45 protein-coding genes, 1 pseudogene and 1 riboswitch (2 of these 47 only partly in view) are annotated in these 57,671 nt (G+C 36.0%); of the genes and pseudogenes, 37 read left to right on the top strand and 9 right to left on the bottom strand.

Annotation, left to right across the window (positions count from 1 at the left end; translation table 11 throughout):
- Positions 1-1,594 carry the 5' portion of a molybdopterin-containing oxidoreductase family protein gene (locus MKX78_RS13760; RefSeq protein WP_095373025.1) on the bottom strand. The gene continues 452 nt to the left of window position 1, outside the view, so the window shows 1,594 of its 2,046 coding nt (coding positions 1-1,594); its start codon is at positions 1,592-1,594; its stop codon lies beyond the left edge, outside the window.
- 471 nt (positions 1,595-2,065) lie between these two features.
- Between MKX78_RS13760 and ileS the strand changes: the two genes are divergently transcribed.
- The 5 genes from ileS to fsa all read left to right on the top strand — a co-directional run bounded on the left by ileS (position 2,066) and on the right by fsa (position 10,496).
- Complete coding sequence (ileS, locus tag MKX78_RS13755) at positions 2,066-5,128, top strand: isoleucine--tRNA ligase (RefSeq protein ID WP_341051383.1); 3,063 nt, start codon at positions 2,066-2,068, stop codon at positions 5,126-5,128.
- Between the two features lie 546 nt (positions 5,129-5,674).
- A complete protein-coding gene (locus MKX78_RS13750) occupies positions 5,675-6,877 on the top strand; it encodes an MFS transporter (protein ID WP_095373026.1) in 1,203 nt (400 codons plus the stop codon).
- A 118-nt stretch (positions 6,878-6,995) separates the two neighbouring features.
- A complete protein-coding gene (locus tag MKX78_RS13745; RefSeq protein ID WP_341051381.1) occupies positions 6,996-8,195 on the top strand; it encodes an NAD(P)/FAD-dependent oxidoreductase in 1,200 nt (399 codons plus the stop codon).
- Between the two features lie 150 nt (positions 8,196-8,345).
- Positions 8,346-9,761 carry an NADP-dependent phosphogluconate dehydrogenase gene (gene gndA, locus MKX78_RS13740; protein ID WP_095373028.1) on the top strand — a complete coding sequence of 472 codons (1,416 nt, stop codon included), beginning with the start codon at positions 8,346-8,348 and terminating at the stop codon, positions 9,759-9,761.
- 75 nt (positions 9,762-9,836) lie between these two features.
- On the top strand, positions 9,837-10,496 hold the full coding sequence (fsa, locus tag MKX78_RS13735; protein ID WP_095373029.1) for a fructose-6-phosphate aldolase: 660 nt from the start codon (positions 9,837-9,839) through the stop codon (positions 10,494-10,496).
- Positions 10,497-10,803: 307 nt separating this feature from the next.
- Here the strand turns inward: fsa and MKX78_RS13730 are convergent, their stop codons facing one another.
- Positions 10,804-11,049 (bottom strand): methionine aminopeptidase, encoded by a 246-nt coding sequence (locus tag MKX78_RS13730; protein WP_095373030.1) that lies wholly within the window; start codon positions 11,047-11,049, stop codon positions 10,804-10,806.
- A gap of 299 nt (positions 11,050-11,348) precedes the next feature.
- Between MKX78_RS13730 and MKX78_RS13725 the strand changes: the two genes are divergently transcribed.
- Positions 11,349-12,107, top strand: a complete 759-nt coding sequence (locus tag MKX78_RS13725; RefSeq protein ID WP_095373031.1) for a TerC family protein — start codon at positions 11,349-11,351, stop codon at positions 12,105-12,107.
- A 47-nt stretch (positions 12,108-12,154) separates the two neighbouring features.
- Here MKX78_RS13725 and MKX78_RS13720 read toward each other — a convergent pair whose 3' ends face one another.
- Positions 12,155-13,126, bottom strand: a complete 972-nt coding sequence (locus tag MKX78_RS13720; protein WP_370873272.1) for an ABC transporter substrate-binding protein — start codon at positions 13,124-13,126, stop codon at positions 12,155-12,157.
- A gap of 109 nt (positions 13,127-13,235) precedes the next feature.
- Here MKX78_RS13720 and MKX78_RS13715 point away from each other — a divergent pair, with 109 nt between their 5' ends.
- The 4 genes from MKX78_RS13715 (at position 13,236) to MKX78_RS13700 (ending at position 16,837) form a co-directional block, all read left to right on the top strand.
- On the top strand, positions 13,236-14,258 hold the full coding sequence (locus tag MKX78_RS13715; protein WP_370873264.1) for a FecCD family ABC transporter permease: 1,023 nt from the start codon (positions 13,236-13,238) through the stop codon (positions 14,256-14,258).
- A 2-nt stretch (positions 14,259-14,260) separates the two neighbouring features.
- A complete protein-coding gene (locus MKX78_RS13710) occupies positions 14,261-15,277 on the top strand; it encodes a FecCD family ABC transporter permease (RefSeq protein ID WP_370873273.1) in 1,017 nt (338 codons plus the stop codon).
- A 43-nt stretch (positions 15,278-15,320) separates the two neighbouring features.
- Positions 15,321-15,581, top strand: coding sequence for a hypothetical protein (locus MKX78_RS13705; RefSeq protein WP_289433941.1), 261 nt, complete (start codon positions 15,321-15,323; stop codon positions 15,579-15,581).
- Between the two features lie 161 nt (positions 15,582-15,742).
- On the top strand, positions 15,743-16,837 hold the full coding sequence (locus tag MKX78_RS13700; protein ID WP_307313480.1) for a metallophosphoesterase: 1,095 nt from the start codon (positions 15,743-15,745) through the stop codon (positions 16,835-16,837).
- A 73-nt stretch (positions 16,838-16,910) separates the two neighbouring features.
- Here the strand turns inward: MKX78_RS13700 and MKX78_RS13695 are convergent, their stop codons facing one another.
- The 3 genes from MKX78_RS13695 to MKX78_RS13685 all read right to left on the bottom strand — a co-directional run bounded on the left by MKX78_RS13695 (position 16,911) and on the right by MKX78_RS13685 (position 20,609).
- Positions 16,911-17,129 carry a methionine aminopeptidase gene (locus MKX78_RS13695; RefSeq protein WP_095373037.1) on the bottom strand — a complete coding sequence of 73 codons (219 nt, stop codon included), beginning with the start codon at positions 17,127-17,129 and terminating at the stop codon, positions 16,911-16,913.
- A gap of 60 nt (positions 17,130-17,189) precedes the next feature.
- A complete protein-coding gene (locus MKX78_RS13690; RefSeq protein WP_341051377.1) occupies positions 17,190-19,325 on the bottom strand; it encodes an MMPL family transporter in 2,136 nt (711 codons plus the stop codon).
- Between the two features lie 567 nt (positions 19,326-19,892).
- Positions 19,893-20,609, bottom strand: coding sequence for an NAD-dependent deacylase (locus tag MKX78_RS13685; RefSeq protein ID WP_322909683.1), 717 nt, complete (start codon positions 20,607-20,609; stop codon positions 19,893-19,895).
- Positions 20,610-20,827: 218 nt separating this feature from the next.
- On the opposite strand from MKX78_RS13685, the gene MKX78_RS13680 reads away from it, so the two are divergent.
- The 8 genes and pseudogenes from MKX78_RS13680 (at position 20,828) to MKX78_RS13645 (ending at position 30,194) form a co-directional block, all read left to right on the top strand.
- Positions 20,828-21,292, top strand: coding sequence for a GNAT family N-acetyltransferase (locus tag MKX78_RS13680; protein ID WP_095373038.1), 465 nt, complete (start codon positions 20,828-20,830; stop codon positions 21,290-21,292).
- A gap of 335 nt (positions 21,293-21,627) precedes the next feature.
- Positions 21,628-22,200, top strand: coding sequence for a histidine phosphatase family protein (locus tag MKX78_RS13675; protein WP_095373039.1), 573 nt, complete (start codon positions 21,628-21,630; stop codon positions 22,198-22,200).
- Positions 22,201-22,320: 120 nt separating this feature from the next.
- Positions 22,321-23,420: pseudogene (locus tag MKX78_RS13670) on the top strand (bifunctional transcriptional activator/DNA repair enzyme AdaA).
- Between the two features lie 152 nt (positions 23,421-23,572).
- On the top strand, positions 23,573-24,769 hold the full coding sequence (locus MKX78_RS13665; protein ID WP_095373041.1) for a M20 metallopeptidase family protein: 1,197 nt from the start codon (positions 23,573-23,575) through the stop codon (positions 24,767-24,769).
- Positions 24,770-24,784: 15 nt separating this feature from the next.
- On the top strand, positions 24,785-26,074 hold the full coding sequence (locus tag MKX78_RS13660) for an amidohydrolase (RefSeq protein ID WP_095373042.1): 1,290 nt from the start codon (positions 24,785-24,787) through the stop codon (positions 26,072-26,074).
- Between the two features lie 78 nt (positions 26,075-26,152).
- Positions 26,153-27,475 (top strand): hypothetical protein, encoded by a 1,323-nt coding sequence (locus tag MKX78_RS13655; RefSeq protein WP_095373043.1) that lies wholly within the window; start codon positions 26,153-26,155, stop codon positions 27,473-27,475.
- Between the two features lie 345 nt (positions 27,476-27,820).
- Complete coding sequence (locus tag MKX78_RS13650) at positions 27,821-29,308, top strand: AbgT family transporter (RefSeq protein WP_251162016.1); 1,488 nt, start codon at positions 27,821-27,823, stop codon at positions 29,306-29,308.
- 139 nt (positions 29,309-29,447) lie between these two features.
- A complete protein-coding gene (locus tag MKX78_RS13645) occupies positions 29,448-30,194 on the top strand; it encodes a GNAT family N-acetyltransferase (RefSeq protein WP_341051375.1) in 747 nt (248 codons plus the stop codon).
- A 119-nt stretch (positions 30,195-30,313) separates the two neighbouring features.
- Here MKX78_RS13645 and trhA read toward each other — a convergent pair whose 3' ends face one another.
- Complete coding sequence (gene trhA, locus MKX78_RS13640) at positions 30,314-30,949, bottom strand: PAQR family membrane homeostasis protein TrhA (RefSeq protein ID WP_341051373.1); 636 nt, start codon at positions 30,947-30,949, stop codon at positions 30,314-30,316.
- Positions 30,950-31,302: 353 nt separating this feature from the next.
- Positions 31,303-31,412, top strand: a riboswitch (TPP riboswitch).
- A gap of 123 nt (positions 31,413-31,535) precedes the next feature.
- Between trhA and tenA the strand changes: the two genes are divergently transcribed.
- The 4 genes from tenA (at position 31,536) to MKX78_RS13620 (ending at position 37,649) form a co-directional block, all read left to right on the top strand.
- Positions 31,536-32,225 carry a thiaminase II gene (tenA, locus tag MKX78_RS13635; RefSeq protein ID WP_289433928.1) on the top strand — a complete coding sequence of 230 codons (690 nt, stop codon included), beginning with the start codon at positions 31,536-31,538 and terminating at the stop codon, positions 32,223-32,225.
- Positions 32,226-32,525: 300 nt separating this feature from the next.
- Positions 32,526-33,806: an MFS transporter gene (locus tag MKX78_RS13630; RefSeq protein ID WP_341051370.1), complete on the top strand. Its 1,281-nt coding sequence runs from the start codon at positions 32,526-32,528 to the stop codon at positions 33,804-33,806.
- A gap of 297 nt (positions 33,807-34,103) precedes the next feature.
- Positions 34,104-36,239, top strand: coding sequence for a peptidoglycan D,D-transpeptidase FtsI family protein (locus MKX78_RS13625; RefSeq protein WP_251161753.1), 2,136 nt, complete (start codon positions 34,104-34,106; stop codon positions 36,237-36,239).
- Between the two features lie 594 nt (positions 36,240-36,833).
- Positions 36,834-37,649, top strand: a complete 816-nt coding sequence (locus MKX78_RS13620) for an ATP-grasp domain-containing protein (protein WP_224938395.1) — start codon at positions 36,834-36,836, stop codon at positions 37,647-37,649.
- Between the two features lie 42 nt (positions 37,650-37,691).
- Here the strand turns inward: MKX78_RS13620 and MKX78_RS13615 are convergent, their stop codons facing one another.
- Together MKX78_RS13615 and MKX78_RS13610 are read right to left on the bottom strand one after the other, a co-directional pair.
- A complete protein-coding gene (locus MKX78_RS13615; RefSeq protein WP_224938394.1) occupies positions 37,692-37,862 on the bottom strand; it encodes an aspartyl-phosphate phosphatase Spo0E family protein in 171 nt (56 codons plus the stop codon).
- A gap of 346 nt (positions 37,863-38,208) precedes the next feature.
- The gene (locus MKX78_RS13610) at positions 38,209-39,585 is read right to left on the bottom strand and encodes an aspartate aminotransferase family protein (protein ID WP_341051368.1); all 1,377 of its coding nucleotides are present in this window, start codon (positions 39,583-39,585) and stop codon (positions 38,209-38,211) included.
- A gap of 223 nt (positions 39,586-39,808) precedes the next feature.
- Between MKX78_RS13610 and MKX78_RS13605 the strand changes: the two genes are divergently transcribed.
- The 15 genes from MKX78_RS13605 to MKX78_RS13535 all read left to right on the top strand — a co-directional run.
- Entirely contained in the window at positions 39,809-40,675 is an 867-nt protein-coding gene (locus MKX78_RS13605) for a MurR/RpiR family transcriptional regulator (RefSeq protein ID WP_341051366.1), read from the top strand.
- A 12-nt stretch (positions 40,676-40,687) separates the two neighbouring features.
- A complete protein-coding gene (locus MKX78_RS13600) occupies positions 40,688-41,473 on the top strand; it encodes an SDR family oxidoreductase (protein ID WP_224938391.1) in 786 nt (261 codons plus the stop codon).
- A gap of 112 nt (positions 41,474-41,585) precedes the next feature.
- Positions 41,586-43,472 carry a molecular chaperone HtpG gene (gene htpG, locus MKX78_RS13595; protein WP_224938390.1) on the top strand — a complete coding sequence of 629 codons (1,887 nt, stop codon included), beginning with the start codon at positions 41,586-41,588 and terminating at the stop codon, positions 43,470-43,472.
- Between the two features lie 292 nt (positions 43,473-43,764).
- Entirely contained in the window at positions 43,765-44,163 is a 399-nt protein-coding gene (locus tag MKX78_RS13590; RefSeq protein WP_095373052.1) for a VOC family protein, read from the top strand.
- A gap of 704 nt (positions 44,164-44,867) precedes the next feature.
- Entirely contained in the window at positions 44,868-46,235 is a 1,368-nt protein-coding gene (locus MKX78_RS13585) for an NAD(P)-dependent oxidoreductase (protein ID WP_341051363.1), read from the top strand.
- Between the two features lie 19 nt (positions 46,236-46,254).
- Positions 46,255-47,541 carry an NAD-dependent dihydropyrimidine dehydrogenase subunit PreA gene (preA, locus tag MKX78_RS13580; protein ID WP_224938386.1) on the top strand — a complete coding sequence of 429 codons (1,287 nt, stop codon included), beginning with the start codon at positions 46,255-46,257 and terminating at the stop codon, positions 47,539-47,541.
- A 24-nt stretch (positions 47,542-47,565) separates the two neighbouring features.
- Positions 47,566-48,975 (top strand): dihydropyrimidinase, encoded by a 1,410-nt coding sequence (hydA, locus tag MKX78_RS13575; RefSeq protein WP_224938385.1) that lies wholly within the window; start codon positions 47,566-47,568, stop codon positions 48,973-48,975.
- Positions 48,976-49,067: 92 nt separating this feature from the next.
- On the top strand, positions 49,068-50,540 hold the full coding sequence (locus tag MKX78_RS13570; protein ID WP_224938384.1) for an NCS1 family transporter: 1,473 nt from the start codon (positions 49,068-49,070) through the stop codon (positions 50,538-50,540).
- 13 nt (positions 50,541-50,553) lie between these two features.
- The gene (locus MKX78_RS13565; protein ID WP_095373056.1) at positions 50,554-50,766 is read left to right on the top strand and encodes a hypothetical protein; all 213 of its coding nucleotides are present in this window, start codon (positions 50,554-50,556) and stop codon (positions 50,764-50,766) included.
- A gap of 21 nt (positions 50,767-50,787) precedes the next feature.
- On the top strand, positions 50,788-52,017 hold the full coding sequence (locus MKX78_RS13560; RefSeq protein WP_341051360.1) for a Zn-dependent hydrolase: 1,230 nt from the start codon (positions 50,788-50,790) through the stop codon (positions 52,015-52,017).
- Positions 52,018-52,460: 443 nt separating this feature from the next.
- A complete protein-coding gene (locus tag MKX78_RS13555; protein ID WP_251161746.1) occupies positions 52,461-53,234 on the top strand; it encodes a 2,3-dihydro-2,3-dihydroxybenzoate dehydrogenase in 774 nt (257 codons plus the stop codon).
- A gap of 21 nt (positions 53,235-53,255) precedes the next feature.
- Complete coding sequence (locus MKX78_RS13550; protein WP_328197955.1) at positions 53,256-54,416, top strand: isochorismate synthase; 1,161 nt, start codon at positions 53,256-53,258, stop codon at positions 54,414-54,416.
- A gap of 20 nt (positions 54,417-54,436) precedes the next feature.
- Entirely contained in the window at positions 54,437-56,053 is a 1,617-nt protein-coding gene (locus tag MKX78_RS13545; RefSeq protein ID WP_341051356.1) for a (2,3-dihydroxybenzoyl)adenylate synthase, read from the top strand.
- Between the two features lie 15 nt (positions 56,054-56,068).
- Positions 56,069-56,953: an isochorismatase family protein gene (locus MKX78_RS13540; RefSeq protein ID WP_341051354.1), complete on the top strand. Its 885-nt coding sequence runs from the start codon at positions 56,069-56,071 to the stop codon at positions 56,951-56,953.
- Positions 56,954-56,968: 15 nt separating this feature from the next.
- A protein-coding gene (locus MKX78_RS13535) for an amino acid adenylation domain-containing protein (protein ID WP_341051352.1) crosses the window boundary here: on the top strand, positions 56,969-57,671 show its 5' end (the start). The gene runs 6,404 nt beyond the window's last position; the window shows 703 of its 7,107 coding nt (coding positions 1-703); its start codon is at positions 56,969-56,971; its stop codon lies beyond the right edge, outside the window.

The raw sequence follows: 57,671 nt of genomic DNA, 5'->3' as shown, positions 1-57,671 counted from the left end.
CACTTGGTGTCTTAAGTTTGCCAGGAAGTAATGGACGTACGTCTGCTTTCATAAAGCGATTTTCTTTTAGACGCTCAAAATTAATTTCCTTCATATATTCATTCTTTGTATTCTCTAAAGCGGATGTGATTAAATCTTCTTCGGAATCCTTAAATAAATCTTCAGTATATCCCATATAATGTGCTAGCTGTTGAAAAACATGATGATTGGACCGTGACTCACCATACGGTTCTATTACAGGTTCATGCAAATGAATATAATGGTGCCAATAAGAAGTGTAAAAATCTGTATTCTCATATGATGATGTAGACGGCAAGATGATATCAGCAAATTGAGCTGTTTCCGTTAAGAATAAATCATGAACAACTAAAAATAAATCTTCTCTTTCAAGCCCTTTTTTCACTAGATTACTATTTGGTGCAATAACAGCCGGATTACTACCATAAACGTACATGGAGCGGATAGGTTTATCTTTTTGTACTAAAGCTTCGCCTATGAGATTCATATTAATCGATCTGGTCTGTTTATTTGCTAATAAATCGGGACGCTGCATAGCCGCGGTATTGAAAGCTAAAAAACCAGAGTTTGATTTTAGTGCGCCACCACCTTTATGCAGCCATTGGCCTGTTAGAGCAGGAAGGCAAGATATGGCACGTACATTCATCCCACCATTATCATGATGTTGCAAGCCATTGCCAATCCGGATAAATGAAGGGGTACTCTGACCATATTCTCTTGCTAATTGATAAAGATCATCTACAGATACCCCTGTAATAGACGAGACTACTTCTGGCGTATATTTTTTTACATGTGTTCGTAATTGCTCATGTCCAATGGTATATGTTTCAAGAAATTTCTCATCTACCATATGCTCAGCGAACAAGATATGCATCATCCCAAGTGCAAGCGCACTATCCGTACCTGGTTTAATGGGAATAAACCAATCAGCCATTTTGCCTGTTTGATTTTTATGGACATCAATCACGATGATTTTTGCTCCATGTTTTTTTGCTTTTCGGGCAAGGATAACTTGATGCATATTTGTACTGACAGCATTAATTCCCCAAAGGATGATGAGCTTGGCTTCACTTGTTTCTTCCGGATCAGTGCCAAAGCCTCCACCCATTGTGTAACGGTAACCTTCTTTACCTGCTGCTTGACAAACTGTTTGTTCTAGTCTACTGGCACCTAAGCGGGAAAAGAAACGGCGGTCCATTCCTTCTGCAGCCACTCTACCCATATTACCGTAAAAGCTATAGGGAAGAATGCTCTCGGGACCTTGTGTTTTAATTAAATCTTTCCATTTATCTGTAATTATTTGTAGTGCGTCATCCCAACTGATCTCCTCAAATTGAAGACTACCTTTTGGACCAGTTCGTTTGAGAGGGTGAGTTAATCTCTTCGGGTCATATAGCCGTTCAGCCATATTTCTTACTTTATTGCAAATATTCCCTTGCGTTACAGGATGGTTAGGATCGCCTTCCACTTTAATGATTTTCCCCTCTTTTTTATGTATGAGTAAACCACATTGGTCCGGACAATCAAGTGAACAAACGGACGTGAAAATGCCCTCTTTCTCGGTGTGAATCGTCATTTTGTTATCTCCTTTATTCTAGGCAAGCTTTATTGTCTATTTAACATGTTTTTATTAATAATTATTATAATAGGTTACTTCTCTTCATCCTGCAATGATAAAATATTTATTTCTATTGACAATTCATAATTATTAACATATGATACTTTCATATTAATTAAATTCTATTCAATTCGTTGACGAGAAAGAGTAGTTGTGCACATCTTATCCAAAGAGAGTTAGCCATTTGCTGAGAGGCTGACGTTAAGACCACAATGAAAATCCTCTCTGAGAAGCAAAGCTGAAGTGAAACTAAGCTTTGACGGCATCCAACCGATAACCTGGACGCGTATGATGGTACGTAGTGAGAGCAAATACAAACCACTACAGTTGGTTTTTTTGTTTTTTAGAGGGGATATTTTAACTCGATTCTACGTATAGGAATCGAGTTTTTTTTCGTATATGAATGGATATCGAAAGGGGTCTTTACAAATGAAAGAACGAGATGTGGAAAAGGAGAGGAAGATTTCTGATTATTGGAAAGAAACACGGATATTTCAAAAGTCCATACAGCAAAGGCAAGAGGCGCCATCCTTTGTTTTTTATGAAGGCCCGCCAACAGCAAATGGTATGCCACATGCTGGTCATGCACTTGGTCGAACGATAAAAGATTTTGTTGCCCGTTATAAAACAATGACGGGACATCAAGTTTTAAGAAAAGCAGGGTGGGACACACATGGGCTCCCTGTAGAACTTGAAGTACAAAAGAAATTACAATTGCATAGCAAAGAGGATATTGAAGCATTTGGTGTAGAAGCATTTATCGCAGAGTGTAAGAAAAGTGTATTCACATATGAAAAAGAATGGCGACAGTTTACTGAGCTATTGGGCTATTGGGTGGATATGGATAACCCCTATATAACTCTCGATAATGAGTATATTGAATCAGTTTGGCATATATTGTCAGTAATTCATCAAGGTGGGCGTTTATATAAAGGGCATCGAGTTGTCCCGTATTGTCCTCATTGTGAAACGTCCCTAAGCTCGCATGAAGTCGCACAAGGATATAAAGATGTGCATGACCTTTCAGCAACAGTTAAATTTAAAGTGGCTGAAAATGAATACTTACTTTGTTGGACAACAACCCCTTGGACGTTACCGGGAAATGTAGCTGTAGCGGTAAACCCTAAGCTACGTTATGTGAAAGTCGAGCAAAATAATGAACGATTGATTGTTGCAGAAAGCTTGGTTTCAACTGTACTTAAAGAAGGTTACAAAGTTATCGAGTTTATACGAGGTGAAGAATTAATAGGTATAAAGTATGTAGCGCCATTTTCATTTGTTCCGCTCAACAAGGGGCATATTGTAATTGCTGCGGATTTCGTAAAGGATGATGCAGGAACTGGGTTAGTCCATATTGCCCCTGCACATGGTGAAGATGATTACCAAGCTGTAAAAGAAAATGGATTAGATTTTCTTCAAGTCGTGAATGAGAAAGGGAGGTATGTTCAACAAGTTGCCCCGCTAGCAAAAAAGAGAGTGAAAGAAAGTGATGTAACAATCATTCAAATGTTAGCACAGCAAAATCTACTTTATAGCAAGAGGAAGTATGAGCACAGTTATCCGTATTGCTGGAGGTGTGACAATCCACTGATTTATTATGCGATGGAAGGATGGTTCATTCGAACAACTGATGTTAAAGAAAAAATGATAGACAATAATCAAATGGTTGAGTGGTACCCAACGCATATGAAGAATGGTCGATTCGGTCACTTTCTTGACCAACTTGTTGATTGGAATATTGGAAGAAATCGTTTTTGGGGAACGCCGTTAAATGTATGGACTTGTCAAACATGCGGATTAGAAAGTGCCCCAGGTTCCATTGCACAATTAAAAGAAAGAGCGATTGAAAAAGTAGATGATCGCATCGATCTGCACAAACCTTATGTTGACCGTATTCATTTGAGATGTTCTTGTGGTGGTGAAATGAAGCGAGAGAAAGAGGTCATTGATGTATGGTTTGATAGTGGTTCAATGCCATATGCCCAATATCATTATCCTTTCGAACAGACCACGCCATTTAAAGAACAATTTCCCGCAGATATTGTAATAGAAGGAGTGGATCAAACGAGAGGATGGTTCTACAGTTTACTGGCCGTATCCACCCTATACAAAGGTGTTGCACCGTATAAAAATGTCTTATCTCTTGGCCATATATTAGATGAACAAGGACAAAAAATGTCTAAGAGCAAAGGGAATGCTCTAAATCCTACATCGTTGATTGAAGAGTTTGGCGCAGATGCATTAAGATGGGCTCTTCTTAGTGATAGTGCCCCTTGGAATAATAAGCGATTTTCTAAAAAAACCGTTCAACAAGCAAAATCAAAAATAGTAGATACGTTGAGGAATGTTTTTTCCTTCTATGATATGTATGCAAAGATAGATGGCTTTGACTTCAGGCAACATCGAGTCAAGGAATTTGCACTCATTGACCAATGGATACTTTCAAGATTGCATCATACGATTGCGGAGGTAAGAGAAGGGTTAGAGCGTTATGACTTTTTTAAAAGTGCTAAATTACTGGCAGAATTTTTGGATGATGTGAGTAATTGGTATGTAAGACGATCACGGCAAAGATTCTGGAAGGAAGGGTTAGATCACGACAAAAGGGCAGCGTATACAACTCTTTACGAAGTGCTTCAGCAATCAACACGATTATTTGCACCCTTTATGCCGTTCGTCACCGATGAGATTCACTTACAATTAGTCGGCAGTAGTGTTCATCTAACTGACTACCCTAAACAAGAGAAAATGAAGACTATCATCCAATTAGAATCGGAAATGAAAGCTATTCGACAAATTGTTGAACTCACTAGATCGATCAGGATGTCAGCTAATATCAAAACAAAGCAGCCACTTCAAACATTAATCGTAAGTGCTGTTAATGGGAAGGTTAATTTGTCACCCTATGAACAGATTATAAAAGATGAAACAAATGTAAAAGACATTGTTTATGAAAAATATGTAAATAAATTCATGATGATTGAGTTAAAAGTTAATTACGCAATTGCCGGCAAAAAATTCGGTAAAAGAGTAAAAATGATTGAGCAAGTAATAAAAGGATTAACGGTCCATGAAAAAGATAGGTTACTGATGGATGGAATATTAAACATAGAGAAAAATGGAGAAATGCTCTTTTTAGAAAATGAGGATGTGTTAGTAGAGAAAAAAGCAAAACACCCATATAGATTTGCGGAAGGAAAAGATTGTACGGTCCTACTGGATATCGGATTAACAGAAGAGCTTTTGCAGGAAGGGTTAGTGAGGGAAGTAATTAGAGAAGTGCAAAACACTCGAAAAAAGCAAGGGTTAGCGGTTGAACTACGTATTCATCTAACAATGTTTGGCAATGAAAGGGTTTTAAGTGCGTTAGAGAAGTTTTCGGCGCTTGTACAAGAATCATTACTTGTCCAGACCATTACATTAGCAGAAGTTGAAGAAATGACAAATCTTGATGTTGATGGAGAAACAATCAAATTCAAAATAGACCATTAAACAATGAAAAATCACAGCCAATGGCGGATGGCTGTGATTTTTACTGGGGGATATGTTGTTTAACCATTCATCTTTACGTATCCATTTCCCTACAAAAAGTGTAATGGTAACCTTTTAGTATATGCTTTGATTATTAAGCTATTAAAGTTTCGTCTGATGAGAATGCGACTGAATTTGAATAGTGGATGAATGATATTTCAACAATAAATAATTGATGTAGGCTTGTAGGTTAAATTCATTATTCTTAACAAAATACGAAAAGTTAGTTCTTTTCAAGCTTAATCACAACCTTTATATATGTACTAAATAAAATGATCACCATTGAATATACCGGCCCCACCTTCGCCAAGTACGTTGATAGCCACACTTGCTATCCGCCTAATACTTAGTATATATGAAAACGCTTACATAAACAATAAAAAATTTTCACTTTATTTCGACAAAAAAATAAGTAAAATGATTATACTTTATTGGAGGATTTTAAGCTATAATTGCTTAGATAGTCGAAATATAATATATTCATTTTTTTGAGGAAGAAGGTTGAACATGCACACGTTAGGAGGCAAGCTTTGGACCAGACAGTATATCATGGCCCTTATGCTTACTTTTTTATTTTTTTTAAGTTTACAATCCTTGTTAGGGGGATTTCCAATCTATGTTACTGCATTAAGTGATAACCCGACGTATGGAGGGTTAATGACTACAGCATTTATGATTGCTGCTGTTATATCTAGACTTTTCTTAGGATTTTGCTTACGGTATTTGAATCAAAAAGCGTTATTAATTCTATCTTTAATAGGTATGTTGGTGTTTATTTTTGTGACAACATTCACAAACTCTATCGTTCTATTCACTATCCTTCGCATACTACAAGGAATTGCTTTCGGTTTTATTACTACTTTATTAGCAACTATAACCACAAATTTAATTCCTGACCACCGTTTAGGTGAAGGAATCGGTTATTTTGGGTTAGCTACTAGTGTAGGTACAACAAGCGGACCTTTTTTAGCTATTTCAATGATTAATGTCTATTCATTTGAATCCGTTTTGTACTTTTCTCTTATTCTTATTATAGTGATTACAATTGGTAGTCTGGCGCTTAAAACTTCTCAAAACATAAATCAGCAGACAGTTAGTAAATTGTCAATAGTTGAATCCGCTTTTGATTCACGCGCTTTTTTACCATGTTTTTTAGTATTATTATTTTATTTTACGTTTGCTGGAGTGGTGAATTTTATTGAAGGCTTAGGAAGTTCTATTGGGGTTGGGGAACAAACCTCTTTATTCTTTCTCATCTTAGTGGCGATGCTCATTATCATTCGCCCATTTTCAGGGAAGATTTTCGATCGCTTTGGACATGCTTATTTAATATATAGCGCAACAATTGCAGCATTTATCGGGTTGTTACTGATTGCATTTGCAAAAGGTGTTTCAACATTATTTATTGCCGCTGTTTTTTATGGCATTGCATATGGTGTCATGCAACCGACATTCCAAGCTTGGGCTGTTAGACTCGTACCAAAAGAAAAAAGAGCGACGGCTAATGCCATGAGCTTAAGTTTTATGGATATGGGTTTAGCAATGGGCGCATTACTGCTTGGTATTGCTGCAAACGAAAAGGGATACGGTTTTATGTACATCCTATCTTCTTTACTCGCCGTCGTTATCTTTCTGCTCTATTTTGTTGCTCATATAAGAAGAAAAACCAAATTAACGCTATTGCCATCTCATAATAGAAAAGCTTCGTAAATGAGTAATGACATGGCCATTCTTTGTCATTACTTTCTTTCTTATCATGTTTCTTATACATATTTTATGGGGAAAGTAATGTCATGACCTTCTATAGGTTGATGAAAGGATAATGACAATGAATTTAAAAACTGGCAAATTATATTGGCCCATTACTATGAACAACGTGAAAAAGTATGGCAGCTTGCAAGAGAATAAGAAATGTGACGTGTGTATCATTGGCAGTGGTTCGAGTGGGGCTTTTCTTGCTTACCAATTAGCGAAAGAAAACATCCGAACAATCGTCATTGATAAACGAAAAATCGGTATGGGTAGTTCCTCGGCAAATACTGGATTACTACAATTTAGTAATGATAAATCATTTACATCTTATATTAACTCTTTTGGCATAAGGAAAGCGAAAATGCATTTACAGAACTGCTTTCGATCAATATCTAATTATGAAAACACCATTTTGCCTACTTTAGAAGATAATCCCGATTTTTTAAAAAGAAAAAGCTTATATTTTGCTTCTAAAAGTGAAGATATAACAATGCTGAAAAAAGAGTTTGCCAATTTACAAGCACATCAGTTTCCTGTGCGCTTTTTGTCAAGGAGAGATATGAGAGATAGTTGGTCCTTTGAAAAAGAAGGTGCCATTGTTACTGAAGGAGACGCTGAGATTAATATATTTAAAAATGTTCACTATTTACTAAGTGCGGCTAGTAAAAAAGGGGTGGACGTTTTTGAAGAAAGTGAAATTGTAGGTCAAAAATGGGGGGAAAATACGGTCGAATTATATACTGATAATAAAAACGTAATTGAAACGAAATATGTAATTTATGCTACAGGGTATGAAGCGCAGAGTGATATAGCTGAAAAGAATGGAATGATTGTAAGCTCATACGCTTTAGCTACTAACCCAGTTGATTATCAATGGCCAGAAGATATGTTAATTTGGGAAACTGCCAGACCATATTTATATTTGCGCCGTACATTAGATAAAAGAATCATTATTGGAGGTCTTGATGAGAAAACTTCAGACTCTAAAAAAAGAGATGGGATGTTAGTCCAGAAAAGGGATCAATTATTAAAACAATTATTTTTGTTATTCCCCACGTTAGAGGGTAAATTAGAACCTGTCTATTACTGGACAGGCTTTTTTGGAGAGACTCATAATGGCTTACCTATGATCAAACGACATCCGAATTACTCAAACGCCTATTATCTTCTCACATATGGCGGCAATGGCACGGTATATAGTATGATTCTATCGGATTTAATGAAGAAATTCATTGTCAATGGAGACTCAAACGGTATGGAACTATACTATCATTAGAGTGATATAGTGAGAAAGTTCACACAGTTTGTTCAATAATAGGATTGATTGTAATCACCCTTATCGTTTTGTATAATCACAGATGAGGGTTATTCTATTCTTGACTAAAGTATCAGTCAAGAAAAAATGAAAGACGAAAGGACCAATTAAATGAGTAAACAACAAATAGGTGTTATTGGATTAGCAGTAATGGGGAAAAACCTTGCTTTGAATATAGAAAGTCGTGGCTTCTCAGTAGCTGTTTTTAACCGTTCTTATGAAAAAACAGAAGCATTCTTACAAAATGAAGCAAAGGGCAAGAACTTTACTGGTGCTAAAACTATTGAAGATTTTGTTCAATCACTCGAAACACCAAGAAAAATCTTGTTAATGGTTAAAGCGGGTGCAGCGACAGATGCGACAATTGAATCGCTAAAGCCATATCTTGAAAAAGGCGATATCTTAATTGACGGTGGTAATACATATTTTGAAGATACCATCCGCCGTAATCAAGAATTAGCAGAAGAAGGCTACCATTTTATTGGTACAGGCGTTTCTGGTGGTGAAGAAGGAGCTTTAAAAGGACCTTCAATCATGCCAGGTGGTAAGAAGGAAGCATTTGACCTTGTACAACCAATTTTTGAAGCTATTTCTGCTAAAGTAAATGGCGATCCTTGCTGTACATACATTGGTCCAAATGGGGCTGGTCATTATGTGAAAATGGTTCATAATGGGATTGAATATGGTGATATGCAGTTGATTTCTGAAGCTTATTTTATCCTCAAACATGTACTTGGTTTAGAAGCGAATGAACTTCATGAGACATTTGCAGAATGGAACAAGGGTGAGTTAGATAGCTATTTAATTGAAATTACAGCTGATATCTTTACAAAAGTAGATGACGAAACTGGCAAACCACTTGTTGATGTGATTCTCGATAAAGCGGGTCAAAAAGGGACAGGTAAATGGACAAGTCAAAATGCTTTAGATCTTGGGGTACCCCTCCCGATTATTACAGAATCTGTATTTGCAAGGTTCATTTCCGCAATGAAGGAAGAAAGAGTTCATGCTAGCAAGATTCTTGCAGGACCTAAAGAAGACACCTATAGTGGAGACCGTGCGGAATTAATAGAAGCTGTTAGACAAGCATTATATATGAGTAAAATTGTCTCCTATGCACAAGGGTTTGCTCAAATGCGCGCAATGTCTGATGAAAAGAATTGGGATTTAAAATATGGCGATATTGCCATGATTTTCCGCGGAGGTTGTATCATTCGTGCCCAATTCTTACAAAAAATTAAAGATGCTTATGATCGTGAACCAGCATTAGCAAATTTACTATTGGATCCATATTTTAAGGGAATTGTTGAAAGCTACCAGTCTTCATTAAGAAAAGTTCTTTCTATTGCTATTGAACAAGGTATTCCTGTACCTGCATTCTCGAGTGCTATTGCTTATTATGATAGCTATAGAACGGCAACATTACCAGCTAATCTACTGCAAGCACAAAGAGACTATTTTGGAGCACATACGTATCAGCGAGTAGATAAAGAAGGAACGTATCATACTAATTGGATGGAAAAGTAACAAATGAAACTAGAAACGATTACCAGCTTTAGTATGGTATAATGTTAAAGGAAGCTAGAAAGGGAGGTATTTACAATGAAATTTTTCATAGATACAGCAAATTTAGATGAAATTAAACAAGCATACAAGTTAGGTGTCCTTTCAGGCGTGACAACTAACCCTTCACTTGTAGCTAAAGAAGGGATTAAGTTTGAAACAAGAATTGAGGAAATTCTTCAAGCTGTTCCAGAATTAGAATCAGTATCTGCTGAGGTCACTCCTTCCGCAGAAACAGCTGAACAAATGATTGCAGAGGCTGAGGAACTGATTAAGATAAATAATGGTGATAAGAACATTACTATTAAAGTGCCAATGACAATGGCTGGCCTCGAAACAACAAGATATTTATCCAAAAAAGGTGTTAAAACAAACGTCACATTAATCTTTACTGTGAACCAAGCATTACTTGCTGCAAGAGCTGGTGCTACTTATGTTTCACCATTCTTAGGCAGACTTGATGATATCTCAGAAGACGGGATTAACCTTGTTGCTAAAATTGCTGAGTTATTCCGTATTCATCAAATAGATGCTCAAATTATTGCTGCATCTGTTAGACATCCGGATCATGTCACAAGAGCTGCATTAGCAGGCGCTCATATTGCGACAATTCCGTATAAAGTAATTGAGCAGTTAACGAAGCATCCATTGACAGATCAAGGGATGGAAAAGTTCGCTGCTGATTGGAAAACAGTATAAGCCTTTTTTAAGCCCTCTCCTTCATTTTTAGGAGAGGGCTTTTTGATTGGTCTATTGTTCTATACTGATATTGAAAATTAATTGATATTGCGTGAGGAGAATGTGTTACCTAGTAATTAGAGCAGAGCTAAAAAGAGTATGTGTGCATACTTCGATAATGAAATGGGAATATATAGCTGAAAAACATCCTTTTCTCTGTCCATTCACGCTTTCCAGTTAAAGGCAATGGCAGTAACTTATACAAAACTCTTTGCCAAATAATTAAAGGCACTCAACATTCGACTTGTGTTGCTCAGTAGAAGTTTCGTTATTCGACTTGTTCATCCTCTGTGTGCTTTTCTCTTTCTTGAATAGTCACCCAATCATTGAAACGACCACTTCCTTCGCATCCTGGACAAAAGAGTGTATCAGAATGTAGGGAGTACATAAGGCTAGGATATAATAAAAAGCCTTGTCCGTAGCATTCTGGGCATCTATTACTTCGTTTCATCTTTTCTAAATGTTTATGTTCTCGTGCATTTTTCCATTGATTAAAAGATTTACCTAGACTCATCGGCTTCACCTCTGCATCGCTTTTTAATGAAGCGATAAATTGTCGTGATGCTAGACAAACTACTGTTAAACTTCATGCTTCAACTATGAAAGGTCTTGAATATACCCGTACATCTTATAGGGTGCAAAAGTTTGTAAACATTTCTGTTAATTATTATATTAAAAAGAATTATTTTTGCTCATACTTTATGAGAGGAAATGAAAAATATTTTGTTAGATTAACGAAACTTTCGGGTAGCGAATCTATTTGATATAATAGAAGAGTATAATAGGTTCAATTCATTTAAAGGAGTCTTGTCAATGGAAGTATTAAATCAGTTGTTATCCACCTATGCATCATTTTTTGATTGGTCAATGTGGAAAGAGGTTCTTACAGATCCTGTTTCTTGGGGTTATATAGGCACACTCATTGTCCTAGAAGGTCTATTATCAGCTGATAATGCATTGGTATTAGCCGTTATGGTTAAGCATTTGCCGAAGGAGCAGCAAAAAAAAGCACTTACTTATGGCTTAATTGGCGCTTATTTTTTCAGATTTTTATTTATCGGTTTAGGTATGTGGCTGATTAAATTTTGGTGGATTAAAGTACTTGGAGCTGCTTATTTAGCTTATTTAGTGATTAAACAATTTTGGTTTAAAACCCCTGAAGAAGATATCGACGGAGTAAAGAAAGACAGTTGGATGATTCGTACTTTTGGTGTTTTTTGGGGAACGGTTATTTCAGTAGAGTTAATGGATTTAGCTTTTTCTGTAGATAGTATATTGGCTGCCTTTGCTGTTTCAGATAAAGTATGGATTTTGTTAATTGGAGGTATGCTTGGTATTTTAATGATGCGTACAGTAGCTAAGTTATTTTTAGTGCTAATTGATAAGATTCCTGAGTTAGAGACAACAGCTTTTATTCTTATTGGAATCATTGCAATTAAAATGTTATTAAGTGTGTTCCATATAGAGATTGGACATATATTATTTTTTAGTATTATCATTGCAGCCTTCGTTATCACATTTTTTGTTCATATTTATCATAATAAACAAGGTGGACATGATCACGTGGCATAAGAAAAAGGCTAAGATTCCAAAAGGAAAACTTAGCCTTTTTGCTTGTCTTATTTATTAAGAATAGTTTCTTCCACATCTTCAATGATTTGTGTATTCGCTATCGTTCCAGTGTATAACCACCCTGTGTCTCTAGAGAATTCATACACATTCTCATTTTTTACTGCCGGAATATTTGCCCATAAAGGGTCAGATAAGACTTCTGCTCCTTCACCATCACTATTAATAAAGAATAGGTGGTCCACATCCATATCTGCTAATTTTTCTAAAGAAATCGCAGACCAGTTCCCAGTAGCATCTGCTGAAATTTCTTCAACGACAGAAGGAACTGCCATACCTAGATCATTATAAATTACATCACCTGCAGAAAGATCCTTGCTTACGACAAATAAACTGTTATTCACTAACCAAATAGCTGCAGCAGATTCACCAGCATGATCTTTTTGTAGCTCTTCTTCAACTTGTGCTGCTTTATCTTCGTACTCTTTAAGAACTTCAGTTGCCTTATCTTCTTTACCGAAGATTTTACCAACTGTTTCAAGTTCTGTACGCCAATCACTATTTTCTTCTTCACCAATCACGTAAGTTGGCGCAATTTTCGCATATTGATCATATTTACCACCTTCAACCATACCTGCTCCATCCATAATTATTAAATCTGGATTTTGACTAGATACCGCTTCTAAAGGTAAATCATGAGCGATCGTAGGTACATCTTTTAAATATTCTTGAAGGTATTCTTGTTTGCCGTTAGCAACTGACCATTGTACAATAGGTGTAATGCCTAAAGCGACAAGATGATCTTCTAAGTATGTAGCAACTACTCGTTCAGGATTAGCAGGAATTGTTACTTCGTTTCCTAATGCATCAGTTAATACACGATCCTCGGTTTGCTCAGCTGCTTGGTTTGAGTCATTGTTACTATTTTCAGCATCCTCATTACCACAACCAAAAAGGGCAAGAGATGTTGTAATTGTAGCAATTAATAATAAGTTTTTTTTCTTGTGAAATGAAAACAAGATGTTAACCTCCTAAATGAACTATGATATAATTATCCTATGCAAATGATAACAATTATCACTATCGATTACAAGATATTTCTTGCACAACTTGATGAAAGAGAGATACATAATGGCTTTACTTAATGGAACAAACACGAGTAGAAATCGTTTTTTTGCGATTATGATCGTCACATTTGGTACAATCATCCTTTGTTTATCGATGGCTGCTTCCATTGCTTTTGGTGCAGTGAATATTAATCTTTCAACTGTATGGGAGAGTGTTGTATCATATGACCCGTCTAAAACGACACATCAAATTATTATGAATTTAAGGGTGCCTCGAGTAGTGGCAGCAGCACTAGTTGGATCTGCACTTGCCATTGCCGGAGCAATTATGCAAGGGATGACAAGAAATCCACTAGCTTCACCATCTATAATGGGGGTTACCTCTGGCGCTACATTTGCAATTGCAGTTGCTTTAGCCTTATTTACCACTTTAAGTCCAATTGGAACTATGTTTGCTGCTTTTATCGGTGCAAGCATTGGAGCAGGGCTTGTTTTTGGTGTCGGAATGCTATCACGAAATGGGCTGACTCCTGTTAAACTGGCTCTTGCAGGTTCTGCTATTACGGCTCTTTTAAGTTCTATCTCGTCTGCAATTGCTATTCACTTTAATGTCGCAAAAGATTTAAGCTTTTGGTATGCAGGTGGTGTGGCTGGTATCCAGTGGGAAAGTGTAGTTCCTGCTATTCCTGTTTTTATTATAAGTATAATCCTAGCAATTATGATTAGCAGTTCCATTACTGTTTTAAGTATGGGAGAAGATGTAGCTATCGGACTAGGGCAAAAGACAGGTTTGATACGTACAATTGGTTTTATAGTTGTTTTGCTTTTAACTGGAGCAGCAGTTTCTATATCGGGTACGATTGGATTTGTGGGGCTCGTGATCCCACATATGATTAGGTTTTTAGTTGGAACAGATTACCGCTTAATCATTCCTTGCTCAGCAGTATTAGGTGGTCTACTACTTGTGTTAGCGGATATTGGTGCGAGAATGATAAATCCTCCTTTTGAAACACCAGTTGGTGCCATCATGGCATTGATCGGCGTACCTTTCTTTCTTTATTTAGCAAGAAGGGAAGGGGGAAGATAATGATGTATAAATCTAGGAAACAAAAATGGAAAGTGGTTGTATTCTTTCTAACGATATTATTAGCTTTACTCTTCATTGCTAGTTTGAGCTTTGGAGCCAGTTTTATTTCACCCGTTGCTATTTTCAATAGTGTTTTATCTTCTACACCTGGTCAATATGACTTAATTCTTTTCGAATTTCGTTTACCAAGGATTGTTCTAGCCATTTTAATTGGTATTGGTATGGCTGTTTCTGGTGCGATATTACAAAGTGCGACTCAAAACGGTCTAGCAGATCCGGGGATATTAGGTATTAATAGTGGTGCTGGATTTGCTGTAATTTTGTTTATCTTTTTTACACAAGGTATCAGATTTGAATCTGAGTTATTACAACTGTTTATTCTTCCTATATTTGCATTATGTGGGGCGCTGCTTGCAGCATTTTTGATTTATATTTTCTCGTGGAAAAAGTCTTCTGGTGTTACACCTATAAGGTTAATCTTAGTAGGTATAGGTATTAATGCGGCTTTTTCTGCTTTAATTATTATCCTCCAATTAAAAATGGACCCCCGTTCCTTTACACAAGCAACTGTTTGGTTATCGGGTAATATTTCTGGGGTGAGTTGGAGTTATACTTATGCTCTTTTACCATGGTTAATTGTGCTGTTACCCATTGTGTTATTCAAGGCGAGGTATTTAAATGTTCTTACACTAGGAGATGCGATGTCTACTGGCTTAGGTGTCAATGTCAATCGTCAAAGAAAATGGTTATTAATACTTGCTGTTGGACTAGCTGGTTCTTGTGTGGCTGTTGGTGGAGGCATTTCATTCTTAGGTTTAGTGGCTCCTCAACTAGCGAAAAAACTCGTAGGGCCAAGAAATGAAATTTTATTACCTGTTTCAGCGTTAGTCGGTGCGGTGTTACTACTCTTTTCAGATCTTGTTTCACGTACCATTTTAGCACCTTCAGAAATTCCAATTGGCTTAGTCGTTTCTGCAATTGGCGCACCTTATTTTATTTATTTATTAATTAAAAGCTAAATCGACCATACTATCGTTAACAATAGATGAAGGGTATGAAAACATGGCTAAAAAGGAAGAAAATAATAGTAAGGAAATCGACCATCTCAACTCTATGCTTGCAGCTGTAATGAATTATTTAACAGATGAAACAGTCGAGGAGATAGACTTTGATTATCTTCTTGATTCTACTGAAGGACTGAGACAGTGGTGGAATGAGTATGAAGAACGACATAAGAAGGAAATTGCAAAAGAAATTAAACAATCTTTAGAGGGTTTATCTTTAAAAGAATTACAGCAAATCAAAAAACAAATCACACCTTAAAGTCTTCACAGTAAAAGTGGAGGCTTCTTTCTTTTTATATATGTAATAAAGTTATTTAACATTATTTTTGTAATTAAGAAGCAATTAGTTGTTTTCAACAAACGTCTCTGATAATATTTTTTACAGTTCTATACTTTATACATAATGTAAAGGGGAAAAATATGCTTACATTGTTCGTTGGCATCACAATGATACTTATTTATGGCTTAACTTGTTACTATATTGGCTTTAATACATGGCGTTGGTTAAGTAAAACATTTTCTTTTCGATTCAAAAAAACATTTATCGTGGTTGTTTTTCTTCTTGCAATATCATTTTTTGTTGGATTTGCGATTCATCTGCCGGTCATTGAATGGATTGGTGGATATTGGCTTGTCATTGTTGGCTATGGTATTCTCCTATTACCGATTATCAATTTGCTTTATTTTATTTCAAAGAAAAATGCTAAATTTTTCACTTACTCAGGGTGGGCGATGGTTGCGTTTTTTACGTTTGTCTTTGTATATGGTACATATAATGCATGGACTCCGATTGTGAGAGACTATCAAATAACAATCGATCAACCGACAGAAGCAAAAGAAGGGAAGTTAAAGGTTTTATTAGCGGCAGATTTGCATCTGGGTACGATTATAGGAAATAATCATCTTGAAAAGTTGGTGAAAATAGCGAACCAGGAGAAACCTGATATTATTCTTATACCTGGTGATATTATTAATGATGATATTACCCCATATGTAGAACAGGAAATGAATAAAACGATGGCAAAACTAGAAGCCCCACTTGGTGTTTTTGCTTCTCCTGGTAACCATGATTATTATGGTGGTGATAATGAACAGTTGAAAAAGGAATTAAATGATATCGGTATTCATTATTTAATGGATGAAGCAGAAATTGTAAATGACCAATTTGTAGTAATTGGCAGAGAGGATTTAACGAACCCAAATAGAAAAACCATAGAGGAACTTATTGCTACGAATAAAACAAAAGATTTACCCGTTATTGTATTAGATCATCAGCCTCATGAGATTACAGAAGCACAAGTGGCTGGAGCAGATGTGATATTATCTGGTCATACACATAGGGGGCAGTTATTTCCAGCAAATTTAATTACTGCGAAATTGTTCGAGAATGATTGGGGTTATATGCAAAAAGAGCAATTACATTCTTTTACTACTTCAGGATTCGGATTATGGGGGCCAACACTACGTATAGGATCTCAATCAGAAGTAATGATCATTGAAATAGATTTTCGATAAAAAACCATCTCCAGAGATAATGCTGGAGATGGTTTTCCTATGTTTGTCTATTTAAATAAATTCAGGAGGAATATCATTTAATTTGGTTACTTTCCCATATATCATACTCACCACTGCCATTACAGCTTGCACAGTAGTAGGCATCGTCGTCCATAAACATATATTCTTGACCAGCAAAATATTGAAATCCCTTTCCACGACAATCAGGGCATTTTTCGAGATCTTTCATCTTCTCTACGTGATTAGCATATCTTGTTTCACGCCACTCGTTAAAAGCATTGAGTAATCCCATGAAAGTCCCTCCTTACTTTTTCTACTAGTTTGCATCAAAGTGTGGAGAGATATACCTACTTTATTTTTTTAATGTGTCTTCACAATTAGAAGTAATCTTTCTCTTTTTAGTAGTCCAAACAAGAAGTGTGGGTAATAAGAAACCACGAACAACAAAAGTATCCAGTAAGATACCAATAGCCATCGTCATTCCGAAAAGATATAATTCCTGTAGAGGTTGTGTGATAAGCACTGCAAAAGTTGCTGCTAATATAACCCCTGCAGACGAGATGACTCCACCTGTTAGCGTCACGCCTTCTTTCACAGCTTGAATCCATTCAACTTCTTTTGCTCTTTCCTTAATTCTTGCTAGCAACATAATATTATAATCAATTCCAAGGGCTACCATAAAAACAAATGTATAGACGGGTATTCGATAGCTGATGGCATCTAGCCCTAGTAAGTATTTAAATATCAACCAACTGAAGCCTAATGAGGCAAAATAAGATAGTAAAATAGTTGCTACCATAAGGAACGCCAATTTAAATGATTTGGTTTGAATTGATAGTAGCCCTATCAGCAGTAGGGTAACAAGTGTTATCAAAACGATAGTATCCCGTTGATTCATATATTGGATATCAACTAATTTAGCCGTTTGTCCGATTAAATATAGTTGAGTTTCTTCAGAATCAAAACCAGCATTTTTCATTAACTCATCTTTTTGTTGCAACAAGCTTTCCACCGTATCCATACTCGATTGTTCATAAGGGTGATCATCTAGTATAATTTGAAAGGAAAAACTATTTAGAGAATCTGATTGAAAACCTTTTGGTAATGATACTTGTGCAGATACCATCTCATCTGTAATGGAAGGCGAAATAGTTGATATTCCTTCTGTTTCTTCTATACTTTTTGCCAACGCCTGCAAACTTGCTACATTTTCTCCAACATTGTTAGTCGCAATTTGATCTTGATGTACTAACACTGTTAACGGCGCTAATTGTCCGGCTGGATAGTTCTCTTCTAAGATTTCGAAACCTACACGTGAGGATAAATCTTCGGGAAACGATTTTAATAAATTATAAGAAGGACTAATCGTGCTGAATTGATAAGCACTAAGTCCAAAAATAATTAATAGTAAAACAGCCATTCTTTTTGGGTATGTCACAATCAATTGACTAGCTTTTTCCCAAAACGGATGCTTATTAGTATCTGCTGCATCCATTTGAGGAATAAAAGGCCAAAAGGCTTTTCTTCCAAATAAGGCAAACATGCTGGGAATCAAGGTTAAACCTGCTAATAAGATTAATATGACAGCTACAGCAAACACTGGTGCAAAATGATTATAAGGCTTAAAAACAGTAAAAAACAATGTCAGCATTGCCATTAATATAGTACCGCCACTAAAGAAAATAGGCTCAGCTAAAGGTGTAGCCGCATGGTGCATCGCTTCATAATGAGACGGATATTTCTTCAATTCACTTCGATACCTAGAAAAAATAAAAAGACTATAATCAGTTATGACAGCAAATAGAAGGACGAGCATAATAGAGATACTGGCACTATCGACAGTAAACCAATCCCATTTTCCTGCTATACCAAGGATGCGGTCAATCACACCATATGCGATTAAGGCAATTATTACTGGTATGATTGCAATGATTGGTGAACGGTAAATGACCATCAGTAAAAAGAATATTAGTAAGATGGTTGTAATCATAAGCACAAAGTCTGCATTTTTAAAAAGGGTCACTGTATCAGCGGATATACCTGCTGGTCCTGTTATTTCGAACTGAATATCTGTTGCTCCCATCCGTGTGAATTGATTACGTAAAGAGTCAAATGCCTGATTAGCAACATCAGAATCTATATTTTCTTTTAAAGATGCATTTATAATTAAAGTGGATTGATCTTTAGAAAACATTTGATTTTGTATAGATTCATTAAATTGATGAAAAGGGAGGACAGAAGAAAATGCTTCTGGCTTGTCATCAGTTGTTAACCATTCACTAAAAGAAGTAATTTTTTCTCGATCTTCAACTTTAAGACCACCTTCACGGTGGAAAACGAGTAAAGCAGTTAATCCATCATCTGATGGATATTCTTCTTCGTATAAGTCTTGAGCGATTTCTGATGGCATTTTGCCAGATATACTGCTTTCACTACTATTTGAAGCATATTCTTTCGAACTAGGTGCAGTAAAACTTAATAGGATCATAAAGACGATCCAAAAGAATATGACCCATTTAGCTCCTTTTTTACTGCTGGAAAATTGCACGATTTTTTTAATGATTTCATTATTCGTTTCATCTCCTTCAAAATCAATCCTATCTAGCTAATTTGAACGGAGAATGAACATTAGATGACATTTGATTCAGCCTAAGCCAACGTATGCAAAGAAAATAAAAAAACATGTTAGATTATTTAACAAAATAGATGCAGAACGAAAAGAATCATAATATAGTAAGTATATGATCCTAAGCCCCACTTGGGAGGAAGCCTGATAACTATTGTTATCAGGCTTTTTTTGATCGTTGTGGTTACCGTCTGAAAAATTTAGTCATTTTAGAAATGAAATGATGGAAATATGACAATTTTGATAGTGGGGAAGTTCTCTATGAGAATGAAGAAAAAATTAATTATATGCCTACATGAATCCAAAAGCGAAGATGAGCTTAACCGAGGTAAAACAACGTGTTCTGAATAGAAGGAATGAACGAATGATTTTTATTACAAAGTAGAATGTATAACGCTCGTTTAATAAGTTATATCGAATTTTCTTAAATTAAATGCTATGTAATTGTTGATCCACAGCGGATAATACTTCTCCAATCTTCCTCTCATTAATGACTAAGTCAGCATAATGATCGAGATCGGTTGATTCTTCATTAATGATTATTAACTTTGCTCCTGCTTCTTTTGCGATTAAAGGAAATTGATTGGCTGGGGCTACAGAAAGAGAGGAACCTAAAACAATAAAAAGGTCGCAAAATGAAGAGAGATGCGACGCATCTTCGAAAGCTTTATTTGGTAACTGCTCACCGAATAATACGATAGACGGTCTTATCTTACCACCACAGTGACATTTGATTTGTTGCTTTATAAAATCTTCCCTATCCTTTGTCTCCCCACAGCTTTGACAGTGAAATCTTTTTAATGTACCGTGCAGTTCTGCTACATGTGTAGAACCTGCTTCTTGATGTAAACCATCAACATTTTGCGTAATAATACCTTCAATTAACCCTTGTTTTTCCCATTGTGCAAGAATGCTATGCCCTTGATGAGGCTTTACAAGCTGTACACTGTTCACTCTTTCTAGATAAAATTGCATAAAATCACTGAGTTGATTGTTCAATGCGTCAATACTAGCTAATTGCTTTGGGTCGAATTGCTTCCATAGTCCTGTAGATGAGCGGAAATCTGGTAACCCACTTTCTGTAGACATACCAGCCCCGGTAAAAACAACTGTTGAATGTGCATTATTCAGCCACTTTGTTAACATATCCAATTTCCTCTCCGCCTTTCATTACTTTTTATTATTATAGACAATCAAGTATCGAAGGAAAAGAAATTCAGATTATGGCTAGATTTTATATGATGTTATTTGATATTAACTATAGCGTTTGTTTAAAAACTTGATGATATAATGGCCATACACACCACAGATGATCAATCAATGTGAAAGCTTCATAAGAGTTGGAAGACTGGGGGATTTGTAAAATGATAAAAACAATTGATATTACTAACTTTGAGTCAGCTCAAGAGGTGTTCTCCATTCAAATCGCAGCATATAAAATAGAAGCGGCGATTATTGGTTCATATGATTTACCCCCATTAAAAGAGACAATAGAAACGCTGCAAAATTGTGGGGAATCTTTTTTTGGTTATTACAGCGAAGAACGGTTATATGGGGTTATATCAATCAATATTGATAGGCATGTGATAGAGGTTTGCCGTTTAGTGGTCCACCCAAACTTTTTTAAAAAGGGAGTTGCACAAGCACTATTAAACTTTATTGAGAATGAAAACAAGTCAAAAAAACTGAAGGTTTCGACAGCAACTAAAAATACACCAGCAGTCAATTTTTATAAAAAAAATCGTTTTCAATTGGTGGGCGAGAAGATAGTAAGTGAGCATATTACTTTGGCTTTTTTTGAAAAAAACGAGAAAAAGCTTGATAGATAAAACGAGTTTGAAATTGAAAACTAATAAATTCGCCCACCGAGCAGACTTTGTCACTAGGTGGGCCACAAGGCGAAGCAAACTGGTTTTAGCGGGAAAGAAATTTTTATTCGTTAATATCTTATGATATCAGGACAAGTATGTGCATCATACGAATAAAAAAATAAGAAAAATCGGTATGTAAAACAATAAGAAAGGGATTGAACAATGTTCAATCCCTATTTCAAAAGGGGGGGGAATTTGTTTATGTCCTAGCTGTATTATTAATATACACATAAAATATGAATAACCTATGAACGCAAGATGAAAAAAGCGTTAACTTTTTGGAGGGGAAAAGAATGACGACGATTTGTTTGATTAGACATGGAGAAACCGATTGGAATGCTGCGAGAAGAATTCAAGGTAGAACGGATATTATCCTAAACGAAAAAGGAAAGCTACAAGCGAAGCAATGTGGAAACTATTTTTCTGGAACGGATGCAGATGTAATGATTGTAAGTCCCTTGAAAAGAGCCCGACAAACAGCAGAAATTATAAATGAGAAGCTGCAATTACCTATTGTTGTCATGGATGAATTTATTGAAAGATGTTTTGGAGAAGCAGAGGGAATGACTTATGAAGAAAGAAAAGAGCAGTTTCCATCACATAATATCCCGGGTTATGAAAGTGATAAAATATTAATGGAAAGAATAAAAATCGGTTTATCAACCATTCATTATCAATATCCTCATAAAAAAGTCCTTCTTGTTGCACATGGTGCGGTGATTGGCACACTACTAAATCATTTTTCAAAAGGAGAAATTCATCAAAAAAAAGACCGTCTATTAAATGGTTGTATTAATACAATTACTTTAAAGAAAAAAGACTGGCTCATAAAAGAATATAATATAACCCATCATCTATATGATTGAAATAACTTAGAAAGTGGGATAAACCAAAAATAAAAATAGTTGTTCATTTTTCGAAAGAAATCTTGCTTAGTCTCGCTATAATTATAGTAGCGATTAACCGAAATAAAGGAGGGGGCAACTATGGTTATAGGCGAGGAAAAGGCAAGAGAGTTTTATCAAGCTTTAGTTGACAGAAATCCAAAATATGATGGTATTTTCTTTGTTGGTATAAAAACAACCGGTATCTTTTGTCACGCGACCTGTTCGGCAAGAAAGCCTAAGTATGAGAATTGTGAATTTTTCTTAACTGCAGAGGAAGCATTATTAGCAGGATATCGCCCTTGTAAGCGGTGTACACCATTATTCTATCCAAATAGCATTCCTAAAGAAATTGAGAAATTAGTTGTAGCCGTTGAGGGAAGCCCGGAAAAAAGATGGAAGGAAGCAGATTTTCGAGAAATTGGTATCCATTCAGCAACTGCCAGAAGAAGGTTTAAAGAAATTTATGGAATGACATTTGTGCAGTACGCCCGCTCAAGAAGAATGGGTATCGCCTTTAAAGAAATATTAAATGGAAAAAAAGTCATAGATCAACAAGTATTACTCGGGTATGATTCATCGAGTGCATTTAATGATGCATTCTCAAAGATTTTTGGTAGGTCTCCTAAGAGAGCTTCTTTATCGATATTATATGCAAATATTGTATCAACACCTCTAGGGCGGATGATCAGTATTAGTGATGAAAAGTATTTATATTTATTGGAATTTGTTGATAGACGTGGACTTGAAAAAGAGATAGAAAACTTAAGAAACAAACAAAATGCGCGAATTCTACCAGGGGATACAAAGATTAATAGAAACCTAGAAGAGCAGCTCAAGCTTTATTATGCTAAACAACTTCGACAATTTACAATTCCTTTTTTCCTTCAAGGAACTCCTTTTCAACTCGAAGTATGGTCTCTTTTGCAAAAGATTCCTTATGGACAAACTGTATCTTATCAGGAAATTGGTCAGCTATTAGGAAGTAGCAATTATGTAAGGGCTGTCGGAAATGCGAACGGAGCCAATCAAATAGCAATTATGTAAGGGCTGTCGGAAATGCGAACGGAGCCAATCAAATAGCCATTATAATACCGTGTCATCGTGTGATTAAAGCAGACGGTAAATTAGGTGGGTATGGCGGAGGAATAGAAAGGAAGGAGCATCTTTTACGTCTCGAGACAGAGAGTGAAATAAAATGAGTATCTTAACGGATATTTTTCTATTCACAAAAGAAATTTAGCGTAAATTTTTAAAAAATTCTCGGATTTCCCTCAAATTTGATTCATTTTAGTGTATTATCGGAATTGATAAGGAATTTTTCCTTAATGATTTGATAGAGGGAGAGATCATTATGACCGTTTCTTTTAAAGGCGAAGCAAAAGAAATAGCTACTGAATTAACATTGTTTAGACGTGAGCTTCATGAGTATCCAGAGCTAAGTGGCGAAGAAGTACAAACATCTTCGAAAATACAACAGAAATTAAACGATTATCAAATACCATATCAAACTGGTTTTGCAAAAACTGGTATTCTAGCAATTATTAAAGGGGCAAAACAGGGACCGACAGTATGTTTAAGAGCGGATATTGATGCCCTACCGATTGAAGAACAAAGTGGTGTCTCTTATTCTTCGAAAGTAAAAGGTGTGATGCATGCTTGTGGTCACGATAGCCATGCAGCAATGTTATTAGGAGCTGGAATTATTTTAAATAAACATAAAGGCAACATATCCGGCACAATCTTGCTCTTATTTCAACCAGCGGAAGAAAAGTCTCCAATAGGTGGAGCGAAAATCATGATGGAAGATGGTGTATTTGATGAATATAAACCGTCTGTTATTATTGGTCAGCATGTATGGCCAGACCTTCCGCCAGGTCAAATAGGAGTTAGACCGGGACCAATGATGGGTAACTCTGATCGATTTTCTTTGAAAATCACTGGTTCAGGTGGGCATGCAAGTATGCCCCATACGACAATAGATGCAATTATTATAGCGAATCAAGTAATTACAATGTTGCAAACGATCGTAAGCCGAAACATTGATCCGCTAGAATCGGCGGTAGTCACAGTTGGTAAGGTGTCTGGCGGTGTTGCCCATAACGTCATTGCGGAAGAAGTAATTATTGAAGGTACAGTAAGGACTTTAACAGATAAGGTAAAAACACAAGTGAAGAATCGTTTTCATCAAATCGTAACAGACACTGTTAAGGCGCTAGGTGGACGTGTCGAAATCACATACCTTGATGGTTATCCTTCCACAGTAAACACTCCGGAATGGGCTGAAAGAGTAAAGGAAACAGCGGCAAAATTTGTAGGTAAGGAAAATGTCCCAGAAGTCGCACCCTCAATGGCAGGAGAGGATTTTGGCCGCTTTTTAAAAGAATATCCAGGTGTATATTATTGGCTAGGTTGTTCAATAGGAAATAATCAAAAGCCGCTTCACAACCCTTCTTTTCAACTTGATGAAAACATTTTGCCGATCGGTATGGAATTAATGGCTCAAGTTGCCATTGATACAATTGAACAATTACAAAGTAAGGGTTTATAGGAGGAATTTTTTTCAATGGAAGCATTCATAAAAGACATCACCCCGTATTTAACTAAAATGAGAAGAATGTTTCATGCATATCCAGAGGTAGCGTGGACAGAGTATGTGACAACTGCAAAAATTGCTGAAGAGATAGAAAAGCTTGATTTTGAAGTAGAGATGGGACAAGCGATTCTCCATCCACATACAAGAATGGGGTTGCCAACAGAAGATCAGATAGAAAAAGAAGAACAAAGAGCGATGGAAGCGGGCATAAATAAAGCGTATTTATATTTAATGAAAGGTGCTTTTACGGGACTTAAAGCTTATTTCGACACTGGTCGAAAAGGAAAACATATTGTTCTACGATTTGATATTGATGCCCTGCCGATTAATGAAGCAGAGGATGAAGCACATTTTCCTTTTGTGCATGGGTTTCATAGTAACAGAGCGGGCTATATGCATGCGTGCGGTCATGATGGGCATACCGCCATTGGTTTAGGTGTGGCGCATTTTATTCATGAAAATCGCCATCAATTAAACGGACGTTTCACCTTGTTATTTCAACCTGGAGAAGAAGGCGGACGAGGGGCAAAGCCGATGGTGGATAAAGGATTGTTAGATGATGCCGATGTCTTTTTAAGCGGACATATAGGGATCCACTCATTAAACATTGGTGACATCGTTGCAACAACAGATCAGTTCTTAGCGAGTACAAAGATAAACGTTGAATACTTTGGCAAATCAGCACATGCTGGATTAGAGCCAAATGAAGGCAGGAATGCTCTATTAGCCGCTGCAGCCTCTTCATTACATTTAAATGGTATTACGAGACACGCAGGGGGTGCGACGCGCATCAATATAGGAACACTAGAGGCTGGAAGTGGCCGAAATATTATTGCTGATTATGCGAAAATGCAATTAGAAACCCGAGGTGCTTCAACTGAACTTAATGAAGAGTACATGGTCCTCGAAGCCATGAGAATAATTCAAGCTAGTGCAGCACTATATGATGTCACAACAAATGTTGAAATCGTTGGCCAAGCGCCTAGTGCAGAGTGTCAAGAAGAATGGGTGGATTTTATTAATGAGGCAGTGAAAGCAAGTACAAATATTAAAAATGTGATTCCGAAATTACCTCTAGGGGCTTCTGAAGACGCTGCCTTTATGTTAGAGAAGGTGAGGAATAATGGGGGAGCGGCGAACTATATGTTATTTGGAACACCGCTCGCTGCTGGACATCATCATCCATGTTTTGATTATGATGAAGAGGTACTGCCTATCGCCGTTGAATCAATTTGTCGTGTGATTTTAGGATGGCAATAAGTTAAAAAAGAACGAACCTTAACCAGTCATGTTAAAATAAGGCTATATTGTTTAATTTGTTGGAGGCAGGTGCGTTGAATGAAAATTCGAGTGGGGGTTATTGGACCAAAAGATTCAGTTAAAATGATTATAGATACAGGGGCGGACTACGGCGAACTTCACTTTATTCCCTTTGTGTATGAATCGACTGAAGAAACTGAGCAAATTATTATTAGAAATAGAGAATGGGTTGACCAGTGGCTTTTTTCAGGACAGGCGCCATATTTTTATGCATTATCCAAGAAAGTGATTACAAAAAAAGAAGCGAGTTATATTCCTTTAAGTGGTGCGAGCCTGCTTGCTGTCTTAGTAAAGGTTTTTTTAGATAGCGATCAAGTGCAAAAGCGTTTTAGCTTGGACACTATTCAAGAAGAAGAAATGGATAGAGGACTCGATCCACTAGTGAGGAATCGAGTCCTTTTCCAGATGAATTCTTACGATGGATATATGCCGGCTGAAGAGATTATTGCTTTTCATAAAGAATTATATGAAAGTAACAAAGTCGATGTGGCTATTACTTGTTTGAATAAGGTGTATAAAGAATTAACGAAGATGAATATCCCAACTTATCGCATCGAGCAATCAGAACTAACGGTCAGACGTTCTTTAGAAACGATTAAAGAAAAGGGGCAAGCATCATGGTACCGGAAATCCCAGCTTGTCATTATTGGTGTCGAACGCATCGTTGCTTCTTCTGAAAGTGAAGAAAGAAGGCGATCCTTCCGATTAAAGCATCAAGAACTAGAACTAAAGAAAGTCTTGCTTGACGTTGGTGAACAAATGAATGGTTCGATAGTCCAGATGGATGATGGCGTTCACTATATTTTTACTACGCGAGGAGAGCTTGAGCTCTTTATGAGAGACCAATCGATGTTGACGATCAGTGAAGAGATTTTTGTTCATAGTCGGTTACGTGTTCGCATAGGTGTAGGCTTTGGCTTAACGGTATTAGAGGCTGAGGAAAATGTGAGTATGGCTTTCTCTCATGCCCGTGAATTTAAGGGCCCTATTGTTATCTCTGTTAATGAAGAGAAAGAATTAACAATTATTAATAATGAAAAAGAAGAAATAAGTTTTCATTCAAGGATTTACGGAAATGATTGGGAAAAAATATTTAAAGATGCAGGTATAAGTAGTAAGATTGTTGCAAAAATTGAGTCTTTATCATTACACTACCAAAAAAATAAGATTACTTCTCAAGATTTATCTCATTGGCTAAAAAGCACTGATCGCAACGCAAGAAGAATATTGATGGAGATGGAAAAGATAGGTTTAGCTGAAATTATAGGAGAAGAGACAGGTCATCGAGGGAGACCACGAAAAATTTATCAAATAAACTTTAATCAGTTTGCCAAACAATAAAAAATAAATCCGTATGATTTGAACCTAAACACTAGAAATATCACTTATTTCCAGTTGTTTAGGTTTTTATTATCGTTTAAGTTAAATAACACCTAATAAAAGACGAACATTGAGAATCATTATCAACCATATAATTCCTATATATTCTTTTATTTGTAAATAAAAATGATATTTATTAGAAAATTAATAAAAAAGACAAAAAAGATTAAAAAAAGACTATTCACAATATAAATGTGATGATATAATAACGGAAATGTTAAGGATAAATTCCGATAAATTCTGACATAAGGAGAGTGAAATGATTTGCAAGCAAATGTAAACAACGAACCAGAAAAGAAGGGCTTGATGTCCAAGTTTTTGTCAGGCATTGAAACGATAGGGAACAAGCTACCAGATCCATTTTTTATTTTCGTTTATCTCGCAGCGTTTGTAATGATATTAACGTTCATAGTTAATCAATTTGATGTTACTGTTGAGCACCCAGGAACAGGGGAAGAGTTGGCAATAAAAAGTTTAATTTCTGGTGAAGGATTGCAGTTTATATTAACTGAGATGCTGTCTAACTTTACTGGCTTCGCCCCACTAGGTCTTGTGTTAGCTATGATGCTTGGTGTAGGCTTAGCTGATAAAGTTGGTTTACTAGAAACAGCCATTAAAAAGTCGATCTTAAGTACACCAAAGTCATTAGTCACTTATGCTGTTTTCTTTATTGGTATTATGGGGAATATTGCTTCAGATGCGGCGTTTGTACTTGTACCACCTTTAGCTGCGATGGTTTTCTACACTGTTGGTAGGCATCCATTAGCTGGTTTAGCAGCCGGCTTTGCTGGAGTAGGTGCAGGTTTTTCAGCTAATGTCTTAATCGCTGGAACAGATGCATTATTGGCGGGAATTACTACTGAGGCTGCTAAAGCAATCGATCCTTCATTTGTTGTATCACCTGTTGATAATTGGTATTTTATGTCGATTTCTACTGTTCTCTTAACTTTAGTCGGTGGATTCTTAACTGAAAAGGTAATTGAACCAAGATTAGGAAAATATGATGGGGATTTGAAAAAGAATTTTGAACCGGTTTCAGCTATCGAGTCAAAAGGGTTAAGAAATGCCGTTATAGCGGGTCTAGCATATATTGCTATTTTACTTACAATTATCTTCTGGCCAGACTCCCCTCTTAGAAACGAAGAAGGTCGTATGATTCCTTCCCCATTTTTAAGTGGAATTATCCCAATTGTTTTATTATTCTTTATAACGATGGGAACAGCATACGGAGTAACAGTAAAGAAAATCACAAAAAGTGCTGATATTCCAAAGTATATGGCAGATTCGATGAAAGATATGGCAGGCTATATCGTCCTTATATTTGCTGCGTCACAATTTATTGCTTATTTTAACTGGTCCAATTTAGGTACTTGGATTGCAGTCAATGGTGCGGAATTCTTATCTTCCATCAATTTAACTGGTATTCCTGTTATTATTGGATTTATTATTTTCGTCTCTATTCTGAATTTATTAATCTTTAGTGGGTCTGCTCAATGGGCATTATTAGCCCCAATTTTTATTCCATTGTTTATGTTACTTGATTATAACCCTGCTTTTATCCAAGCAGCGTATAGAATTGCCGATTCAACTACAAATATTATTACACCACTAAATCCGTATATCCTTGTAGTTCTTGCTTTTATGAGAGAATACGATAAAAAAGCAGGTTTAGGCACGCTTATTTCCTTAATGATTCCTTATTCAATGGTTTTCTTAGTAATTTGGGTAGTCATGCTATTCATTTTTGGATTATTCGGTATTCCGATTGGACCCGGTATCGAAATGTATTTGTAATAACGAGGTATTGTTGCCCGAACATTTATGTTCGGGCTTCTTTATTGCGAAAAATGATAAAATAGATAGAGGTATTTTTTTGAGAGTGAGGAATATTAATCGTTAAACTTAAGAGCTAGAAGTAGGGGAGAGATAGGCATTGGTTAGTTTCAGAGATATACACCATGATGGTAATCTAATAGCAGAGAAAGCCAACTTTGATCACTATGGCACAAAACAGTTCTATTTTAAATATGATGCAAACTTTATTCAATTTAAAATAAATCCTAGTTTGCAAGATTTTCAACTGGCACAGAGGTATTTAGAAGACTATCAGAAAGAGCATAAACAAGAACATTTGAAGTTTTATTTACCAGCAGACGAAATGATTCAAGAGGATGTTTTATTATACCTTTATCAACAATTTTATACGATCGGGTGTCAGGAGTTATATGAAATTAAACCTCTTCAATTTATATATAAAGATAGAAAGAACGAAATCGTGGTTGAGGAAGTGACAAATGATAATTTACGAGAATATCTACTATTGCAGAGAAACTTTGATCAAGATTATGGTGAGGAATATGTGAATCTTAATAGAAGCATGCATTCCTATCATTATAATGCAAAAGATACGTTACAGTTACTCGCATATGATCATGGTGTGCCAGCAGGTTCATTACAAGTATTTTTTAATAAGTGTACAGCTGAAATTGATAATGTAGGTGTGTTACCAGCTCACCGATTAAAGGGGATTGCTGCAAGTTTGCAATATGAAGTAATGAAACGATTTAGCAATCATAGGGTTATACTTGTAGCCGACAGCAATGACACGCCAAAGGATATGTATCGCAAACAAGGGTATAAAAAAGTGAGTTTTCGCTATGAAGTAATGAAGTTATTATAAGTAGTAGTTTTTTTAGATTAAACACGTATTGTCATAAAAACTCAACAAACGGATATTAATAAATCTGCAGGCGGTGAGAGTAGCCATCTGCAGATCATTTATAAAGAAGTAAATTTTGATCATGGTAGAAGCGAGAGAACAGCAAAAAAATGCATAATCGAACCAGCGAGAACAAAAACATGCCACAATGCGTGATGGTACTTAAATCCTCTCCATACATAAAATATTGAACCAGCAGTGTATAGTACGCCACCGATAATGAGGAAAATCATTCCTTGTGTGGGTAAGTGTGTAACCAAGGGCTCCCAGGCAAATATAATTAGCCAGCCCATCAAAACATATAGTAATGTCGAGAAGACTAAAAACTTTTTAACAAAAAAACATTTGAAAACCGTACCAGCAATCGCTAGCCCCCAAACAAGACCAAATAAAGTCCATCCTAAGGGTCCTTTAACTGTTATAAATAGAAACGGTGTGAACGTTCCAGCAATAAAAAAGTAAATGGAAGAATGATCGAGAATCTCAAATACATCCTTTGCTTTTCCAGCAGGTAAACTATGTAGCAAAGTTGATGAGAAATATAAAATAACCATCGTTGTACCAAAAAGAACAAAGCTGACAATATGCCAAGGTGTTCCATATAAGGATGAAAAAACAGTTAAAATGACGAGAGCCGCAATACTTAATAGCGCACCAATTCCGTGTACGATCGCGTTGGCGATTTCTTCTCCCTTTGAAAAAATATGTGTTTCCAAGTAGTATTCACCCATTCTTTATCCAAAATCATAATTCTAGTATAAACATATTTTAAGCTGATAAAAAGTCGAAAGCTTTCATTATAAAGAAAAACTTCACCGAACGAGAAGGGGGGGGAGGGTCTGGTCTAACGGCAGAGAGTTTAAATGCTTGGAGAATATTTGGTGTTATCCATCCTTGAGTCAATGCCAATTTAAGCCGGGTATTACGTCAGTTGAAGCATTCATCCAACTTGTTTCATAATGGTTACTGAAAGAGAAGCTCGACATTGCTTATTTACTAAACTTGCAGTTTTCATTTAGGTTGACATTTATTGATAAGATGATAACATAACTTTGAAAGCATAATTGAATAAATCCACTAGGGGTGCCTTTAAAAGGCTGAGATTAAAGTGTAATAACTTTAAGACTCTTAGAACCTGATCTGGTTGATACCAGCGTAGGGAAGTGGCGTATATAAATTTAGTTAACATTATAACTATAACTAAATGAATAATGTATACAGTAACCACTTTCTTATAGGAAGTGGTTTTTCGCTTTTCTGGATTTTTTATGCTCGATAAAAAAAAGAGAAGAGGTAGAAATGATGACAACAAAAGAAACGTTTACACAATCGTTAAGGAAAGAAGTCCATGATATATGGGAAGCGAATTTTGAACACCCTTTTGTTAAAGGAATTGCTAAGGGAGATTTACCAATTGAGTGTTTCCGCTTTTATGTGTTACAAGATTCTTACTATTTATCACATTTTGCTCGTGTGCAAGCAATCGCTGCTTCTAAAGCAGAGAATTTATATATGACCTCAAGAATGGCCTCGCATGCGCAAGGTACCTATGAAGCTGAACTAGGGTTACATAACAAATTTATGGAGGTATTAAAAGTTTCTGAAGAAGAGTTAAACCAGTTTAGACCCGCTCCTACTGCCTATGCATATACATCCCATTTATATCGTGTAGCAGAGACAGGCACAGTTGGCGAGGTCATCGCTAGTTTGCTTCCGTGTTATTGGATTTATTATGATATTGGGCAGAGCTTTAAAGGGGCAAAACCAAAAGAAGAAATCTATCGTACCTGGATTGATACATACGGTGGAGAATGGTTTGTTAAACTTGTACTGGAACAAATTCATCATCTTGATCGGCTTGCTGAAATGGCATCTGAAACAGAAAAAGAAAAAATGAAAATGGCATTTACCATTAGCTGTCAATATGAATTAGCTTTTTGGGAAATGGCTTATACCCAAGAAAAGTGGCTAAGTGATAAAACATATGCATAAAACTTCATAAATGAAAGCGGGAATAGTGTTAACAGAATAAGGTTAGTTCATACTAACTCAATTCTGTTAACATCATACCCTTTATAATCGTTGTAGTATCAGGTTTGTTTATGGAATAAAGACAATTTGTTGTATCGGATTTTCCTAAAAAGAAGTTCGGACTTCAAAAACTACTCATCTAGTCAATAGAAATGACTTCTACTTCTCCACCCTCATAGACATATAAACTTCCTATATATATATAATGACAATAAGCGTATAATGAGAGACGAATGTTAAATTGAGGAAGGCGTTTTAAAAATGAATAAACAACAAAGTAAGTACAGATGGGTTGTATTTGGTGTTTTACTTTTAGCCTATTTATTTATGGTTAGTCAAAGAACAGCACCTGGTTTAATTACTGATCAATTAATGGAAGAATTTCATTTAACTGCAGCAACGATTGGGCTGATAACGAGTATTCAATTTTTTGCTTATGCTGGATTGCAAATTCCCATCGGATTATTCTCTGATAGATTTGGTCCCAATGTATTTCTAGTCGCTGGAACACTGCTAAACGGGCTAGGTACCATCCTGTATAGTTCGTTAGATAATAGTTATATGCTCATCTTTGCTAGGTTATTATGTGGAATTGGCGATGCTACTATATGGGTCAATTTAGTTCTTGTTTTGAGCATTTGGTTCAAGCAGCAGGAGTTTTCGATGCTAGTGGGATTTGCCGGAATGACCGGAAGTTTAGGATTCTTATTAGCAACAGTTCCTTTTAGTTCGACCATTTCTCTATTAGGGTGGCGACTTCCATTTTTAATTGTTGGCATTGTAATATTCACCCTTGGTATGGGGCTTTATGTTGTTTTAATAAAATATCCTAAGAAGAAATTTCAAATGGAAGAAGAAAAAAATCAAAAAGAAACAAATGAACCGTTATTAGTCATCATAAGAAGATTACTTGTCAATCGCCAAGCTTGGGCGACATTCCTTTGTCACTTTGGTGTAGTGGGCACATATATCGGCTTTATTGGCTCTTGGGCAGTTCCCTATGGTATGGACATTTACGGTTTATCACGATCAAGTGCAAGTGAAGTAATTATGTACGGCTTATTTGGTGCCATTATCGGAGCACCATTAACAACCTATCTATCTACTTTTTTTGACAGAGTCAAAGCACCGTATGTCATTGTGCAGATGCTGTCGGTTTCTGCTTGGATCACTTTAGTATTGATGGGTGGAGAGCCACCATATTTATTATTCATTCTTTTATTCGTAATCATAGGTTATGCAAATGGTGCAAGTGCTCTAACCTTTACAGTTGTTAGACAGTCCTTTCATATAAAGGAAGTGGGGCTTATTTCCGGTTTCGCTAATACGGGAGGCTTTCTTAGCGCAGTGTTGCTGCCAGCAATTTTTGGAAAAGTATTGGACCATTTTGCTAATTTTGACGTTACAACCGCTTATCAATATGGACTTTATATTCCTTTAAGCTTTGCGATTATTGGGTTAATTGGAGTATTCATGTTATATGAGCCAACAGTATATCGTCAAAAACTTCAAATGAGTCAAATGAAAAAATCGGTTGGTTAACAATCGATTTTTTTATTTAGCTAATAAAAAATGAAGAACAATCATCACTTAAAAGGCAGTCGAGTGGATACCTGATTTGTTCACCATCTATCGTCTTTAGAGAAATGTTACTGAAAGTGTAAAATTGATCTTTTTTTATCAAATATTTCTTCATAACAATTGAAAAAATTGGATATTTGTTGTAAGATAGTTTATATTATTAATCTAATTTTAATAGATAACATATTTGTGAAATATAATAGTTACATATAGTAATAATTAAGAACATTCATACTTTGATGATTGGTTGTGTTGACGATGGCGGGAGAACAGAGAAGAAAAAAACGAAATAAAAAAATGGTTTTTCGGATTAATTTAATGTTTTTTGCAGTATTTATACTCTTTTCGATTCTAATCTTCCGCTTAGGTATTGTTCAAATTGTTTACGGAGAGAATTATAAAAAAGAGATTGAACGGGAAGTGGAGGTGCCAGTAGCAAGCACGGCACCTAGGGGGCAGATCTATGATAGTAAAGGTAGACTGGTTGTAGGGAATAAACCCCAATTAGCCATAAGTTATACTCGCTCCCAATCTACAACACAAGAAGAAATGATTCAGACATCAGAGCTTTTAGCGAAGATGATTAAAAAAGACACGGAAGAAGACTTGAAGGCGATTACTGAAAGAGATAAACAAGACTTTTGGATAATAAAGTATCCGAATGAAGCAGCAGAAAAAGTATCGGATAAAGAAAAAGATAAATTGCTAGCAAGTGATATGTCATCAAAAGAAGTAGATGACGAAATATATAAACGAACGCGGGAACGAATAACAGAAGAAGAACTGAATGCTTTTAAGAAGGATGAACTAGAAGTTTTAGCGATATTTCGAGAAATGGCAAGTAGTCGAATGTTGACACCTCATTTTATAAAGAACAAAAATGTCAATGAAGATGAATTTGCTCTTGTTAGTGAGAATCTTCATCTATTACCTGGCATTGATACAACGGTAGACTGGGAACGTTATAATGCTTTGAAAGACGAAGACGGCGAAGTGACATTAAGTTCTGTACTTGGAAATGTTTCAAGTTCAAAAGAGGGCTTACCTAGTGAAATGCTCGAATATTATCAATCTAAAGGTTATAGTCGTAATGATCGTGTCGGCAAGAGTTATTTAGAATTGCAATACGAGTCTGTTTTACAAGGGCAAAAGAAAATCATGAAAAATTACACAGATAAAACAGGTGAAGTAACAAAGCAAGATGTGGTAAGAGAAGGACAAGCAGGAAAAGACCTTGTCTTAACAACTGACATCGAATTCCAACAAGAGGTAGAAAAAATTATTGAAAAGCATGTTCGAAGTCTGAGGGGAAGTAATTACTTTTTAGATCGTGGCTTCGTTTCAGCGATGAACCCACAAACAGGTGAGGTTCTCGCAATGGCTGGCAAACAATTTGTCAAAGATGAAAAAACAGGTGAAACAGAAGTCATGGATTACGCCTTAGGTAATATGACAAGTCAATATTCAATGGGTTCCACTATAAAAGGCGCAACAGTGTTAGCAGGTTACCAAGAAGGGGTAATCTCACCTTGGAGTGTTTTGGTGGATAGACCTTTGTATTTTGACGGAACACAACCTAAACGATCTTGGAATACGGCAGGATTTGGTGCCATTAATGATCTAACGGCCCTTAGGAAATCGTCAAATGTTTATATGTTTTTAATAGCGATGAGAATTGGTGGGCAACAAGAATACATTCCGCGAGGTAAACTTCGTATTGATAAAGATGAAGGTATTAGAAAGTTACGATATAATTTTCACCAGTTCGGTCTTGGGGTGAAAACGGGTATCGACTTACCAGGTGAAGTAACAGGACAATCACCCATTCCTCCTAATGGAGGGAATACGCTTGATTTTGCCATTGGACAATTCGATACTTATAGTCCGCTACAATTGGCACAATATGTATCAACGATAGCAAATGGTGGTTACCGTATGCAACCACAGATTGTGAAGGAAATTCGTGAACCGAATCTCGAGAATAATCAACTTGGTGCGGTTTATCAATCCATTGAGCCAAATGTTTTGAATAAAATTACGATGAAGGATGCATGGATTGAACATGTACAGGATGGGTTTATCCAAGTAGTCAACCATCCGCAGGGAACAGCAAATAGTGGGATTACAAATAAAAAGTACAAGATTGCAGGTAAAACAGGAACAGCCCAAGCTTACTACGGGGGGCCGCTTAAGGTGCAATCAAATCCGGATACTTGGAATTTAACCTTTGTCGGTTACGCGCCGTATGATAACCCTGAAATTGCCATTTCAGTCGTCATTCCATGGTTGTCTTCAGATAAATCCAAGATTAACCTTCATATTGCTGATGAGGTATTTGATGCTTATTTTAAAATGAAGACTAAACAAAAAGACGAAGAAAATGAAGAACTTTAAATAAAAAAGAATAGAGCTTTTGATGTACACCCCGAAAGTCTAACACTCGGGGTGTTTTTTATGGTGAATGATGATGGCGCTATTAAGCAAAAAATTGTTATTCTCTCTTGCTAGGGAAGGTGATTACGCTTCCTTAGCAAAGGTAGTTGGAATCCGTAGTAAAACGATTGTAAGATAATGGGTGTGTGCTTTAAAAAGAGAGGGTGGTTCCCTTAGAAGGACTAACAAAACAAGTCATTCTATTCAATTTAAGGTAAATGTCCTACACTAGAAATTTAAACAGGAGAATCTTTTGACACAGTTGGTTTTTAAAATTTGGCATTCGAAATGAAAAAAATAAAGAAAATGAGTGTAAATGCATTCAACTCTTTTAATTTTCCAAAAAACCGGTTCTATTTTCCTGATTTTTCTTTTTTCTACTTCCGTATAATTACAATAAATATTTAGAAATATTAATAAGAATATTTCTTGAAAAAACTGATTGTATTTTTTTACAAAAATGCTATGATATTAATAGTTTTCTATTCTTTTAAATACATTTTTTAACATCTGTAATACGGAAAACATAATTGAATAATGAAGGTGAATGAATCAATGAAAATTGTTTCTTTTAATGCATTTCGCACGATTGGTATGCCCAATGTGCACTATATAAAGCCAGAACATATGTTTAAGGAAATAGATGCAATAAAGCAAGCAGACATCGTGTTATTTCCTGAAACGTGGCAAGTACCGTCACTTGTGTATGGGTTGAAGAAAAAGATTTTTCCTAGCATAGAAACAATGCAGTTAGGTTTTAGTAAAATTGAAATGACAAGGGCCCTTTGGTCGGTGAGTCCTGAGCATGCTCCCTATACTGAAATCCTTGCTAATACAAGGAGCAATATTGAGTATGTGTTAGATACTTTTCCCTTTCCTTTTGTAGCAAAAGAATCACGAAACTCTATGGGAAAAGGTGTTTTCCTTATCCAATCGAGAGAAGACTTTCTAACGTATTGTGAGAAAGTGGACGCTTTATATATCCAAGAATATTTACCGAATGATGGCAAAGATTTACGTATATGTGTGGTTGGGAATGAAGTACTGGGCGCCTACTGGAGAGTGGGACTAGAAGGAGAGTTTCTTCATAATATTGCACAAGGTGGAGAACTATGTGCCGATTTTATTCCACAAGAAGCAATCGACCTTGTGTTAGATATCGCCGGTCAATTAGGTATTAATCATGCAGGGTTTGATGTCATGGTAAGCGAAGGGAAATACTATATTATCGAATTTAATGTGTTATTTGGGAATCAAGGGTTAAATAAACTAGGAAAATCAGTGGAACAAACGATTTATCAATATTTATTATCACAATTTCTACCACCATTTCCAACATCGCCAACACCAGGAAATAAAGTTGTTTCTTAATGGTAAAAGCCTAATTTCTTTCAGAGGAAACTAGGCTTTTACTTATTTATACATTGCGTATTTTTCTTTTTGTACCATATTAATTAAGAGGTCGAGTTCCTCGCTTATTTGAATAGTGAACGGGTCTGATAGTCCAAAAATATCCCCGATAATTAAAAGCATTTCTCTTGTATCTTTTATCTGACTCTCTATGTCTATAGAAGTTACCTGCATCTGTCATTACCTCGAATTCAAAATATCATAACTAATTATATTATCACATATTTTTACATATTATACAATCAATAGTTATCTTTTTAAGTTATAACAGAGCTGCAGTTTTTATAGCCTGAATCAAAATGCTATAAATCTAGTAAAAGGATAAATTGTATCATGCTCAGAATTTTGCTTTCGTTTTAGCAACGAGATGAAAAAGAAGAAAAAGAGAGAAATTAAAAAAATCATTGAAGAGCATCAGATAGTTATGGAGAGCGATAAATAGATGATTCATAAATAGCACAAACAAAAACGATTTTTTAGGAGTTTTTGTTTGTGCTTATTCACTGGGTACAACGAATGATTATAAATCTTGTAAAGCTTTTTCAAATATCTCCAAGGTTCTATTAATTTCTAAATCAGTGTGTGCTGTAGATAGACTGAAACGATTCATTGGTTTTGTATATAAACCATTAATTAATAATAATAGATCTAATCTTTTTCGTAAGGCAAAATTCGCTTCCTGTAAGTCGCGATAATTCCATATTTCTTTATCAGTAAATACGATGTTAAAAATGGACCCGAGTCCAATGGTTTGCATCGTTAATCCTTTTCTCTCAAAAAGACTTGTTAGTTCTTGTTTTAAACGATGCGTTCTAGCTATTACAGTAGAGATTTTATTTTGTAATACGTCAATGGTTGCCATACCTGCTGCAAGGATTGAAGGGTGACCATTATATGTCCCGCTATGGAAAAGAACATCTTTGGCACTGGAGTTCTTACCTGTACTATGGTCAAAAACATCCGAGAAGGCAGAAGGAGCACAACACATCATTATCTCTTCTTTGCCTCCAACCATACCAACAGGAAAACCCCCTCCAACTACTTTACCTAAGGTTGTTAAATCAGGTGAAATATGATAAATGGATTGTGCACCACCAAGCCCCAATCTAAAGCCGGTTTTTACTTCATCAAAGATTAAAACAATACCTAAGTCTTCCGTTATTTTTCTCAATCCAGTCATAAATTCTTGTGTAGCAGGGATAAAGCCACTTTGAGCAGGTTCTAAAATCACTGCTGCTACCTCATCTTTATGCTTTGTCAAAATTTCTGCTGTTGCTTCTAAATTATTAAAAGGTAAAACAATCGTATGTGTTTCGTGATAGGGATCAACACCTTTAGATTCAATTAGCGCATTTGGTTCCGAAGCTGGACCTGCTTGATTTACTTTTGGATTGACACTAATAAGCATTTGATCATATCCGCCGTGGTAATGACCTTCAAACTTAGCAATCTTATATTTACCAGTGTAAGCATAGGCTAATCTTATTGATAATAAAGTGGCTTCAGTACCTGAGTTTGTATATCTAAGTTTTTCCATCGAAGGATAAAGTGCTTGTAATTTTTTTGCCATTTCTAGTTCAAGTTGATGAGGCGTCCCGAATAAATGTGTACCATTCACTTGCATTTGGTCAGCTAATGCTTTTTGCACTTTTGGGTGACCATGACCGAGCATTAAAGAGCCGTAAGATAATAAGTAATCGATGTATTCATTGCCATCAATATCGAATAAGTAAGCGCCACTACCTCTTTGCATAACAATCGGGTATGGATCAAAGTATTTAATATTTGCTGTCACACCGCCTGGCATATAGCTTTGGGCATCTAAAGAGAATTGATATGATTTACTCGTTTTTGCTTTTAATTGTTCGTGTACATCATCTAATGAACTTGTTTTCACTGTATTTTCCACCTCTATAATGAAATGTATATTTCATATTTATTAATATAAGAAATATATAGAACATCATACGCTGAAAAAACCTATTTGTGAAGTATTAATTTCATTTTTAATTAAAATGAAATTAATACTTCATTGATGGTTATACAAATTATCAATTTTTAAGCTTTTCACGTATAATAAAAAGGATGAGAAAGAAATCTGTTAATTTTGAAGAAAAGGTATGACTTACAAAATGGAGAATATCGAAAAGTTAATCGCGGATCAATATCCAATAATGAGTAAATCTCAAAAGAAAATTGCTACATACATGCTTGATCATAAAAATGAAATTCCATTCTTAACTGTCGCTAAACTAGCCAAATCTACGAAAGTTAGTGAAGCTACTGTTGTTAGATTTGCCGTTTTTCTTGGATTTACTGGTTACTCTGATCTACAGCAATACATGCAAAGCTCTATACAAAAACAACTCACTACAACAGAGAGATTGAGAATGTCATCAGATGTGTATGAACACGAAAGAGAAGGGGTTGTCTCTCTGTTCCAGGATGATATGGCTAACATCCAATTGACGATGGAAAAGTTAGATGAACAACAATTTATGAGAGCAGCACAATATATATTAGAGGGAAGAAGAATATACATCAGTGCCAATCGCAGTGCTCGGTCATTAGGTGTATTTCTGCAATATTATTTAAATATTATCCTTGGACATAGTGAATTAATAGGTGCTGCTGACACTGTATCAGAACAGTTATTTAAGTTGGATGAGCATGATGTAGTGATTGGTATCAGCTTTGCTCGTTATTCAATGAATACAATTGAACAAGTGCAATATGCAAAAGAACATGGAGCAAAAGTGATTGCTATTACTGATCATCTAACGTCACCATTAGTGCCATATGCAGACGTAGTATTAACTGCTTCTAGCAAGCTTCCGACGTTTATCGACTCCTTTACCGCACCACTTAGCTTAATTAATGCTTTAATTGTTTATTTAGGGAAAGAGCGGAAAGATGTTGTAGAAGAAAGGTTAGAGAAGTTAGAAGACTTATGGGAGCGGTTTGATATATTTTATAGAAAGAAATAGGAGGAGTAGTCAATGGATTTAAAAATAAAAGGTAAAGTAGCTTTAGTATTAGCTTCCAGTCAAGGTTTAGGAAAGGCGATTGCCCTTGAATTAGCCAAGGAAGGCGCCAAAGTAATGATTTCTAGTAGAGATGAAAGTAAACTACAAGTCGTACAACAAGAGCTAAAATCAAGTGGTTTCATGGAAGTGGAGTACCAAGTGTGTGATATTACAAAACAGGAAGATATTGAAGAACTTGTTCAAAAGACAAAAGCTACATATGGAACCGTTGATATCCTTATCAATAATGCTGGAGGACCCCCTGGGGGCGGATTTGAGGATTTATCGGATGAAGATTGGTATCGTTCGTTCGAATTAAATTTACTTAGTTACGTACGAACAATCCGAAGTGTATTGCCTGAAATGAAGAAACATGGTGGGAAAATCATTAATATTGCTTCCACATCTATTAAACAACCAATTCCAGGTTTATTATTATCTAATACATTTCGCTTAGGAATTGTCGGTTTGACTAAAACGCTTGCCGATGAATTGGCTCCGCATCAAATATTAATCAATACGGTTGCACCAGGTAGAATAGCAACAGATCGTATTGACTATCTTGATCAATTAACGGCCAATAGAAAGGGGATGACGAAAGAAGAAGTGCAAAAAGCATCAGTACAATCGATCCCGTTAGGTCGTTATGGTACGCCGGAAGAATTTGCTCAATTTGTCACTTTCCTATGTTCAGATATTAATACTTACGTAACGGGTTCTTCCATTTTAATAGATGGCGGAATGGTGCGTTCTTTATAAATATTAACTATTGACTGGGAAAAAAGAGGATATTAAAATAGTATTAGCACTCTACAAGATAGAGTGCTAATTTAGTCTTTGAAAATTTCATGATAAAGGAGAGACTGTGAAGATGGCAGAAAAAATGCAATTCCAAGCTGAATCGAAACGATTGCTTGATATGATGGTACATTCTATTTATTCACAAAAAGAAGTGTTTTTACGTGAATTAATTTCTAATGCAAGTGATGCAATTGATAAAATCTATTATAAGGCGTTGACTGACGACCAACTTGTTTTCGAACAAGACGATTATTACATAAAGGTGATTCCTAATAAGGAAACACGCACATTAACCATTATTGATACTGGTATCGGAATGACAAAAGAAGAACTAGAAAATAATTTAGGTGTCATTGCTAAAAGTGGATCCCTTGCTTTTAAATCAGAGAATGAAGCAAAAGATGGTCATGATATTATTGGGCAGTTCGGTGTCGGATTTTATGCAGCATTTATGGTAGCAGACGAGGTAAAAGTATTGTCCAAAGCTTTGCATAGTGACCAAGCTTATCTTTGGGAATCTCAAGGGGCCGATGGATATACTATTGTGGAAACAACGAAAGATCAAGTAGGTACAACCATCACACTTAAATTAAAAGAAAATGAAGAAGAAGAGAACTTTGATGATTTCCTTGATGAATATCAATTAAAATCAATTATTAAGAAATATTCTGATTTCATTCGTTATCCAATCAAAATGGATGTCACAACGAGTAAACCGAAAGAAGATAATGACAAAGAATTTGAAGAGATCATAGAAGAACAAACCATTAATAGCATGGTTCCAATTTGGCGTAAAAACAAAAATGAATTAACGGATGAAGATTATCAAAACTTCTATCAAGAGAAACGGTATGGGTTTGATCAGCCATTAAAGCATGTGCATGTAAGTGTCGATGGATCCATTCGATATAATGCCATTCTTTTTATCCCAGAAAATCGTCCTTTTGATTATTACTCTCAAGAGTATCAAAAAGGGTTAGAGTTATATTCAAATGGCGTGTTAATTATGGAGAAATGCCCAGACTTATTACCTGATCATTTCAGCTTTGTTAAAGGGATGGTTGATTCTGAAGATTTATCCTTAAATATTTCAAGAGAAATTCTCCAGCATGATCGTCAATTAAAATTGATTGCCAAAAATATTAATAAGAAAATTAAAAGCGAGTTAAAAACATTATTGAAAAATGAACGTGAACAATATGAGAAGTTCTATGAATCATTCGGTCGCCAAATCAAGTTTGGTGTGTACAATGAGTTTGGTACACATAAGGATTTATTAAAAGATTTACTATTGTTCCATTCGTCTAAAGAGAAAAAGCTAGTAACATTAGATGAATATATAAGCAGAATGCCAGAAGAGCAAAAATATATTTATTATGCTACAGGTGATTCAATTGATCGTATTGACAAGCTACCACAAACAGAAATCGTAGCCGATAAAGGATATGAAATTCTTTATTTTACAGAGGATATTGATGAATTTGCGATTAAAATGCTTGTTAACTATGAAGAAAAAGAGTTTAAGTCAGTATCTAGTGGAGATTTAGGAATTGATGCGGAAGACAAAGAAGAAGACAATGAAGATGAAGTAAAAGAAAATAAAGAAATATTAACGAAAATGTCTGAAATACTTACTGGTAAAGTAAAAGAGGTCCGTGCATCCAAACGACTAAAATCTCATCCTGTTTGTTTATCAGCTGATGGTGAAGTAACCATTGAAATGGAAAAAGTATTAAGTATGATGCCAGATAATCAAAATGTCAAAGCAGATAAAGTACTTGAACTGAATATCCACCATTCTGTCTTCAATAGTATCCAAGCTGCATTTAATAATAATGATGATGAAAAATTAGCTTTATATACCAATTTACTTTATAACCAAGCATTACTTATTGAAGGCTTATCTGTGGAAGACCCGGTAGCGTTCACAAATGATATCTGTAAGGTAATGCAATAATCTCCTTTGAAATAATTTTTTCAACATTAGGCCCGATCGATTATTCGGGTCTATTTTAATTTACGCCGTTTCCGATTATTTTGGGTTAACTTCATCGTGGTTAAGGAAGCATTTCAATTTGTAAGAAGGGGTAAATGTACTTTCAAAGGAACAATTAGTGCTTGTTAAAGCTATTAGAAATGACTTGTTTCCAGGAAATTGATAAGCTTATTATACGTTAAAATCGTTTTCATAGTGATAACGGAAAGTACAAGATGTATTATATTTAATTTTACATTTAGGAGGGATATAAATGATTTTTGAAATGACTACTCAAGTTAGAGTTGCCAATATTGAAGAAGGGCAAAAGTGGTATGAAACACTGCTTAATAAGAAGCCTGATTTTACTCCACATGAGGGGTTCGCTGAGTGGGAACTCATTCCTGGATGTTGGTTGCAGGTCGCAGAAGGAACTCTTTCCGAGGGTAACGGACCTCTGCGTTTAGGAGTTACTAATATTGAGGCTGAAAGAGACAGACTTATAGAAGTTTTAAAAATCAATAGGTTTGAAATACATTCAAGACCTGAAGTACCAGTGAAATGGGGAACTTTCACAGACCCATGGGGAAATCGACTTGGTTTTTTCGAATACTTAGATAAGGGAGAAGAGCAAGAACGTATTAAAACGATCAAAGGAACAATAAAAGTTTGAAAAAGTCTGGTAAGAAAGGGAACAACGAGAGAGGTTCTCTTTCATTTATGTAAAAAACAACAAGGTCACGAAAAACAGTGTTAATTTAAAGTAGATCAATAATTAAGAAATAGGTATATACCTAATAAACATAAGAAGTCTGTAAAAAATGATCTTTGAAAAACACTTGCTTTGTATGAGCTCACTACTGTTTTCGTTTTTCCATACAGAAAAAATAAATAGAAATAACATTATAGTGAATTGCAAAGTCCTTTCCACTCGTATCCTCTTAAAAAAACATCTCTAGGGTCTTGCAAAGGCTCTCCCTAATAATTCTTTACATTAATATTTAAGGTTTATGATTCTATTTCTTACAAGATCTTAAAACAAGCATTATTCAATTATTATTTGTGAGACATAATAAATTGCGTCGGCTTGCCATTTAAGGATATAAAAGAACAATAATATTTACAGGGTATGTAAGGATAAATAACATTTGAAAATTAGAAAGAAAAAACTATTTGGAACAAGTATTAAGTGAAGCGCTTACAAAACTTTGCTTTTTACATTTTGACAAGCAAGACTAGTGAACTATTTTACGAATTGTATAATGATTAATCGATTAGAACACAGTAAAATGATTATAAGATTCTAACAATTCAGTTTAATTAATGTTAGAAAAACTAACATTCAAAGATGCTATCTTTTAAGGAGGTTACTCTATAGTGAAAAGCGACCGAAAAGAGACATTAGCAACACTAAAGCGGAACTTTGAAGAAGTAGAACCACCTTTTTCTAAGCATGATGCACTGGATGAGGCCAATCGATGTTTGTATTGTTATGATGCTCCTTGTATTCAAGCGTGTCCAACGGGAATTGATATCCCTAGTTTTATTAAAAAAATTGCCACAGATAATTTATTTGGATCTGCAAAAACAATTATGTCTGCTAATCCTGTAGGAGCTAGTTGTGCACGCGTTTGTCCGACAGAAGAACTTTGTGAAGGCGCATGTGTACTCAATCATTCTACTAAACCTATTTTAATAGGAAATTTACAACGGTATGCAACGGACTGGGCAATTAAGAATGAAGCGACCCTGTTTCATGCTGGAAAGCCAAATGGAAAGAAAGTAGCGATTATAGGAAGTGGGCCTGCCGGTTTATCAGCAGCCAGAGAATTAGCAAGAATGGGTTATAAAGTAACGATTTACGAAGCAGAAAGTGAAGCGGGAGGATTAAATACTTACGGAATCGTCTCATTTAGATTACCGCAGAAAATATCTTTTTGGGAAGTAGAACAAGTAAAAAAATTGAATGTAGACATTGTTACAAATACGAGAGTAGGGGTAGATATCTCTGCTAAAGAAATTCTGGAACAGAATGATGCTGTTGTTTTAGCCATTGGTATGTCATCTGTACCAGAATTAGGCATTCTTGGTGAAGATTTAAATGGCGTTCATGATGCGATTGAATTTGTAAAAGAAACAAAGACAGCACCTATTCATGATGACTTATACAAAAAAAAGGTAGCAGTAATCGGGGCTGGTAATACAGCTATCGATGCTGCAACTTGTTCAGTTAGATTAGGAGCGGATAATGTCAAAATTTTATATAGAAGAACGCTGGCTGAGATGACCGCTTATGATTTTGAATATGAATTTGCAAAGCAGGATGGTGTCGAATTTCGCTGGTTAACAGCTCCGGTTGAAATTTTAGGAGATGAGCATGGGAAAGTTACAGGTATTAAATGTGTCAAGATGACTTTATCGGAACCTGGTGAAGATGGAAGGAGACGTCCTGTACCCTTAACTGATTCTGAATTTACGATTGAAGTAGATGCAGTGATTAAAGCGATCGGACAAAGTCGTTATATTGATTTAATTGAACAATTTGAAATTAGTCACGATGGTGGTGTTGTGACAATAGATAGTGAAACCTTTCAAACATCTAACAGTAAAGTATTTGCCTGTGGAGATTGTATATTTGGTAAAGGACAAGGTGAAGCAATGGTTGTGTCTGCTGCACAACAAGGAAAAGCGAGTGCCATAAGCATCCACCGCTCTCTATTAAAAGAAACGATAGAAACTGCTTAAATATCTTGGAGGTGAAATAATGGCAGATTTAAGTACAAATATAGCTGGAATTAAATCCCCAAATCCATTTTGGTTAGCTTCAGCTCCGCCAACCAATTCAGGTTATCAAGTACAGCGTGCCTTTGAAGCTGGGTGGGGAGGTGCAGTTTGGAAAACATTAGGTGACCCCATTTTAAATGTTTCTTCGCGTTTTGCAGCAGTGAGTTTTAATGGTCAAAAAGTAGCAGGGTTTAATAATATTGAATTAATTACTGATCGACCGTTGGAAGTAAATCTGAAAGAAATCTATGAAACAAAAAAGAAATATCCTAATCATGCAATCATTGCTTCGTTGATGGTCGAACCGAAACAAGAAAAATGGCATGAAATTGTCAAAAAGGTGGAAGAAGTGGGTGTCGATGGACTTGAATTAAATTTCGGTTGTCCGCATGGGATGGCTGAAAGAGGAATGGGAGCAGCCTCAGGTCAAGTACCAGCACTTGTTGAGCAACAAACCTATTGGGTAAAAGAAGTAGCGAAGACACCGGTAATCGTGAAACTTACACCAAATATCACCGATATAACTGCAACAGCTGAGGCTGCGGTTAATGGTGGTGCAGATGCAATTAGTATGATTAACACGATTAATAGTTTAGCAGGTGTAGATATTGAAACGTGGAATACCATTCCGCATGTTGGAGGGAAGGGTGCCCACGGTGGCTATTGCGGACCTGCAGTGAAACCAATTGCTCTAAATATGGTTGGAGAATGTGCACGTAATAGTAGAATTGGTGTGCCAATCTCAGGAATTGGTGGTATATCTAATTGGCAAGATGCTGTGGAGTTTATGCTCATGGGTTCAACAAGCGTACAAGTTTGTACAGCGGCCATGCATCATGGCTTCCGCATCGTAGAAGATATGATTGATGGGCTGAATTATTATTTAGATCGTAAAGGGATCGCTTCGGTAAATGAAATCATCGGTAAGTCTGTACCCAAATATTCTGATTGGGGCGATTTAGATCTAAACTATCAAATTGTCGCACACATTAATAATGATGTTTGTATCAATTGTAATAAATGCCATATTGCCTGTGAGGATACCTCCCATCAATGTATTGATATGCTGACCGGAACTGATGGTAAGCCTTATCTCCAAGTTCGCGAAGAAGATTGCGTCGGTTGTAATTTATGTTCGATTGTTTGTCCTGTAGATGGAGCAATCGATATGGTCGAAAAACGAAATGAACTACCACCGATGACTTGGAATGAAAGGCAAGAAGCCATTGCAAATATAAGCTATGTTGCAAATAGTACAGCGAAGTAAAAGAGTGAGAAAGGGTGGTTACTTATGAAAAAACTCATAAAAAATGGAGTAATTGTTACAGCAACAGATACTTACAAAGCAGATATCCTAATTGAAGATGAAACAATTATGCAAATCGGAGAGAATCTTCAAGAGAGTGGTGCGGAAGTCGTTGATGCAAAAGGACATTATGTCTTCCCTGGTGCGATTGACCCCCATACTCACTTAGACATGCCTTTTGGTGGAACGGTCACTAAAGATGATTTTGAAACGGGTACAAAAGCTGCCGCATTTGGTGGAACAACTACGATTGTTGATTTTTGTTTAACGACAAAAGGGAAATCACTCAGTAGCGCCGTTGAAACTTGGCATCAAAAATCAAAAAATAAAGCGGTCATTGACTATGGTTTTCACTTGCAAATTGTTGAGAGCAGTGACGCTGTATTAGCAGAGATACCGAAAATGGTTGAGGAAGAAGGCATAACTTCATTAAAAGTATTTATGGCTTATAAAAATCAATTCCAAGCAGATGATGAGACACTATATAAAACTTTACTTGCCGCTAAAGAACTTGGGGCACTTGTCATGGTGCATGCTGAAAATGGTGATGTAATTGATTATTTAGTAAAGGACGCATTAGCAAAAGGAAATACAGACCCTATTTATCATGCTTTAACTCGTCCCCCTGAAGCAGAGGCAGAAGCAACAGGAAGAGCTGCAACACTTACCGGACTTGCTGGATCTCAATTATATGTCGTGCATGTTTCGTGTGCAGATGCGGCTAAAAAAATAGCTGAAGCTAGAAGTCAAGGTATCGATATCTGGGGTGAAACCTGTCCGCAATATTTGGTCTTGGATCAAACCTATTTGGAGAAACCAGATTTTGAAGGAGCTAAATATGTTTGGTCACCGCCATTAAGAGAAAAATGGAATCAAGATCATTTATGGAATGCGTTAAAGACAGGACAATTACAAACACTCGGATCTGATCAATGTTCTTTTGATTTTGTTGGCCAGAAAGACTTAGGAAAAGGTGATTTTTCTAAGATTCCAAATGGTGGTCCATTAATTGAAGACCGCGTAAGTATTTTATTTTCAGAAGGTGTGAAAAAAGGGAGAATATCACTTAATCAATTTGTAGAGATTACGTCAACCCGTGCAGCTAAATTATTTGGATTATATCCGAAAAAGGGTACGATAGCTGTTGGCGCTGATGCTGATCTTGTTATCTATGATGGCAATGTCGAACGGACGTTGTCGGCGAAAACGCATCATATGGCAGTTGACTACAATCCTTTTGAAGGCATGAAAATTACAGGAGAGCCTATTTCAGTGTTATCTAGGGGTAACTTTATCATCAAAGATAAACAATTTGTAGGTGAAGCAGGTCAGGGTAATTTTATTAAGCGTGCTAAATATGGAGAAACGTTAGAAAAACGACCAACAATGATTTAACTTTTATTGCGCCCTGCTGAAATGATTTCAGCAGGGTATCCAACTTCAAGAACTTTACTAAATGTGTTGTTCATATTAAGGGGGTGTCCATATTGGAGAAGAAAGATAATTATTTAAAATCACCGGACCTATTGCCAATTGGTTATAAGGAAAGGAAAATTGGTACCTTTGGTTTTGCAGTTATTTGGATTGGTATGGCGATTGTGCTAGCAGCATTTGCTATTGGTGGTGGCGGAATTGTTCATTTATCGCTTCCTATGGTTCTGTTAGCAACCATTATCGGCTCAGTGGTCATTGGGATATTGATGTCCTTAATTGGTGATATTGGTGTGGAACATGGACTTTCTTTTCCTGTATACATGCGGGCGCCGTTTGGAACAATTGGCACACATATTCCTTCAGTTGTTAGGGGGATAACTGCTTCATGTTGGTTTGGCATAAACACTTACTTTGGTGCTTCCGCTATTAACGGGATACTTAATCTTCTTTTTGGCTTTGATCAGTGGTTCGTATGCTTTATTCTTTTTGCTGCTGCACAATTAATCAATACAGCATTAGGAATTAAATCGATTGAACGGTTTGCTGATTTAGCTGCCCCTATTATTATTATAATCTCATGTTGGATGTATATTACATTATCAGATAATGCAACAAGCCAAGGTAAAGATGTCTGGACTTGGGTGGAAAGTCCTGCGACAGGTATAACTGCTTTTACAGCTTTCATGGTTGTAATTATGGCAAATATGGGCTTTTGGGCTACACTTGCAGCAGATATGCCAAGCTTATCAAGATTCTTTAAAGCCCCTAGAAATGAGAGGAATTGGTTTAAACGCAATAAATCTCAGTTAATTGGTAATATCATCGTGATGCCAATTGTGAATACATTCATGATTGCGATTGGCGCTGTATCATATATGGCAGTTAGCACATCAGATCCAATTGTGGCATTACAAGAATCAGCTAGTGGTTTTATTTTAGGGATTCTTCTATTAATGATTGTTTTAGCACAGTGGTCTACAAATACTTCGGCCAACATTATACCAGCAGCAACTGTTTTCTCTAATGTAGGCGGGCCGAAAGTACCTTTTTGGGTAGGAGTCATTTTTGCAGGAATTATTGGTACTCTTGCGCAGCCATGGAGCTTGTTTGATGTGCTTAATCAAGCGTTATTAGTCATTGGGGGAATCCTAACATCTATCGTTGGTATATTATTTGCTGATTATTATTTATTAAGAAAAAGAAGAGTAAATGTGCCAGCATTATATGAGAATGAAGGGCAATTTAAATATTTTGCAGGTTTTAATGGCGCTGGACTAATTGCTTGGATTGTCGGGGGGATATGTGCCAATCTATTGTCTACCTACTCTTCCATTGTAGGTTTTGTCGTTGGAGCTGTTCTCTATTATGTTTTAGCGAAGTACTGGTGGTTTAAAAAATACAAGCAAAGCGAAATGAATGATCCTAGTGATGAGAAATATCTGGGAATTACAGTCGGAAGAGATTGGGTTTTATCTATTGATGAACAGGAAATAGTAAATACTAAAGTCAAAGAAAAAGTCCAATAAAGGAGATGGTCAAATGTCTGAGCATATTGAATATATGAAAGAAAAAACAAGCATTGATGTCCTGTTAAATAACGGTTATACAATTAAAAGCATTACAGAGAATTTAAGTGGTGCCTTTGTGGAGTTTGAGAGAATTACAGGTTCAACGATTTACTCTGAAACGTTACACATATTAACAGCTGATGCACGCAAGTATTTTTCTGTCCATTTAATTAATCGTAAATAAGTTGTTGAAGGAGATGACATTTTGGAGAAACAAAAAGTAAGGATTAATAGTGAGAGATTAACAGAAACGATTGAACATTTCGCGAATTTTGGTAGGACAGAGAATAATGGTGTAACAAGGTTAGCTCTATCAGAAGAAGATCGCTTAGCACGAGAATATTTTAAAACCTGCTGTGAAGCACTGAAAATGGAAGTGAAAATTGATGATATGGGTAATATGTATGCTCTTTTACCAGGTTTAGAAGAGCGTCCACCGGTGGTCATCGGTTCCCACCTTGATTCAGTAAAATGCGGAGGTCGTTTCGACGGTGTTTTAGGGGTAATTACAGGTTTAGAAATTGTGAGAACACTTGTTGACAATAATATTACACCTAAGATTCCTATTATGTTAGTTAATTTTACGAATGAAGAAGGTGCTAGATTTGAACCTTCAATGATGTCCTCCGGAGTTTTAAGTGGAAAGTTTGATAGTGAAAAGATGTTGAACAAAAAAGATGCTGATGGCAAGGTCTTTAAAGAAGAGTTGGCGAAGATCGGTTTCAATGGCTCTGAGGCCAATAGATTAAAAGAAGCGCATGCCTTTTTAGAGCTACATATTGAACAAGGGCCGGTTCTTCAGCATGAAGAGTTGAAGATTGGTGTAGTTGACTGTGTAGTAGGGATGGTCTGTTATGAAATTAAAATCGTAGGTGACTCTAATCATGCAGGCACGACGCCTATGCATTTACGTAAAGATGCACTATTTACAACCAATAACTTTATTCAAGATATTAGAAATGAATTAAGTAGTTTACCAGATGACCTCGTATTTACTATGGGAAGACTAGATGTTTCTCCTAATGTTCATACGGTTATTCCAAATGAAGTGATTTTTACGATTGAAGCAAGGCATAAGGAACCTGAAGTAACAGCAATTGTAGAAGAAAAAATAAAAAAAGTACAAGAAACCGTAAATAGTGAAGGATGTACTGTATTCATTGAAAAACTCTGGGATCGCTCGACCGTCCATTTTGATAATAAAATGGTTCAATTACTAGAAAATGTGACAAAAGAACAGAGATTACCATATAAAAAAATGGCTAGTGGTGCAGGGCATGATGCTCAGTTTATCGCAAGTATGATTCCTACTGCTATGTTATTTGTACCTAGTATAAATGGAAAAAGCCATAGTGAAGATGAATTTACTCCATATGACGATTGTGCAGCAGGTGTCAATGTAATGTTAGAGGCTGTATTGGAACTTGTAAAATAAATGAATGAACAAAGAAACGAACTTAACAGTGACATTCACTTAGAGTTCGTTTCTTTTTTATCTGGAATTTATTAGAAAATAAAGGTTTTTTAAAAGAAAAATGAATGAATTCCCAAAAAAGCACCTGTATTTTTTCCTATAGATATTTAAATAACTTTTCCTACATTTATAAAATTTTTTGGTTCAATCGATCGTCATTCAATCCTTAATTTTCCATTACAAACCATTCGATTCGATAAAAAACCATTCGATTTCATAGAAATAGGATTTTTTTCCTCCTTGACGAATATTAGGAATCTGTACTATTGTTAATATTGTGATGTGATAATGAGAATCATTATCATTAAAAGTGTAATTTTTTTCTAACCATGTAAGAAAGAAATGAACGCTTTCTTTTTTAAATTTTAATTGAGAATGATTATCTGTTGAGAAAGGGTGTTAAGATGCTTAAAGGAAAAGTTGCAGTCATCTCAGGTGCAGCAAAAGGAATGGGTGCCGCTTTAGTCAAGCGTCTCTGTTCTGAAGGTTGCCAAGTGGTTGGCTTAGATATCGAAGCAGAAAAACTAAACCAATTATCGGAAGAGTTATCAAACCGGGATCATACATTTGAAGGCTACATCTGTGATGTATCAAATAAAGCACATGTAACAGATACGATACAACTAGTAATAGAAAAATATAAAACGATTGATATTCTTGTCAATGTTGCTGGTGTGATCTCAGTAAACCCGATTCAATCTATGACAATGGATGAATGGGAACATACTTTTTCCATTAATACAAATGGGGTATTTTATCTATCCCATGAGGTGAGTAAAGTGATGATTACCAAGCAATCTGGGGCAATTGTTACAGTTAGTTCAAACGCAGCATCTGTACCGAGAACATCTATGTCAGCGTATTGTGCATCAAAAGCTGCTTCTCTCATGTTTACAAGATGTTTAGGGTTAGAGCTTGCAAAATACAATATACGTTGCAATATTGTTTCGCCAGGTGCCACTGACACAGATATGCAAAGAGACTTCTGGAAGGACGGTGCTATTGAGCAAGGAATTAAGGGTGTTCAAGAAGAATATCGCGTAGGTATTCCATTACAAAGGATTGCCACTCCGGAAAATATTGTTGATTCGATTCTTTACCTCGTTTCAGATCAGGCAAGTCATATCACTATGAATAATATTGTGATAGATGGTGGAGCGAGCTTAGGTGCACAATGACGAAAAAAGAGGTGAATATTAATGGCGATATTACAAGAAAAAAGCGTCAATAAAATGGCGGATTTATATAATAATGGCGATAGTTTCCTTGGTTTTCCCACAAAACATATTTTAGCAAAGGGAAAGGAAGTTGAATTACATACGGAAGAACAGGAAGGAAAATCCTTTAGTGAACGGGTGGATTTACTTTGGCAGAAGTGTCCCCGGACATATGGACATCATGATCTGATGATAGCAGCTTTTCCTTTCGATCAAAAGGATGTGGCAACCTTATTCATCCCTAAAGAAGTGATGTTGGAGAAATCGTTGACTAGTACAAGATATCAAGAAGGAAATCGACTCCCATTACCTAATAAGGTGAATTTTCATCCACAACCACAGGAATATATGATGATGGTCGAAAAGGCTGTAGCGAGAATAAAAAATGCAGAGCTTAAAAAGGTTGTTTTAGGCCGTTTAATGCAAATTGAGTTTAGTAAAAACGTGAATATTCGTTATGTTTTACAGAATTTATTAGCAGATAATGAAGATAAATTTAATTTTGCGGTTCATTTATCAGATGAAAAAAATACGTTGATAGGATCTAGCCCGGAATTGCTGATTAAAAAAGAGGGAGGAAAAGTGATTACCAATCCTTTAGCAGGTTCAAGACCGAGGATGGCGAACGAAGAGGATGATAAAAGAATGGCCCAAGAATTAAGTTGCTCTGAAAAAGATTTATATGAACATCGCCTTGTCGTTGAAGCGATTGAAAGAAATCTTAAGCCATATTGTCGAACACTAACTGTTCCCGCTCGACCTTCTGTTATTTCTACAAAAACGATGTGGCATCTTTCAACAAAAATAGAAGGGGAGTTGTATGACGAAGGCGTTTCATCTGTTCAATTAGCCGAGAGTATTCACCCGACACCAGCTATTTGTGGTACTCCAGCAGTTGAAGCTTTTCAATTGTTGAATGAACTCGAGCCATATAATCGTCATTATTTCACAGGGATGATTGGTTATAGTAAAAGGAACGGTGATGGAGAGTGGGCGATTTCGATTAGATGTGCAGAACTGAGTCAACGAAAAATGAAGTTATTTGCTGGAGCAGGAATTGTCGCTCAGTCAGTACCACAAGAAGAATGTGATGAAACGGCCGCAAAATTAAAAACGATGTTAAGTGCATTAGGTATTGAATAATTCATAAAGGAGAGTTGTAAATGTTACAAGGATATACACCTTGGCCAGATGAATTGGCAACAAAATATCGCTCAAATGGATGCTGGACTGGTGAAACTTTTGGTGAAGTATTAGAAAGGATGGCAACATTAACACCGACCTCCATTGCACTGATTGAAGGAAATCGTAAAGTTACGTATGAAGAGTTAAATGATAGAGCCAATCGCTTAGCCCATGGATTCATCCATCTTGGGATAAAGAAGCAAGATCGAGTAGTATTGCAACTTACCAATACCATTACCTTTTTTGAAGTTTGTTTTGCGCTATTCCGTATGGGGGCTCTCCCTATTTTCTCTTTGCCATTGCATCGACAAACAGAAATTACTTACTTTTGTGAACATACAAAAGCCGTTGCTTATGTGATACCTGATGTTTTTGATAGACATGATTATGTGAAGATGGCCAGAGAAGTGAAAGGAAAAGTCAATACATTACAACATATTATTGTCGCAGGAGATGAGCAGGAGTTTTTAAACGTTGAAGCACTAATGTCTGAAGAATCTGTGAATCTACCAAATATTTCGGGTAGCGACTTAGCATTTTTCCAATTATCTGGTGGAAGTACTGGGTTGCCTAAGTTAATTCCGAGAACACATGATGAGTATTTATATAGTATTCGAAAAAGTGTAGAAATCTGTGAATTAAGTGAAAGGACGAAATATCTAGCTGTATTACCAGTAGCACATAACTTCACGATGAGTTCACCTGGTGTTTTTGGTGTCTTATATGCTGGTGGGTGCATCATTTTAAGTCCCGATCCTAGTCCAGATACGGCATTTTCATTAATCGAAAAAGAAAAAGTCAACTTTACATCACTCGTTCCTCCGCTAGCAATTATTTGGATTGAGGCAAAGAAGTCAAGAGGTTATGATCTTACTAGCTTAGAGGTGATTCAAGTAGGTGGGGCAAAATGTAGTGCTGAAGTAGCGAAAAAAGTGGGACCTAGCTTTGGCTGTTCACTACAACAAGTTTTTGGCATGGCTGAAGGATTGGTTAATTATACGAGATTAGATGATACAGATGAGAAGATCGTTTATACACAAGGGAGACCAATGTCTGAATTTGATGAGATTCGTATTGTAGATGAAGAGGATCAGTCTATTGCCGTTGGTGATACGGGCCATTTACAAGTAAGAGGACCTTACACGATAATTGCCTATTACAATGCAGAGACTCATAACGAAAAAGCATTTACTCATGATGGCTTTTATCGGACAGGAGATATTGTTAAACAAACGGAAGATGGTTATTTAATCGTAGAAGGAAGAGATAAGGACCAAATTAATCGTGGTGGAGAAAAGATTGCTGCTGAAGAGGTTGAGAATTATTTGCTCTCACATGAAGATGTATTAGATGCAGCAATTGTCAGTATGCCAGATGCATTTCTTGGTGAAAGATCTTGTGCATTTATTATCTCACAAAACGCACAGTTGACAGGTCAAGCTTTGAAGTCGTTTCTACAATTAAAAGGAATTGCCGCATTTAAGATACCTGACCGTTTTGAATTTGTACATGAGTTTCCACAAACACCACTTGGAAAAGTAAGTAAAAAAAGCTTGAGAGAAATCATCCAAGACAAATTAGCTACTAAAATATAAAAGGAGAGATTCCCTATGTCAATACCAAAAATCAAAACCTATCCATTACCTGAGGCAAATAGTTTACCAAAAAATAAAGTAGATTGGCAGCTTGATAATAAGCGCGCAGTACTGCTTATTCATGATATGCAAAATTATTTTATCAACTATTATGAGAATGGTTCTCAATTGATTGAGGGAGTGATTGAAAAGATTGCTCGTGTAAAAACCTATTGCCAAAGTCAAAATATCCCGATTGTCTATACGGCACAACCAGGTAATCAAAAAGATGAAGATCGTGCCTTATTGACCGATTTTTGGGGGCCAGGACTAACGGATGATGAAGCACAAACAGGTATTGTACCTGAGTTGGCACCAACAGACAATGATACGATTCAAACAAAATGGAGATATAGTGCTTTTAAGAAATCAAATTTACTTGATCGTATGAAGGAAGATGGTCGTGATCAACTTATTATATGTGGTGTGTACGCACATATAGGTTGTTTAGCTACGGCAATGGAAGCATTTATGTATGATATCCAACCATTTCTAATTGCCGATGCGGTAGCTGATTTCTCTTATGAGGAACATGTACAGGCATTAAATTATACAGCAACTAGATGTGGGAAGGTTTTATTAACAGAAGCACTACTTCATGATTTATCAGAAAAAAACGCATCTAATCGTACGCACAGTGAAATAAAGGCAAAAGTAGCAAAGATACTAGATATCTCCCCTAGTGAAATCAAGGATGATGATGACTTAGTGAGCTTAGGATTAGACTCCATTAGGATGATGACGTTAGTAGAAGAATGGCGAGCTGAAGGAGCAGATGTAAACTTTATGAAAATGGCATCAAATCCAACCCTACAAGCTTGGTATGAAATGTTTCCACAAACAGACGAAGTCTATTCTTAAAAGGAGGAGCATGGAATGATCAGTGAAGCAACTAAACTGCAAGCAACAGATGCCCAAGCAGGTATTTGGTACGCTCATGAATTAGATGAAAAAAAGACAGCTTATAATACTGGCGAATATGTTGAAATAAACGGGCGAATAAACGTGTCGTTATTAATAGAAAGTATAAAAAGTACTGTTCAAGAAGCAGACAGCCTCCACATTACCTTTTTTGAAGAGGATGGAAAATTATATCAAGTTCTTCAAAAACCGAATGAAGTGCCTGTTCAATATATCGATGTGAGTCTAATGAAGACTCCTAAGCAAACGGCTATTGATCTCATGAATGATGACTTATCGCTGTCAATTGATTTGAAAAAAGGTCCGATTTATAAGCAAATTCTCTTTAAAATAGCAAGTGATGAATATCTTTGGTATCAAAAAATACATCATATTGCTTGTGATGCATTAGGATTTTCATTAATAACAAACAAAGTGGCAAGTACTTATTCAGCATATCTAAAAGAAAAGTTTGAGCCAGAACCTGCTTTTAAACCATTGTCTCTATTAATTGAAGAAGAGAAAAAGTATAAAGAATCTTCGTTATATATGGAAGATCAAAAATATTGGAAGGAAAAATATAAAGGAGTCACACACGACGTTTCATTGTCTCAGAATGAGCTTCAATCTTCTGAGGCAACATCTACGATAAAAATTGCTAAAAAATTAACAGCCACAG

This window comes from Cytobacillus sp. FSL R5-0569, assembly GCF_038007265.1.
Classification (GTDB): Bacteria; Bacillota; Bacilli; order Bacillales; family Cytobacillaceae; genus Cytobacillus; species Cytobacillus kochii.
The sequence above is the reverse complement of the archived record's forward strand: the minus strand, read 5'-3'. Positions and strand labels throughout refer to the sequence as shown.

Excerpts from the sequence above, each read along its gene's own strand:
- MKX78_RS13650 (WP_251162016.1), top strand. The coding sequence starts at position 27,821 with ATGTCCAAGTTTTTGTCAGGCATTGAAACGATAGGGAACAAGCTACCA.
- ileS (WP_341051383.1), top strand. The coding sequence starts at position 2,066 with ATGAAAGAACGAGATGTGGAAAAGGAGAGGAAGATTTCTGATTATTGG.
- MKX78_RS13565 (WP_095373056.1), top strand. The coding sequence starts at position 50,554 with ATGTCTGAGCATATTGAATATATGAAAGAAAAAACAAGCATTGATGTC.
- MKX78_RS13705 (WP_289433941.1), top strand. The coding sequence starts at position 15,321 with ATGGCTAAAAAGGAAGAAAATAATAGTAAGGAAATCGACCATCTCAAC.
- MKX78_RS13600 (WP_224938391.1), top strand. The coding sequence starts at position 40,688 with ATGGATTTAAAAATAAAAGGTAAAGTAGCTTTAGTATTAGCTTCCAGT.
- MKX78_RS13550 (WP_328197955.1), top strand. The coding sequence starts at position 53,256 with ATGGCGATATTACAAGAAAAAAGCGTCAATAAAATGGCGGATTTATAT.
- hydA (WP_224938385.1), top strand. The coding sequence starts at position 47,566 with ATGAAAAAACTCATAAAAAATGGAGTAATTGTTACAGCAACAGATACT.
- preA (WP_224938386.1), top strand. The coding sequence starts at position 46,255 with ATGGCAGATTTAAGTACAAATATAGCTGGAATTAAATCCCCAAATCCA.
- tenA (WP_289433928.1), top strand. The coding sequence starts at position 31,536 with ATGACAACAAAAGAAACGTTTACACAATCGTTAAGGAAAGAAGTCCAT.
- MKX78_RS13690 (WP_341051377.1), bottom strand. The coding sequence starts at position 19,325 with ATGATCCTATTAAGTTTTACTGCACCTAGTTCGAAAGAATATGCTTCA.
- MKX78_RS13685 (WP_322909683.1), bottom strand. The coding sequence starts at position 20,609 with ATGTTAACAAAGTGGCTGAATAATGCACATTCAACAGTTGTTTTTACC.
- MKX78_RS13660 (WP_095373042.1), top strand. The coding sequence starts at position 24,785 with ATGGAAGCATTCATAAAAGACATCACCCCGTATTTAACTAAAATGAGA.
- MKX78_RS13675 (WP_095373039.1), top strand. The coding sequence starts at position 21,628 with ATGACGACGATTTGTTTGATTAGACATGGAGAAACCGATTGGAATGCT.
- htpG (WP_224938390.1), top strand. The coding sequence starts at position 41,586 with ATGGCAGAAAAAATGCAATTCCAAGCTGAATCGAAACGATTGCTTGAT.
- MKX78_RS13700 (WP_307313480.1), top strand. The coding sequence starts at position 15,743 with ATGCTTACATTGTTCGTTGGCATCACAATGATACTTATTTATGGCTTA.
- MKX78_RS13545 (WP_341051356.1), top strand. The coding sequence starts at position 54,437 with ATGTTACAAGGATATACACCTTGGCCAGATGAATTGGCAACAAAATAT.
- MKX78_RS13625 (WP_251161753.1), top strand. The coding sequence starts at position 34,104 with ATGGCGGGAGAACAGAGAAGAAAAAAACGAAATAAAAAAATGGTTTTT.
- MKX78_RS13725 (WP_095373031.1), top strand. The coding sequence starts at position 11,349 with ATGGAAGTATTAAATCAGTTGTTATCCACCTATGCATCATTTTTTGAT.
- MKX78_RS13540 (WP_341051354.1), top strand. The coding sequence starts at position 56,069 with ATGTCAATACCAAAAATCAAAACCTATCCATTACCTGAGGCAAATAGT.
- MKX78_RS13665 (WP_095373041.1), top strand. The coding sequence starts at position 23,573 with ATGACCGTTTCTTTTAAAGGCGAAGCAAAAGAAATAGCTACTGAATTA.
- MKX78_RS13605 (WP_341051366.1), top strand. The coding sequence starts at position 39,809 with ATGACTTACAAAATGGAGAATATCGAAAAGTTAATCGCGGATCAATAT.
- MKX78_RS13745 (WP_341051381.1), top strand. The coding sequence starts at position 6,996 with ATGAATTTAAAAACTGGCAAATTATATTGGCCCATTACTATGAACAAC.
- MKX78_RS13710 (WP_370873273.1), top strand. The coding sequence starts at position 14,261 with ATGTATAAATCTAGGAAACAAAAATGGAAAGTGGTTGTATTCTTTCTA.
- MKX78_RS13620 (WP_224938395.1), top strand. The coding sequence starts at position 36,834 with ATGAAAATTGTTTCTTTTAATGCATTTCGCACGATTGGTATGCCCAAT.
- MKX78_RS13695 (WP_095373037.1), bottom strand. The coding sequence starts at position 17,129 with ATGGGATTACTCAATGCTTTTAACGAGTGGCGTGAAACAAGATATGCT.
- gndA (WP_095373028.1), top strand. The coding sequence starts at position 8,346 with ATGAGTAAACAACAAATAGGTGTTATTGGATTAGCAGTAATGGGGAAA.
- MKX78_RS13680 (WP_095373038.1), top strand. The coding sequence starts at position 20,828 with ATGATAAAAACAATTGATATTACTAACTTTGAGTCAGCTCAAGAGGTG.
- MKX78_RS13655 (WP_095373043.1), top strand. The coding sequence starts at position 26,153 with ATGAAAATTCGAGTGGGGGTTATTGGACCAAAAGATTCAGTTAAAATG.
- MKX78_RS13750 (WP_095373026.1), top strand. The coding sequence starts at position 5,675 with ATGCACACGTTAGGAGGCAAGCTTTGGACCAGACAGTATATCATGGCC.
- fsa (WP_095373029.1), top strand. The coding sequence starts at position 9,837 with ATGAAATTTTTCATAGATACAGCAAATTTAGATGAAATTAAACAAGCA.
- MKX78_RS13630 (WP_341051370.1), top strand. The coding sequence starts at position 32,526 with ATGAATAAACAACAAAGTAAGTACAGATGGGTTGTATTTGGTGTTTTA.
- MKX78_RS13715 (WP_370873264.1), top strand. The coding sequence starts at position 13,236 with ATGGCTTTACTTAATGGAACAAACACGAGTAGAAATCGTTTTTTTGCG.
- MKX78_RS13730 (WP_095373030.1), bottom strand. The coding sequence starts at position 11,049 with ATGAGTCTAGGTAAATCTTTTAATCAATGGAAAAATGCACGAGAACAT.
- MKX78_RS13615 (WP_224938394.1), bottom strand. The coding sequence starts at position 37,862 with ATGCAGGTAACTTCTATAGACATAGAGAGTCAGATAAAAGATACAAGA.
- MKX78_RS13555 (WP_251161746.1), top strand. The coding sequence starts at position 52,461 with ATGCTTAAAGGAAAAGTTGCAGTCATCTCAGGTGCAGCAAAAGGAATG.
- MKX78_RS13590 (WP_095373052.1), top strand. The coding sequence starts at position 43,765 with ATGATTTTTGAAATGACTACTCAAGTTAGAGTTGCCAATATTGAAGAA.